The organism is Pseudomonas corrugata (assembly GCF_001269905.1).
Lineage (GTDB): Bacteria > Pseudomonadota > Gammaproteobacteria > Pseudomonadales > Pseudomonadaceae > Aquipseudomonas > Aquipseudomonas corrugata.
The window spans coordinates 1-57,671 of sequence record NZ_LHVK01000006.1 but is presented as its reverse complement, the minus strand read 5'-3'; the positions used below and the strand labels follow the sequence as shown (position 1 = coordinate 57,671).

General features: G+C 60.1%; 46 protein-coding genes and 3 tRNA genes. 24 read left to right on the top strand and 25 right to left on the bottom strand.

Annotated features, from left to right (window positions below):
- Positions 1-257 precede the first annotated feature (257 nt).
- The 4 genes from AD665_RS08460 to AD665_RS08445 all read left to right on the top strand — a co-directional run bounded on the left by AD665_RS08460 (position 258) and on the right by AD665_RS08445 (position 6,825).
- On the top strand, positions 258-1,058 hold the full coding sequence (locus tag AD665_RS08460; protein WP_053191706.1) for an endonuclease/exonuclease/phosphatase family protein: 801 nt from the start codon (positions 258-260) through the stop codon (positions 1,056-1,058).
- 180 nt (positions 1,059-1,238) lie between these two features.
- The gene (locus AD665_RS08455) at positions 1,239-3,662 is read left to right on the top strand and encodes an autotransporter family protein (protein WP_053191704.1); all 2,424 of its coding nucleotides are present in this window, start codon (positions 1,239-1,241) and stop codon (positions 3,660-3,662) included.
- Between the two features lie 300 nt (positions 3,663-3,962).
- Positions 3,963-4,877 (top strand): autotransporter domain-containing protein, encoded by a 915-nt coding sequence (locus AD665_RS08450; RefSeq protein WP_024780017.1) that lies wholly within the window; start codon positions 3,963-3,965, stop codon positions 4,875-4,877.
- A gap of 322 nt (positions 4,878-5,199) precedes the next feature.
- Positions 5,200-6,825: an NADP-dependent glyceraldehyde-3-phosphate dehydrogenase gene (locus tag AD665_RS08445; RefSeq protein ID WP_024780016.1), complete on the top strand. Its 1,626-nt coding sequence runs from the start codon at positions 5,200-5,202 to the stop codon at positions 6,823-6,825.
- A 6-nt stretch (positions 6,826-6,831) separates the two neighbouring features.
- Here AD665_RS08445 and AD665_RS08440 read toward each other — a convergent pair whose 3' ends face one another.
- Positions 6,832-7,725 (bottom strand): DMT family transporter, encoded by an 894-nt coding sequence (locus AD665_RS08440; protein ID WP_024780015.1) that lies wholly within the window; start codon positions 7,723-7,725, stop codon positions 6,832-6,834.
- Positions 7,726-7,859: 134 nt separating this feature from the next.
- On the opposite strand from AD665_RS08440, the gene AD665_RS08435 reads away from it, so the two are divergent.
- Positions 7,860-8,297 carry an Lrp/AsnC family transcriptional regulator gene (locus tag AD665_RS08435; RefSeq protein WP_024780014.1) on the top strand — a complete coding sequence of 146 codons (438 nt, stop codon included), beginning with the start codon at positions 7,860-7,862 and terminating at the stop codon, positions 8,295-8,297.
- A 41-nt stretch (positions 8,298-8,338) separates the two neighbouring features.
- Here AD665_RS08435 and AD665_RS08430 read toward each other — a convergent pair whose 3' ends face one another.
- A complete protein-coding gene (locus tag AD665_RS08430; RefSeq protein ID WP_024780013.1) occupies positions 8,339-9,679 on the bottom strand; it encodes a hypothetical protein in 1,341 nt (446 codons plus the stop codon).
- A 378-nt stretch (positions 9,680-10,057) separates the two neighbouring features.
- Positions 10,058-10,729 carry a Bax inhibitor-1/YccA family protein gene (locus tag AD665_RS08425; RefSeq protein WP_024780012.1) on the bottom strand — a complete coding sequence of 224 codons (672 nt, stop codon included), beginning with the start codon at positions 10,727-10,729 and terminating at the stop codon, positions 10,058-10,060.
- 123 nt (positions 10,730-10,852) lie between these two features.
- Here AD665_RS08425 and AD665_RS08420 point away from each other — a divergent pair.
- From AD665_RS08420 to AD665_RS08410, 3 genes are all read left to right on the top strand, one after another.
- Positions 10,853-10,940, top strand: a tRNA-Ser gene (locus AD665_RS08420).
- Positions 10,941-11,061: 121 nt separating this feature from the next.
- On the top strand, positions 11,062-11,916 hold the full coding sequence (locus AD665_RS08415) for a prohibitin family protein (protein WP_024780011.1): 855 nt from the start codon (positions 11,062-11,064) through the stop codon (positions 11,914-11,916).
- 262 nt (positions 11,917-12,178) lie between these two features.
- A complete protein-coding gene (locus AD665_RS08410) occupies positions 12,179-13,972 on the top strand; it encodes a DAHL domain-containing protein (protein WP_024780010.1) in 1,794 nt (597 codons plus the stop codon).
- A gap of 209 nt (positions 13,973-14,181) precedes the next feature.
- Here AD665_RS08410 and AD665_RS08405 read toward each other — a convergent pair whose 3' ends face one another.
- Entirely contained in the window at positions 14,182-14,373 is a 192-nt protein-coding gene (locus AD665_RS08405; RefSeq protein WP_024780009.1) for a hypothetical protein, read from the bottom strand.
- Positions 14,374-14,460: 87 nt separating this feature from the next.
- Positions 14,461-15,360 carry a polysaccharide deacetylase family protein gene (locus AD665_RS08400; protein ID WP_024780008.1) on the bottom strand — a complete coding sequence of 300 codons (900 nt, stop codon included), beginning with the start codon at positions 15,358-15,360 and terminating at the stop codon, positions 14,461-14,463.
- Between the two features lie 235 nt (positions 15,361-15,595).
- On the opposite strand from AD665_RS08400, the gene AD665_RS08395 reads away from it, so the two are divergent.
- The 3 genes from AD665_RS08395 (at position 15,596) to AD665_RS27340 (ending at position 16,482) form a co-directional block, all read left to right on the top strand.
- Entirely contained in the window at positions 15,596-15,850 is a 255-nt protein-coding gene (locus AD665_RS08395; RefSeq protein WP_024780007.1) for a DUF6555 family protein, read from the top strand.
- 149 nt (positions 15,851-15,999) lie between these two features.
- Positions 16,000-16,230 carry a hypothetical protein gene (locus AD665_RS08390; protein WP_024780006.1) on the top strand — a complete coding sequence of 77 codons (231 nt, stop codon included), beginning with the start codon at positions 16,000-16,002 and terminating at the stop codon, positions 16,228-16,230.
- 87 nt (positions 16,231-16,317) lie between these two features.
- The gene (locus AD665_RS27340) at positions 16,318-16,482 is read left to right on the top strand and encodes a hypothetical protein (protein ID WP_155514779.1); all 165 of its coding nucleotides are present in this window, start codon (positions 16,318-16,320) and stop codon (positions 16,480-16,482) included.
- Here the strand turns inward: AD665_RS27340 and AD665_RS08385 are convergent.
- The gene (locus tag AD665_RS08385) at positions 16,479-16,706 is read right to left on the bottom strand and encodes a PLD nuclease N-terminal domain-containing protein (protein ID WP_024780005.1); all 228 of its coding nucleotides are present in this window, start codon (positions 16,704-16,706) and stop codon (positions 16,479-16,481) included. The genes AD665_RS27340 and AD665_RS08385 overlap by 4 nt on opposite strands.
- Positions 16,707-16,902: 196 nt before the next feature.
- On the bottom strand, positions 16,903-17,088 hold the full coding sequence (locus AD665_RS08380; protein ID WP_024780004.1) for a hypothetical protein: 186 nt from the start codon (positions 17,086-17,088) through the stop codon (positions 16,903-16,905).
- A gap of 279 nt (positions 17,089-17,367) precedes the next feature.
- Between AD665_RS08380 and AD665_RS08375 the strand changes: the two genes are divergently transcribed.
- Positions 17,368-17,730 carry an NUDIX hydrolase gene (locus tag AD665_RS08375; protein ID WP_024780003.1) on the top strand — a complete coding sequence of 121 codons (363 nt, stop codon included), beginning with the start codon at positions 17,368-17,370 and terminating at the stop codon, positions 17,728-17,730.
- Positions 17,731-17,810: 80 nt separating this feature from the next.
- Here AD665_RS08375 and AD665_RS08370 read toward each other — a convergent pair.
- Together AD665_RS08370 and AD665_RS08365 are read right to left on the bottom strand one after the other, a co-directional pair.
- Positions 17,811-17,897 (bottom strand) — tRNA-Leu (locus tag AD665_RS08370).
- Between the two features lie 197 nt (positions 17,898-18,094).
- Positions 18,095-18,168: transfer RNA gene (locus AD665_RS08365), tRNA-Cys, on the bottom strand.
- 355 nt (positions 18,169-18,523) lie between these two features.
- Between AD665_RS08365 and AD665_RS08360 the strand changes: the two genes are divergently transcribed.
- The 3 genes from AD665_RS08360 (at position 18,524) to AD665_RS08350 (ending at position 21,461) form a co-directional block, all read left to right on the top strand.
- Positions 18,524-19,351, top strand: coding sequence for an SRPBCC family protein (locus AD665_RS08360; protein WP_053191702.1), 828 nt, complete (start codon positions 18,524-18,526; stop codon positions 19,349-19,351).
- Positions 19,351-20,523 carry a zinc-dependent alcohol dehydrogenase gene (locus AD665_RS08355; protein WP_053191700.1) on the top strand — a complete coding sequence of 391 codons (1,173 nt, stop codon included), beginning with the start codon at positions 19,351-19,353 and terminating at the stop codon, positions 20,521-20,523. Before AD665_RS08360 ends, AD665_RS08355 begins: the two co-directional genes overlap by 1 nt.
- A 158-nt stretch (positions 20,524-20,681) precedes the next feature.
- The gene (locus tag AD665_RS08350; RefSeq protein ID WP_024780000.1) at positions 20,682-21,461 is read left to right on the top strand and encodes a TSUP family transporter; all 780 of its coding nucleotides are present in this window, start codon (positions 20,682-20,684) and stop codon (positions 21,459-21,461) included.
- Here AD665_RS08350 and nudC read toward each other — a convergent pair.
- The 8 genes from nudC to AD665_RS08310 form a co-directional block, all read right to left on the bottom strand.
- Positions 21,429-22,259 (bottom strand): NAD(+) diphosphatase, encoded by an 831-nt coding sequence (nudC, locus tag AD665_RS08345; protein ID WP_024779999.1) that lies wholly within the window; start codon positions 22,257-22,259, stop codon positions 21,429-21,431. The two genes, AD665_RS08350 and nudC, sit on opposite strands and share 33 nt — an antisense overlap.
- Before the next feature lie 6 nt (positions 22,260-22,265).
- A complete protein-coding gene (locus AD665_RS08340) occupies positions 22,266-23,078 on the bottom strand; it encodes a crotonase/enoyl-CoA hydratase family protein (protein ID WP_024779998.1) in 813 nt (270 codons plus the stop codon).
- Between the two features lie 271 nt (positions 23,079-23,349).
- Entirely contained in the window at positions 23,350-24,825 is a 1,476-nt protein-coding gene (locus AD665_RS08335) for an efflux transporter outer membrane subunit (RefSeq protein ID WP_024779997.1), read from the bottom strand.
- Positions 24,822-27,926: an efflux RND transporter permease subunit gene (locus AD665_RS08330; protein WP_053191697.1), complete on the bottom strand. Its 3,105-nt coding sequence runs from the start codon at positions 27,924-27,926 to the stop codon at positions 24,822-24,824. Before AD665_RS08330 ends, AD665_RS08335 begins: the two co-directional genes overlap by 4 nt.
- A 181-nt stretch (positions 27,927-28,107) precedes the next feature.
- Positions 28,108-31,203 carry an MdtB/MuxB family multidrug efflux RND transporter permease subunit gene (locus tag AD665_RS08325; RefSeq protein WP_024779995.1) on the bottom strand — a complete coding sequence of 1,032 codons (3,096 nt, stop codon included), beginning with the start codon at positions 31,201-31,203 and terminating at the stop codon, positions 28,108-28,110.
- Entirely contained in the window at positions 31,200-32,516 is a 1,317-nt protein-coding gene (locus AD665_RS08320) for an MdtA/MuxA family multidrug efflux RND transporter periplasmic adaptor subunit (protein WP_053191695.1), read from the bottom strand. The genes AD665_RS08325 and AD665_RS08320 overlap by 4 nt, the downstream gene beginning before the upstream one ends.
- Before the next feature lie 190 nt (positions 32,517-32,706).
- Complete coding sequence (gene tpx, locus AD665_RS08315) at positions 32,707-33,207, bottom strand: thiol peroxidase (RefSeq protein WP_024779993.1); 501 nt, start codon at positions 33,205-33,207, stop codon at positions 32,707-32,709.
- A gap of 104 nt (positions 33,208-33,311) precedes the next feature.
- A complete protein-coding gene (locus AD665_RS08310; protein WP_053191694.1) occupies positions 33,312-33,983 on the bottom strand; it encodes a DUF3313 domain-containing protein in 672 nt (223 codons plus the stop codon).
- Positions 33,984-34,223: 240 nt separating this feature from the next.
- Between AD665_RS08310 and AD665_RS08305 the strand changes: the two genes are divergently transcribed.
- The gene (locus AD665_RS08305; protein ID WP_024779991.1) at positions 34,224-34,913 is read left to right on the top strand and encodes an aspartate/glutamate racemase family protein; all 690 of its coding nucleotides are present in this window, start codon (positions 34,224-34,226) and stop codon (positions 34,911-34,913) included.
- Between the two features lie 52 nt (positions 34,914-34,965).
- Here AD665_RS08305 and AD665_RS08300 read toward each other — a convergent pair whose 3' ends face one another.
- The 8 genes from AD665_RS08300 to AD665_RS08265 form a co-directional block, all read right to left on the bottom strand.
- Positions 34,966-35,463 carry a GNAT family N-acetyltransferase gene (locus AD665_RS08300; protein ID WP_053191692.1) on the bottom strand — a complete coding sequence of 166 codons (498 nt, stop codon included), beginning with the start codon at positions 35,461-35,463 and terminating at the stop codon, positions 34,966-34,968.
- A 463-nt stretch (positions 35,464-35,926) separates the two neighbouring features.
- Complete coding sequence (locus AD665_RS08295; protein ID WP_024779989.1) at positions 35,927-36,724, bottom strand: transglutaminase family protein; 798 nt, start codon at positions 36,722-36,724, stop codon at positions 35,927-35,929.
- Positions 36,721-37,671, bottom strand: coding sequence for an alpha-E domain-containing protein (locus AD665_RS08290; protein WP_024779988.1), 951 nt, complete (start codon positions 37,669-37,671; stop codon positions 36,721-36,723). The genes AD665_RS08295 and AD665_RS08290 overlap by 4 nt, the downstream gene beginning before the upstream one ends.
- Positions 37,672-37,674: 3 nt before the next feature.
- Positions 37,675-39,084, bottom strand: a complete 1,410-nt coding sequence (locus AD665_RS08285) for a circularly permuted type 2 ATP-grasp protein (RefSeq protein WP_024779987.1) — start codon at positions 39,082-39,084, stop codon at positions 37,675-37,677.
- A 556-nt stretch (positions 39,085-39,640) separates the two neighbouring features.
- Positions 39,641-40,672 carry a glycine betaine ABC transporter substrate-binding protein gene (locus AD665_RS08280; protein ID WP_053191690.1) on the bottom strand — a complete coding sequence of 344 codons (1,032 nt, stop codon included), beginning with the start codon at positions 40,670-40,672 and terminating at the stop codon, positions 39,641-39,643.
- 10 nt (positions 40,673-40,682) lie between these two features.
- Complete coding sequence (locus AD665_RS08275) at positions 40,683-46,082, bottom strand: type I polyketide synthase (RefSeq protein ID WP_147460388.1); 5,400 nt, start codon at positions 46,080-46,082, stop codon at positions 40,683-40,685.
- Positions 46,083-46,089: 7 nt separating this feature from the next.
- Positions 46,090-49,119, bottom strand: coding sequence for an AMP-binding protein (locus AD665_RS08270; protein ID WP_053191686.1), 3,030 nt, complete (start codon positions 49,117-49,119; stop codon positions 46,090-46,092).
- A 135-nt stretch (positions 49,120-49,254) separates the two neighbouring features.
- Complete coding sequence (locus tag AD665_RS08265; RefSeq protein ID WP_152979059.1) at positions 49,255-50,151, bottom strand: DMT family transporter; 897 nt, start codon at positions 50,149-50,151, stop codon at positions 49,255-49,257.
- Positions 50,152-50,529: 378 nt separating this feature from the next.
- Between AD665_RS08265 and AD665_RS08260 the strand changes: the two genes are divergently transcribed.
- The 8 genes from AD665_RS08260 (at position 50,530) to AD665_RS08225 (ending at position 57,441) form a co-directional block, all read left to right on the top strand.
- Positions 50,530-51,120, top strand: a complete 591-nt coding sequence (locus AD665_RS08260; RefSeq protein ID WP_024779982.1) for an amino acid synthesis family protein — start codon at positions 50,530-50,532, stop codon at positions 51,118-51,120.
- 44 nt (positions 51,121-51,164) lie between these two features.
- Complete coding sequence (locus AD665_RS08255; protein WP_024779981.1) at positions 51,165-51,998, top strand: alpha/beta fold hydrolase; 834 nt, start codon at positions 51,165-51,167, stop codon at positions 51,996-51,998.
- Positions 51,995-53,476, top strand: coding sequence for an aldehyde dehydrogenase (locus tag AD665_RS08250; protein WP_024779980.1), 1,482 nt, complete (start codon positions 51,995-51,997; stop codon positions 53,474-53,476). Before AD665_RS08255 ends, AD665_RS08250 begins: the two co-directional genes overlap by 4 nt.
- A gap of 12 nt (positions 53,477-53,488) precedes the next feature.
- A complete protein-coding gene (locus tag AD665_RS08245) occupies positions 53,489-53,974 on the top strand; it encodes a flavin reductase family protein (RefSeq protein ID WP_024779979.1) in 486 nt (161 codons plus the stop codon).
- A 208-nt stretch (positions 53,975-54,182) separates the two neighbouring features.
- Positions 54,183-55,634 (top strand): NAD-dependent succinate-semialdehyde dehydrogenase, encoded by a 1,452-nt coding sequence (locus AD665_RS08240; protein WP_053191685.1) that lies wholly within the window; start codon positions 54,183-54,185, stop codon positions 55,632-55,634.
- A gap of 21 nt (positions 55,635-55,655) precedes the next feature.
- Entirely contained in the window at positions 55,656-56,045 is a 390-nt protein-coding gene (locus tag AD665_RS08235) for a carboxymuconolactone decarboxylase family protein (RefSeq protein ID WP_024779977.1), read from the top strand.
- Positions 56,046-56,123: 78 nt separating this feature from the next.
- Entirely contained in the window at positions 56,124-56,876 is a 753-nt protein-coding gene (locus tag AD665_RS08230; protein ID WP_024779976.1) for a GntR family transcriptional regulator, read from the top strand.
- Between the two features lies 1 nt (position 56,877).
- Positions 56,878-57,441 carry an NUDIX hydrolase gene (locus tag AD665_RS08225; RefSeq protein ID WP_024779975.1) on the top strand — a complete coding sequence of 188 codons (564 nt, stop codon included), beginning with the start codon at positions 56,878-56,880 and terminating at the stop codon, positions 57,439-57,441.
- Positions 57,442-57,671: the final 230 nt, after the last annotated feature.

Here is a 57,671-nt window from a genome sequence, read left to right as displayed (position 1 = left end):
TGCCACAGCGGATGCTGTGAACACCAGTGATCCCTGTGGGAGCGGGCTCGCTCGCGAAGGCGTATGCACATTCAACATCTTTGTGACTGCCATACCGCTTCCGCGAGCACGCCCCCTCCCACAGGTTCCAACGCAGTTCTGTGAACGCCATTCTTCTCTATCGACACGAGCCGGTCCGCGAAAACGCAGCAAATATCCGGAACTGCCGATGCTGCCCGTCAGTCGCATGAACAGGTACGTCTGATTCAGGAGTGAACGTGACTCGCGATCCCGACTGGCAAGCTGTCGAATCGGTGCCATTGGACTCGCCTGCGGCGGTCCATCGGCTACGGGTACTGACGGTCAACACCCATAAGGGTTTCACCGCCCTCAATCGCCGTTTCATCCTGCCGGAACTCCGTGAAGCGGTGCGCAGTACTGGTGCCGACCTGGTTTTTCTGCAGGAAGTCCTCGGCGAGCATGACCGCCATGCCTCGCGTTACGACAACTGGCCCCAAACGTCACAGTACGAATTCCTTGCCGACAGCATGTGGAGCGACTTCGCCTACGGCCGCAACGCGGTGTACCCCGACGGCCATCACGGGAACGCGCTGCTGTCCAAATACCCGATCCGCCAGTTCCGCAACCTCGACGTCTCAATCACCGGCCCGGAGCGACGTGGCTTGCTGCACTGCGTGCTGGACGTGCCGGGCCATGCCGAAGTCCATGGTATCTGCGTGCATCTGAGCCTGTTGGAAAGCCATCGTCAACTGCAGCTCAAACTGCTCTGTCAATTGCTCGAATCCCTGCCCGAGGACGCTCCGGTGATCATCGCCGGCGACTTCAACGACTGGCAACTGCGCGGCAATATCACCCTTGCCAAGCGTCAGTATCTGCATGAAGCCTTTGAACACCACCACGGCCGTCCGGCCAGAACCTACCCGGCCCGTTTCCCCCTGCTGCGCCTGGACCGTATCTACTTGCGAAACGCCACCAGCCATGGCCCGAGAATCCTCGGAAGCAAGCCCTGGACACACCTGAGCGATCACTTGCCGCTGTCAGTGGAAGTGCATCTGTGAACCCGGTGACGAATCGTTGATGACAACGGGCCACCTGTAAGTTCTGACAGTAGCGACGTATATTTTTCATTGTTACGGTGCCATCCCATACAGCGAGCGTTGCCAGGCCCAGTGTGCCAGCTGTCGTGCAGCCGATGCTGAAACCGGCGTTCCTCGAATGCCGATGCAGAGGGATAGCACATGAGCTCGCAAGATCACGCTTTCAAGCGGCTGTTCAATGCCTTATGGATATCGACCCCCTTCCTGCTGCCCTTTTCCACCGCCATGGCGGCTTGTACGCTGACGCCAACCGCAGGTAATGACACCTATGTCTGCGACAGCGGCACCAGCCCCGGGCTGACGGACCTTTCAGGCAACAACAGCCTGACGATGCCTGCCAACGGCAGTGGCGTCATCCAGGGCGACGTCACGTTTGACGATGGTGCCGATCACATCGAAATCCACGCCAACGGTGTGATTGACGGTGACGTCAGCCAAGGCTCCGAGGCCGACGACTTTCTCATGACGGGCGGCCGCATCCTGTCCCTGTCCCAGGGTGACGGCCTCGATACCTTCACGATGTCCGGCGGCACCATTGTCGATGCGTTCGAAGACGGCGATATCGCGCACATGAGCGGCGGTACGATCGGCCGGGTCGATATGAAGCTCGATGACAACCTCTTCGACATGTCGGGCGGCCAGATCATCGGTAACCTGGTGACCGGCTTCGGCCAGGACACCATCATCCTGTCTGCGGGACGCATCGGCGGCAACGTCAGCGTCAGTGGCGGCAATGACAGCATTACTGTCAGCGGTGGCGAGATCATCGGCGAGGTCCGAGCCAGTGCCGGAGATGACCAGTTGCAGTGGAGCGGCGGCCTGATCCACTCTGCCATTCTGATGGGCGACGGCAATGACACGGCGCTGTTGGGCGGTCTCGATGAAACGACGCTCGCCATCACCCCAAGCCTGAACGGCGGGTTGGGCCAGGACGTCCTGACCCTTGAAGGCAGCACCTCCAGTACGGGCGCTCGTTACGTCAACTGGGAGAGCGTCAACCTCACCCAGGGTTCGCGCCTGGACCTGAATGACGCTCTGGTCCTGGGCGACAGCGCCACCGCCACGGGCACCCTCACCCTCGATGGCAGCAGCGTGTTGACCTCGACCCAGGGCAGCCTCACACCGTTCGCCGCCGGCCAACTGGCAACGCTCAACAACGGCGGGACGGTGGACCTTACCCAGGGCAATAGCCGCACCAGCGACACCCTCACCGTGCAGGGTAACTACGTCGGTAACAACGGCCAGCTACGCCTGCAATCGGTCCTGGGGGCCGATGATTCCCCCAGCGACAAGCTGGTGGTCAACGGTGGAACGCTCACGGGAACCACCGCCATCACGGTCACGAATCTGGGGGGCGCGGGCGCACTGACCACGCAGAACGGCATCGAGCTGGTCCAGGCCCAAGGCGGCGCGGTCAGCGACAGTGGCGCGTTTTCGCTGGCTAATGCGGTGTCGGCCGGCGCCTTCGATTACCGTCTATTCAAGGGCGGCGTGAACGGCAATGACAACAACTGGTACCTGCGCTCGACCGTGGTCGCCGGCCCGGTGGCGGCGGCCAGCCCGGGTTTGCCTGCGCTGCCCACTGCCGTGCCGGGCGCCGCGCCTATTCCCCTGTATCGCCCGGAAGTGCCCACTTGGTCGGTGTTGCCTCCTGCCGCCGCGCAACTGACCCTGATGGCCTTGGGCACCTTCCATGACCGCCAGGGCGACCAGCGCCTGCTCAACGAAACCGGTGCGTTCGGCGCGGGTTGGGGCCGGGTCTATGGCAAGGATCTGGACCAGGCCTGGGCCGGTACGGTCTCGCCTCGGTTCGACGGCTCCATCAAAGGCTTCCAGGTGGGCAACGACCTGTACAGCTCGCCGATGTCCGGCGGCCAGACCCAACGCATCGGTTTCTTCGTCGGCCACACGGAACTGAACGGTAACGTCGACGGCTTCAACCTGGGCTTCCGAGGCCGACGCGCCGGCAAGATAGAACTCGACGGCAACAGCTACGGGCTCTACTGGACGCTCGCCGATCCCTCTGGCGGTTACGTCGATGCGGTCGTGATGGGCACGCGGCTGGACGGCGACAATCGCTCCGAACGCGGTCTCAAGATCGACAATCGTGGGCACGCCCTGACGCTTTCCGCAGAGGCCGGCTATCCATTCGCCTTAGCCGCTGATTGGGTCCTGGAACCACAGGTCCAGGTCATCCACCAGAAAATATCCCTGGACACCCAGGACGACGGGATCTCCAGGGTCGAATTCGATTCCGACAGTGCCTGGACCGGCCGCCTCGGCGCCCGGCTCAAGGGCCACTATCAGGTCAGTGGCATGCCCGTCGAACCGTATCTGCGGGCGAACCTGTGGCACACCTTTTCCGGCACCGACACAGTGACGTTCGACAACACCGAGCGGGTCGAAACCCAACAGCGCGCCTCCACCGGCGATCTGGGGGTCGGCGTGATCGTAAGCCTGGCGCCCTCGGTCAGCGTCTACGCCAGCGCGGACTACAGCAACAACCTGGACAGCAACCAGCAACGCAGCGTGGCGGGCAATCTCGGTGTGCGGGTCAGTTGGTGACATTGAGGCGGCCACTCACGACGGTGATTTGACGTCATTCTGCTCTACGGATAACTGAAAAGAATCAGCTATTTATTTGAGCTGATTTCATATAGCCACTCATCGCACAGTTTCTTGACGCGATGACATCGGTCTTCTTGACTACACCGTACTACCCCCGGAAATACAGTCAGGGGCAGGCCTCGGGAACCCGTTGCGGCGGGCCGCCCGAGACTTGCCTCAATCCGTTCGGTCGCCCCTCATTCGGGGTAGGAGAGACGCCCTAAGCGAGAGACGCATGCGATTGCAAGGCAGACCCCCATGAGAACTTCCCCCCGCTCACAAGAAATCACGACCACCTTTTACGCCGTGTCCACTTCGTTGTTGCTGTGCTCATCCATGGAGGTCATGGCCTGGCCCGTCGAGCAATCGCCGCAATCCAGGTACGGCCAGACACCCTCCGACAACCCGAATGCCACCCTCATCAACACCGACTCGGCATCCGACAAAAGCCCCGGGCTGTTCACGCTTTCCAACGACAATGGCCATACCCAGCGCATGGGCCTGATCGGTGGCCAGAACCAGATCATCGCCAATGTCGGCGGCGTGTTGGTAAGCCCGGCCATGGCCGAACCGGGCAAAGACGCGTTGAATCTGCAAGGAACGAACCTGGGTGCCTACTGGAGCCTCACTGGCCCCACTGGCTGGCATGTGGACCTGAGCGCCAGTGGCGGCAGGGTCAACGGTTACAGCCGCACCGAGCAGGGCCAGCGCCAGGCGGCCGAGGGCCATGCCGTCACGCTGTCGGTCGAAGGCGGCTTTCCCATTGGCATCAGTGACAACTGGGTGGTAGAGCCCCAGGCACAGTTGATCAACCAGCGTGTGACCCTCGACACCGGTAACGCCGAGGATGGCAACAGCAGTGCACTGAGGACCTGGAGCGGGCGTGTGGGGGCACGGCTCAAAGGTACTTACGAGGTCAACGGCCTGGGCGTGGAGCCTTACGTGCGGACCAACTTGTGGCACACCGTCCAGAGCGCCGACACCCTATCCCTGGGCAAGGTTGACAAGATCAGCAGTAGTCGCAAATCCTCCACCGTCGAGCTGGGCCTGGGCCTGGTCGCCCGGGTCACGCCCGTGGTAAGCCTGTATGTCAGCGCCGATTACAGCAGCGACGTCGACGACAACGACCTCAATGGCGTCATTGCCAGCCTGGGCGTACGGATGCGTTGGTGAGACCCCGAACTGTGGCGAGGGGATTTATCCCCGTTGGACTGCGCAGCAGTCCCAGAAAGCCTGAATGCGATCAGCTCGGCACAACACGATGCCTGTATTCAGGGACTGCATCGCAGCCCAGCGGGGCGGTGCGACGTTTCGCTAAATCCCCTCGCCACAATGAACTGCGCAAGTCTCAAGTGAGTAGCATTGCGCATCCGGGTCGGCAAAAACGCAGCTGCCGGCCCTTGCCACTTAAAAACTCCCCCCATTAAGGCGTATAACCCTGGAAGCGAAGACGACGGTCAGTCGTCAGGGTTCATTTCTTTGAGGGAGTAACGACATGACCACAACCAACCTTCTCGCCGATCTGTTTCCCAGTCCCACCGATATTCCCCAGGCCTATCGCCTCGAAGAGCGGATCGAGCAGCGTGAATACCTGGTCGATGGTGTCCTCGAGACCTGGCCGGGACCGCTGGCCGTCGTGCGCAGCCCGGTATGCCTGGCCGGTGAACAAGGTGATGAACAGGTCGTACTTGGCAGTACGCCGCTGCTCGATGCCGAGACCGCCCTCACCGCCCTGGACGCTGCCGTCCGGGCTTACGACCGCGGCCAGGGCCCGTGGCCGACAATGCGGGTAGCTGAGCGCATCCGGCACGTAGAGGCTTTCCTGACACGCATGCGCGAGCAGCGCGAAACCGTCGTCAAGTTGCTGATGTGGGAGATCGGCAAGAACCTCAAGGACTCCCAGAAGGAGTTCGACCGCACCTGTGACTACATCGTCGATACCATCAATGCCCTCAAGGAGCTCGACCGGCGCTCCAGTCGTTTCGAGCTGGAGCAGGACACCCTCGGGCAGATCCGTCGCGTTCCCCTGGGCGTGGCCCTGTGCATGGGGCCCTACAATTACCCGTTGAACGAAACCTTCACCACCCTGATTCCCGCCTTGATCATGGGCAACACCGTAGTATTCAAGCCGGCCAAGCTCGGCGTCCTGCTGGTGCGTCCGCTGCTGGAAGCCTTCCGCGACAGTTTCCCGGCGGGCGTAATCAACGTGATCTACGGCAGCGGCCGGGAAACCGTCAGCGCGTTGATGGCCAGCGGCAAGATCGACATCTTCGCCTTCATCGGCACCAACAAGGCCGCCAGCGACCTGAAGAAACTCCATCCGCGCCCACACCGCCTGCGTGCCGCCCTGGGGCTGGATGCGAAAAACCCGGGACTGGTGTTGCCGGACGTCGACCTCGACAATGCCGTCAGCGAAGCGCTGACCGGCTCGCTGTCATTCAACGGCCAACGCTGCACCGCACTGAAAATCCTCTTCGTCCATGAAGACGTGGCACCCGCGTTCATCGAGAAATTCAACACCAGGCTCGCCGCCCTCAAGCCGGGCATGCCGTGGGAGGACGGTGTGGCACTGACGCCGCTGCCCGAGGCCGGCAAGATCGATTACCTGCGTTCCCTGGTCGACGACGCGGTGGCCAAGGGTGCGGCGGTGACCAATGCACACGGCGGCGAATCTCGCAGTTCATTCTTCTATCCCGCCGTGCTCTATCCGGTAAACACCGCGATGCGGGTCTATCACGAGGAACAGTTCGGCCCTGTCGTGCCCATCGTGCCCTATCGCGACCTCAACACAGTGATCGACTACGTGCTGGAGTCCGACTTCGGCCAGCAACTGAGCATCTTCGGCACTCATCCGGCTGAAGTCGGCAGGCTGGTGGACACATTCGCCAACCAGGTCGGGCGCATCAATATCAATGCCCAGTGCCAACGCGGGCCGGATACTTTCCCGTTCAACGGCCGGAAGAATTCGGCCGAGGGCACCTTGTCGGTGCACGATGCGTTGCGTACCTTTTCGATCCGCACTCTGGTAGCGACCAAATTCCAGGAGAGCAACAAGGCACTGATCAGCGACATCATCCGCGAGCGGGACTCGAACTTCCTGACCACCGACTACATCTTCTGACCCGCGTTACTGCAGGGCTGGACGCCGCGCCTTGATGCCCCAGCCCTGCTGCATGCCGGCAGCCGCCAGCAGGATCGCCGCGACACCCAGCCATTGCAGCGGTTCGAGGCGATGGCCGAAGGCGAACCAGTCGACGAAGATCGCCGCGATCGGATAGATGAATGACAGCGCGCCGGTGATCGCGGTCGGCAAGCGCTGAATCGCGCTGTACAGCAGCACATACATGACCCCGGTGTGGACCATGCCGAGGGTGACGAGACTGGCCCAGCCCTCTGGCTGTTGCGGCAAAGCCGAGAAGTTTGCCCAGGGTGCCAGCAGCAATACCCCGGTGCTGACCTGCACCAGCGCAATCAAATGCGGTGGCGTACCGGTCAAGCGCTTGATGATCAGCGCGGCAATCGCGTACAGCAACGCAGCCCCAAGTGCCAGGGCGATACCCACCAGATACTCGCCGTTGCCCTGCCCTTGCTCACCGTGGGCGCTGACAATCGCCAGCATCCCGAGAAACGACACCGCCAGCCAGAACAATTTTTGCGCGGTGATTTTCTCCCCCAGGAACAGCGCAGCCAACCCCACCAACATGAACGGCTGGACGTTGTACACCGCGGTACCGATTGCAATCGAGGCCCGTGAGTAAGAAGCGAACAGCAACACCCAGTTACCGACAATCGCCACCCCACTGAGCACCGCCAGCAGAAATGTCCTTCGGGTCAGGATGTCCCGGCGTAAAAAGCCGAAACCGGCGCAAATCAACAACAAGGTTGCCGCGCCGAACACGCAGCGCCAGAACACTACATCCAGCACCGGCAGGCCGGAAACCAGCACGAACCAACCGATGGTTCCGGAAATCAACATGGCGGCGGTCATTTCCAGCGAACCGCGACGTAAGGTCTTGTCCATCATCAGGCTCCTTCAGCAAGTGGAGCACAGTATGACAAGGCAGTGAAGGGCTTCTCCATGGTTTGAAAAAGGCTAAACTGGCATTCGACCTTTTTTTTCAAGGCAACTTCAGCCAATCGCCTAACGGAGTCGAGATGACCGACGATATTGACCAGATTCTCATCAGCGCGTTGATGGAAGACTCACGGCGCTCGCTCAAGGCCCTGGCGAACCTGAGCGGCCTCTCCTCGCCCAGCGTGGCCGAGCGCCTGCGGCGGCTTGAGGAACGCGGCGTGCTCAGGGCCTATACCGTTGAGGTAGACCCGAAGTGTTTCGGCTACCAACTCCAGGCCATTGTCCGTATCCGCCCGTTACCGGGGCAGTTACAGGAAGTGGAACGGCAGATCCAGGCCATCGCCGAATTTACCGAATGTGACAAGGTGACCGGCGACGATTGCTTCATTGCCCGGCTGCACGTTCGCTCGATGGAACAGTTGGATACGGTGCTGGACAAGCTCAACGTCCTTGCCGAAACCAATACTGCCATCGTCAAGAAGACCCCGGTCAAGCGGCGCCTGCCACCGATGGCCTGAGTCGGATCCGGCCTCGGCGACGGACCGAGGCCGGGCTCACGTCATTCCGGTTCCGGGCTGCGTTGTACCTTGTGCACCTGCTCCTCGGGCACATTACTCTCTTTCATCAACGTAAGTGGCTGTGCCTTGTCGCACACATTTTTCTTGTCCGCATAAACCCCGCTGAGGTTGCACTTCCAGTTATAGAAGTTGGCCAGGGCACCGGACAACTGCAAGCTGTAGTCGGTGCTTTGTGCGCTCGGTGTAAAAGGCTGTCCGGCCGGAATATTCTGGAACCACTGCATCCAGACATCACCCCCGACCGGCGGCGGATTGGCCTGGAACGTCGGGTTCATCAGCGCCCGTTGCTGGTATTCCGCGGTCATGTGGCAGCTCGTGCAGGACGCTTGGGGATTGTCCACCGGACCATTGAGGCGCCCGTTCCACCCCAGATGGGTCGGCGGCAGTTCCTTGGTATTGGCATTGATTGCGGTCTGCTTCAACGCCTTGTTGATTTTGGTTTCGGTTGGTGTTGGGTTGGTGAAAGCATGGCCGTTCTCCTGGGGATCGTTCCCCCACATGATTCCCACCGGCACCAGGTTGTCCCAATTCGCTTTACCGGTAATGGCGCCGTTGTATTGGAAGGTTCCGAAGAGCCAACCGGTATCGCTCACCCGGGTGTCGCGCACAGCAATGTCCATCTGTATCAGCGCAACATTGGTCACGGCACGGCTTGTCGAGGTGAACGTCTTGGCGGTGTAAGCCTTCCACAGCAATGGGTTGGCCAGGAACGGCACCGTACTGACATCGATATCGGCAAACAGCGCCTTGCACACGACCGTGCCGTTACCAAAGCCCTTGGGTTTGGAGGTGTAGCTCGGATCGGGGTTCTGCGGGTCTTTCCAGACCTGGCCAATGGTGTAGGCCCCTATGTCATTGTAGATACCCACCGCATAGGTCTGCCCGCTGCCGGTTTGCGTACTCGCCAACTGCTGGGGCTGGATTGGCGCCTCCTTGGTAAGCCCGTGAATGCCCTCGCGGCCATTGAGACCGTAATGCTGCCAAGGCATGTGGTACCACTGGCGAACCTTGTTCTTCTGCACATTCCAGCCAATGCCGATATTGCCCTCCAGGCAGTATTTCTTCGCCTCGTTCATATACGGGCGCCAGGTTTCAAAGTCGTTGGAGAATGTCTTGGGTAGCTGCTTGAAGAACGCCGGCATCGAAGATGCGCCCGGCGCCATGGTGGGATAGTTCTGACTGAGCTGGAAAAGCTCTCCAGAGTAGTCACTTTTTGGGGGGGCATAGCCAAAATCAGGGAAGATTCCGGCGTGGGCGCTGGTCACGGACATCGCGCCTGCCAGGATCAGAAATGCAGCGGCTTTTCCTTGAGGATGGGTCATCAGATATCTCCTTATAGGGAAGCGCCCTCTCATCGGCCTCCTGACCGATGCGCAGGACCTCCTTCTGTTTCCAGGCGGCACGGCGCCAAGCCCGTCACGGTCCACTTTCAATAGTTGTCAGTTAGCTCCTTCGGCTTGAGGCCGGGCACGGTCGGTCCAGGCTCGGTCGCCGAACACAAGTGCCTCAACGGTTGATGCGAGACTGCGCATGGCCAAACGGTCCATTTCACCTTCCTGGCAATACCGCTCCCTTGCCCTAGGTGTAGATCATTTTTTTGAAGCCGCCATCACATAGCGGCACTTTCAAGGCAATTAGCCACAACACAAACCGCGGGCGAAAAAAAGCCCGCCGAAGCGGGCTTTGGGTAGCGTATGCAATCAGTCGTCGCGGCCCATCAGGCCAAACAACTGCAACAGGCTGATAAACAGGTTGTAGATCGATACATACAGGCTGATGGTGGCCATGATGTAGTTGCGCTCGCCGCCATGGATGATGGCGCTTGTCTGGTACAGGATCATCAGCGCGGAAAACAATACGACACCTGCGCTGATCGCCAATTGCAGACCGCTGATCTGGAAGAAGAAGCTGACCAGCATCGCCCCAACCAGTACAAAGAAACCGGCGGTGAGGAAGCCCCCCAGGAAGCTCATGTCCTTGCGGGAAATCAGTACATAGGCCGACAGCCCACCGAACACCAGCGCGGTCATGGCAAAAGCCGAGCTGACCAGTTCAGCACCGCCCTGCATCTTGAGGTAAAGGTTGAGGATCGGGCCAAGTATGAAACCCATGAAGCCGGTCAGGGCGAACGCCGAAACCAGGCCCCAGCCCGAATCGCGAAGTTTGTTGGTCAGGAAGAAAAGCCCATAGAAGCCGATCAGCACCACGAACACGTTCGGGTAGCCGACATGCATCTGCTGGGCGACGTAAGCCATCACACCGCTGAAAGCCAGCGTGAGTGCCAGCAAGCCATAAGTGTTGCGCAGGACGCGGCTAACCTCTAGCTGCTCGGCCTGCACGCTGTTGTTCACTGCGTAATCCTGTTCGCGCATGGCGACACTCCTCCGGTTTGAAACATTCAGTGGTAAGGATCATAACAGACGCCCTGTAACAAGCTACGCAGAGAGTTTGACAGTGTGTTTCATTCGGGTATTATGGCGCCCGCAACGCAATACGGAGGTGTGGCCGAGTGGTTTAAGGCAACGGTCTTGAAAACCGTCGACTGTAACAGGTCCATGAGTTCGAATCCCATCGCCTCCGCCATATTTGTACGTTAAAGCCCTGATAATTCAGGGCTTTTTCGTGTCTGGCGTCCAGAAAGCGGCCGTCGACTTCAGTACCGGACAAGGCGCATCGCGCGCAGCCCTCACTCAAGGAAAGAACAGTGACCCGCAAAACCATCGGCTCTCTCGTTGCAGCAATCATGGCCATCGTCCTGTTATGCGTATTCTTTGGCAGCTGGTACACGGTCGACGAAACCGAGCGCGGCGTACTTCTGCGCAACGGCGCGCTGGTCGGAGTCGTGGAGCCAGGATTGTCGTTCAAGGCGCCCTTCATCGAATCCGTGCGCCTGATCAGCGTACAAAGCCAGGTCACTTCCTATGAAGACCTCCAGGCCTACAGCAAGGATCAACAGTCCGCCCAGCTCAAGGTGTCGGTGTCCTGGCACATAGCCCCGGCGGACGTGGCGAAGGTCTACAGCCAGTTCAAGGATATCGAAGGTATTCGCGACCGGATGATCAGCCGGCAAGTGCCGACCCAGGTAGAAAACGTGTTCGGCAGGTTCAATGCCGTGGCCGCTGTGCAGAACCGCGTCCAGCTGGTCAACGATATCTCGAGCGCCATCAAGTCCACCATCACCGGCCCTGTGATCATCGACAGCGTCCAGGTTGAGAACATCGATTTCAGTGACGCCTACGAGAAAGCGATCGAAGCGCGCATGGCAGCGGAAGTCCAGGTCAAGACCCGCGAGCAACAGCTCGCCACTGAGCAGGTCCAGGCACAGATTCGCGTGACCCAGGCCCAGGCGGAAGCCGACTCGCAGATCGCCCAGGCGAAGGCGGATGCATTGGCCACCGAATTGCGCGGCAAGGCCGAAGCCGAGGCGATCAAGGCTCGGGCTCAGGCGCTGGCCAGCAACCAGAACCTGGTGGAACTGACCAAGGCCGAGCGCTGGAACGGAGTCCTGCCGACCACCGTGCTGCCCGGTGGCACCCTGCCCTTTATCGACACCAAGTGATTCTGCGGCGCGGCCCGCCATGGCCGCGCCTGTTTCCCAGCAGGAACATCGCCCCGTTCCCCGTTAGCGCTACACTGGCCTGAATGACGAACCCACAGTTCATCGTTAGCAGGGAGCTCAACGTGTACCCAGGCATAAACAGGCCAGCGCGCCATCCCATCCGATCCATACAGCTTCAGCTCATCGTCCCACCCCCTGAAAACCTTGCCCGATCCGGAAGCCCGGCGAATCCGTCGATCAACATCCCGGACAGGAGAACAGCGTGACCACAATTATCCAAAAATATAAGTGGCCTGCCTTGTTGGCTGTCGCGCTGGCCGTTTTCTCGGCCTTGATATTCTTTCTGATCAAGTCGTATACGTACGACACCACAACCTACTTCGAATCTCGTGATTTCATCCGGCAACTCAAACAGTCCGACGCCAACTGGAACGTCAAGATTCTGAGGAAGAAGATCGGCGTCAATAACAACCTGTCGCTGGCGCCGCCGCCGGAAGCGGGCAGTCGATGGGAGCAACTGGAACAGCTCAACAACGCAGGCCCCTTGGCCGCACTTTGGAACTCCAGGCGCCAGGGTTATGTCGACGCGATCAAGAACAAGACCCTGCTGGTAGAAGAGTTCGAACAGCACAATGCTAGCTTGCGTACAGCCCTGGATGCGTTGCCCACGGCCGAGGATGACATTCAGGCACTGCTCAAGACGTTGAACATCGGCAGTGCGACGGAGCGTCTGACAGCTGCCTCCAATGTCCTTGAACTGACCTTGACGACCCTGGAGTACGCGGCGTATGTCACATCAGACAAAGCCAGGCAGATAGAGAGTCAATTGGACGAGCTGAAGAACTACATCCAGCAGTTGCCCGCCTCCTACCAGCCTCCCTTTATCACGCTGACGCAGCATGTCCGGTCGATTATCGAGGAGCAGCCGATCGTCAATGATCTGCTTGACCGCATCAACGTGATTCCGGTGGCCCAGGAGCTGGATAACATCAATGAACTGTTGAATGAGACACAGCGCCGGACAGCTGAAACAGAACGTCAATATCACATCTACCTGGGCGTGTGCGCCACGCTCATGGCGTTGCTGATGATCTACCTGGCCGTACGATTGGTGCGCAGCTACGCCGTCATCAACCTGATCAACCAGGCGTTGCAGTCGTCCAATGAACGACTGGAGGAACGGGTCGAAGAGCGCACTCGTGAACTGATGGAGGCCGAGCGTGAGCTCGTGGACGCGGCGCGAATGGCGGGCATGGCCGAGATCGCCACCAACGTACTGCACAACGTCGGGAACGTGCTTAACAGCGTGAACATTTCCGCGGAGCTCGTTACCCGCAAATTGAAGAACAGCAAGACACTGGGACTCGGAAAAGCGGTCAATATGATGAATGAACACGCCGGCGACCTGGGCCAGTTCATTACCCTCGATGAGAAGGGCAAGTTGCTCCCCCGTTACTTCAACGAACTGGTCGATTCCATCGCCGCCGAGCAAGCATTGCTCATCGATGAACTGGCGCAGCTGACCAAGAGCGTCGACCACATCAAGGAAATTGTCACCACACAACAATCCTATGCCGGGGCGGCACGGCTGATCGAACCGCTCAATGTCAGTGACTTGTTCGAAGATGCATTACGTATGAACTCGGGTGCGCTGAGCCGGCACCACGTCACTGTCATCAAGGAATATCAAGACACGCCCATGATCCTGGGCGATAAACACAGGCTGCTGCTGGTTCTGATCAACCTGATCAGTAATGCAAAGTTCGCAATGTCCCATGTGCCCGAACCACGGGAGATGACCCTGGGCATACGGATCATCGACCGGACAACGCTATGCCTCAGCGTCAAGGATCTAGGTGAAGGTATTGCCCCCGATAATCTGGCCCGCATCTTCAATCACGGATTCACGACTCGCAAGGATGGCCATGGGTTCGGTTTGCACAGCTGCGCCTTGGCAGCAGTCGAGATGAATGGCCGTCTCCATGTCCATAGTGACGGACCTGGTCAAGGCGCCCTCTTCACGCTGGAGATTCCGCTGGAACTGGCGCAGCCCTGAGCAAGGCGAACATCGTTGGTGGACGTGCCGACGCCATCGCGAGCAAGCCCGCTCCCACAGGTCTTGCTGGCAAACACAGCTGGTGTGATCACTCGGAATACTTGTGGGAGCGAGCCTGCTCGCGATGGCGTTGGCTCAGTTGCATCGAGGCTGGATCTGCCGATGCCTTCGCGGGCAGCCCGTTCCCACGGGGTTAGCGTCCGCCGCGGTTATTTGGCGTTCGTCGCCCGCGCCTCGCGGTCTCTCCTGGTCGGCAACGCCGCGGCGTAAGCCAGTGCTTCTTCACGCGAAGCGAAGGAACCCAACCGGTCAGCCTGGGTACAGACTCTCCATGGGCCGCTGTTTACGCTGAGAACGTCATAACCGTTGATGTGCATTTTCGTCAGCATTGCGGTACTCATCGTCACCTCCTCCGGTAGGACCAAGGGTTACATCGCCTACCTTACACTCAGTTGCGCCGTAGAGACGACCGAACGTCGCCACATCCTTCAGTGCGAATCCGAGTCCCAAAGCCAATCCCACAGGCCGGGCAAGCGCACCGGCTGGCCGCTTTCCTTGACCGTACGCGCCATGGCCGCCCGCGTCAGCGCCTGGCGATCGTCATAGAATGGCTTGGCGTCGGTCCTCACGCCCGTAACCCTGGCGCTGTCGATCAGGATCTGCAGGTATTCCCGGGCGTGTCGAGCGGTATAGCGATTGAGATCGTGGAACGTCACAACCACCGGAATCACGCCATCGACTGCAGGCAATTGCCCGGCCGCGATGCGCTCGCGCACTTCGGAGAGCTGGCGGACCAGGTTGATCCGTCGTCGCGGACTGACGGTAATCCCCCAGATCTTGCCGTCGTTGGCACTCAGGTCGGTGAGCAGTACATGCATGCCATGCCGTTGGTAGGCCGCGAACGTGCGCCGGTCATAACTCCAGAACGGCGGCCTTACCAGGGTCGGCGCCGCACCGGTGATGGCAGCAATGTCGGTTCCACCGTCGATGAGCGACTGTTCCAGGTCCTCGGGACTCAGGGAGCGATGATTGGTGTGCCAATGGGTGGCCGTATGAAAACCCAGTACGTGACCTTCGCTTTGCTCACGATGCATCACCGAGCGGCCGATATCGCTATCGCCGGCGCGCCAGGCACGGGTCTGGACAAAGAATACTGCCTTGATCCCGGGTTGGACCGGGTTCTGTGCAAGGGCATCCAATACGTCAATGCTCGGGTTCCAGAAGGAGGATGCGCTCGGACCGTCATCGAAGGTCAGCAGGAAACGGATCGGGGGTTGTTCACGCAAACGTTGCTCGGTTTGCGCAGTCAATTCGATGGGTGAGCCGATGCACCCCGACAAACCGCTGGCGATGACCGCAATGACCAGCGCCCTGGCGATGTTTTTCATGTTCTGCCTTTAGGTAATACCGCACTGCTACGCCTCCGCTCCCTGGCGCATGATGTTTGAAGCCCACCTTGGAGAAGGTTAACCGGGTTTGGTTCCTGGCGGTGAGCACTGCTTCGTCTCGCTTGTCATTGACCAGGCCTGGCGCCTGACCGGTCTATTTCGACCGTCCGGAAATTGGATTGAATTTTCCGAACGCCTCCGCATCCATCCGTATAGGACTAATTAGGGAGGATTTATGGGCGGGCCATCGCTTTACATCATCGATTACATGCTCCATGGCGAGCCCAAGTCATTCATCATTCGAGCCGAAGCGATGAATAACTCCGAAGCTTGGCATTGGGCCAGTTGCGACGCAGGTGTCGGGCGCATACCCAAATTCGGGAGGGAGAAAGTCAAGCGGGTTACCAAACCCCTTGCGGAAAAATATGGCATCACCGACGTGCGCTGGCGAGCGAGCGTCGCGCCCACCTGGATCAAGGAGTCCGGCTGATTTCGTGACCTTCATCATTCGGCGCCGGCTACCCGCCGGGCGCCGTATCCCCCGGCAAACCGGCAATAACTGAACTACGCTTAAACGACAGTACGACCCGTCTGCGGCGGGTTTCGTGCTGCCTCATCAACCCTGAATGGAGGTGTGACATGTCTGAAAAAGAGTCCATCACCACCCTGCTCACCCTGCTGGAATCGCGCCAGACCCGCCTGACGGCGGCTTGCAAGGAAATTGCCGACTGGGTCGACCACAATGGCGGGCACCCGACTGCCATGCGTATCCGGGATCGCCTGAACGATATCGATAAAGACGTTCCATCGATCCAGCACGCACTGTCATCCCTCAAGCCCATTGAACGGCCTTTGCCCAAGTTCCGCTAGCGCTTTGCGTCAGCCCAGCTTCTCCTGAGTTCTACCGGCTGGAAAGCCGATGGAATGCGGAATTCTATTGCACCTCGAAATTGATAGATGCAGAAAACCGCGAAAAGGAGCGCCACCAGCAAAGACAGCGGCGGTGGCTCGGTCAACATTCCCGATCATGCGCAAATCATCTGGTATTACCATCGCGTCGAGCCACTGCAACAAGCACAAAAAGACTGTGAAAGCACCGGCGGCCGCTGGCAGAACCGTTAGCCTTTGCTGTGCTCCGGCGAGGAGGGCCCTTCCTTGATCCCCCTTGGCCCGGCAACGCCCCAGATGATCAAACCCAGCACCGGCAGAATGATCAGCAACAAGGCCCAACCCGCCTTGGTCCCGGCCGACTTGTCACTACGAAACACGCTGACGATCGCCCACAAATCCACGAGCAATAGAAGCACCGCGGCAGCAATCCAGAAATAACTGGCTAATTCAGACATGGCCCAATCCTCCTGACGGTCTCTTGGCGCTGTACGAAAAGTCTTGAGACGAAGGTCAGGCTGTTTTCAACGCAGCATGAACGAGTATCAAGGTTTTTCGTACAGAGCCTGGTGGCCGGTACGAATCAGCCACACAGGTCACTGTTGATTAGGCACAGGCTCTCCGGGTCGGTTCAAAGAATCTGGCTCGGCAGGTCTAGGCGCGCTCGTTCATATAACCGACCCATCGCTCATAAGCTTCGTGCTGACGCCTTACGGCTTCTTCCCAAGCGTCCCCGGACATCTGATGGGCACAAATGAGCGTCATCATCTCCGATGTCGCCGAGTCGAGCTCCACCAGGAGCTCATGGGATTTGACTTTGAAATCTTCAACAGTAGTCATCTTTCCTCTCTCCCCCACTGCCCAGGGGTCGGCCATCCACCCAAGATGGATACCTATTTTCGGATCTGATTCATTTTTGGCGATGGCCGGTCATGAATGCAGGCAAGGTCGGGAAAACCGACAGATGACGAATCAAAGCACAAAATGAAGTTCAGTCTTTTCCGCAGCGCTGCGGTCGTAAGGGTATGAGCCTATATATGTTGCTGGAACTGACGATGACGGGGCTTTAATATTTCATTTATATTTCACTTTAATGACAGTCACTGAACGAGCGTGCCCATGAAAATTCGAGCGACCGTCATCTGCGAGGAAAATCGCCATATTTTGCTGGTGCGCAAACCCAATAGCCGTTGGGCCTTGCCAGGCGGCGCCGTCGAACACGGGGAAAGCCATGCCGATGCCGCCTTCAGAGAACTTGCAGAAGAAACTGGCTTGGGCGCCGAAAACCTGTTGTACCTGATGCGCCTCAGCGACGGCGATACCCTGCATCATGTATTCGAGGCCTCAGTCAGCGACATCGGGGCGGCCAGGCCACAGAATGAAATCAGTGATTGCCTCTGGTATCCGCTGGACACCATTGCGCAATTGCAGATGAAAAAGGGGATGCGGGAAATACTTGAGGCCTTCAGGCGGCGGCTATGAGGGCGGCCCGCACTCTCGGGAGACTGAGGTGCAAACAAAAAGGGTTGCCTGAGATACCTCACGCAACCCTTTGTTTTATATGGTGCCCGAAGCCGGAATCGAACCGGCACGCCCTTACGAGCGGGGGATTTTAAGTCCCATGCGTCTACCAGTTTCGCCATTCGGGCGGTAGCGCGGCCAAGCCTCCAGTAAACGGCGGATCAGAAGATCCGGCAGTATCGAGGCTGGTACAGCAGAGGGACGAAATATATACATCCCTCCTCGACGAAGCAAGGTTGCCCATGTCGTTTTCAAGACAAAAAGCTTCATTGCCCTAGAAAGAAAAAAGCTCTGTAAATCATCGATCTACAGAGCTTTTTTATAGTGGAGGCCGAAGTCGGAATCGAACCGGCGTAGGTGGATTTGCAATCCACTGCATAACCATTTTGCTATTCGGCCTCAAAACGCCTGATGCAATGAAACCACATCAACCGTGTACTAACCTGATCTGGAGAAAATCGCTGACTAAGCGCTATCTCCTTGAAAACGTTAGGTTTTTTTACGCCCCAACGCATTCGATGGGCGCAATTATGTACTCATTTGCCAAAGCTGACAACCCCTTGATTTCAAAAAAAAATCGTCCTGTGGGCCAGCCTTTCTCATCTCGTTTCCCAAAGCCATGCACCGTGCAGTGAAGCCTTCGACCACCCCGGAAGAGAATCCGACTCATCGGAAACCCGAGATGACGATGGAACAACCACAGCCGCGGCGGCTCATTCCTTATGTCGCCTCTGGATTGATAAGGAGCAGCATCATGACTGAACGCCCACCACTGGTAGCGGGCCGGGCTGCGGTGCCGAGTCCCTCGCACCCCAATCTCGGTATGCCGGAGCGTGCAGTTTCACTATTGGCGGGCACCCTGCTGATCGCCACCGGGTTGCGCCAGGGCGGACTCAGGGGTTGGCCTCAGGTTCTGCTGGGGGCTTGCGCGGCCTGGCGCGCTTACTCAGGCGCGTGCCGGGTCAAGCAAGCGCTCACCCACAGCCCGTTCGAGCAGGCTTTCGAACAGGATCGGGGGTGGGATTCAAGCAAAGTGATCTCCCGCAGCATCACGATCGGTAAACCCAGGGAGGGAGTCTTCGCGTTCTGCCGCAATCCGGCCAACCTGGGCGCTCTGGTACCTTGGGTCGATACCATCGAGCAGACCGGTGAGCGCACCTACCGCTGGGAGGTCCATGGCCCGAGGGACAAGATCTTGCACTGCGATCTTGAGCAGAGCGAACCCAAGGAAGGTCGCAAGTTGCACTGGGTGGTCACACCGGGCACCCGGTTCAAACACGATATCCAGATGCATTTCAGCGATGCGCCGACGGGCCGGGGCACGCAGATCAAGATCATCGTAGCCTGCCAGCCCTGCTTTGGCGCTGCCGGCTATGCCTTGGCCGCCGCCATCTCCAGGTTCTCGGATAAAGCCTTGCTGCACCTGCTGCGCAGCATCAAGCAGCAATTGGAAACTGGCGAAGTGATCACCAACAGGATCCGGCCCCGCGGCGAGAAGGATTTTCTGTTCATCCACCCGGCGAGCTCCGCCACTCCATCAACCGGTCCGTCACCCACGCCTATCAATGGAGGAGCTGCCTGATGCGCGCATTGACTTGGCAAGGCCCCAACAAACTGCAAGTCGAAACCGTCGATGATCCCTCCATTCTCAGTCCCCGGGATGCCATTGTGCGGGTGACGCTGTCGTCGGTATGCGGTTCGGACCTGCACTTGCTGGGCGGCTATGTACCGTCTATGCAAGCCGGCGACATCATCGGCCATGAATTCATGGGCGAAGTGGTGGAAACCGGTTCGGCCATCACGCAGTTCAAGAAAGGTGACCGGGTCGTCACCGTGTCGATCCTCGGTTGCGGCGAATGCGAGCATTGCCAACGCGCGGATTTTTCCTGCTGTGACAACTCCAACCCCAACCCCTGCATGACGGACATCGCCTACGGCCAGCCGGCGTGCGGCATCATCGGTTACAGCCACGCCTTCGGCGGTTTTGCGGGTAGCCATGCAACGTACATCCGCGTGCCGTTCGCCGATACCAATCTGTTCAGCGTCCCCGAAGGAGTCAGCGACGAGCAGGCCGTATTCGTCTCTGATGCAGTGCCCACCGGCTTTTTCGCCGCCGATAACGCCAACATCCAGCCTGGTGACACTGTGGCGGTCTGGGGCTGCGGTGGGGTCGGATTGATGGCGATTTCCAGCGCCTATCTGCTGGGGGCCGAACGGGTGATTGCCATCGATCGCTTCCCCGACCGGTTGCGCCTGGCCGAAGAAAAGGCCGGTGCGATTGCCCTCAATTACGAAACCACAGACGTGCATGCCGCCTTGCTGGAACTTACTGGTGGCCGCGGCCCGGATCGCTGTATCGACTGCGTAGGCATGGAGGCCCACGGCACCGAGATCGATTATTACTACGGCAAGACCAAGCAGATGATGCGCCTGCACACCGAGCGCGGGACGGTGTTGCGTCAGTCGATCCGAGCCTGTCGCAAGGGCGGCACCGTGTCGGTAGTCGGGGTGTATGGTGGCCTGCTGGACAAGTTTCCAATGGGCGCCATCGTCAACAAGTCCCTGACCCTGCGCGCGGGCCAGCAACCGGGGCAGCGATATGTGACGCGGCTGTTCGACTACATCCAGAACGGGCAACTGGACCCTTCCTACTTGCTCACTCACCCCATGGGGCTGGAACAGTCGGTGGAGGGTTATGCGATGTTCAAGAGCAAGCGTGAAAACTGCTTGCGCGCGGTGTTTCGGCCGGAGTGATTGGGCGACGAGGGGAGATTGCTTAGCCCAGCAAGAGCAGGCTCCCTCATCACGAAGTGCGCGGTGTCTTCATCCCGGAGTCGCAGCCCAGAGCCATTATGGGTACTATACCGGCCTTCCCCGCAGCCCTTCTGCGACCTGCCGAATAAGCCCTCTCGATGCCTTTTGAACTCAGCGTTGACCTCACTACCCTCGCCATTCTTACCGTTGTCGCGTTCCTGGCCGGTTTCATCGATGCCATCGCCGGTGGCGGTGGCTTGCTGACTACCCCGGCACTGCTGACCGCCGGCCTGCCACCGCACTTGGTCCTGGGAACCAACAAGCTCAGCGCGACCTTCGGCTCGGCTACGGCCAGTTTCACCTTCTACAAGCGCAAGCTGTTCGATCCAGGACAATGGACCCATGCGTTGGTCGGCACGCTGGTCGGCGCCTTGAGCGGCGCCATCGTCGCTCATTACCTGCCTGCTGAATGGCTGAACAAGATGCTGCCGGTCATCGTTTTCGCCTGTGGCCTGTACCTGTTGTTCGGCGGCACGCCCAAGGCGCCGCTGGACAGCGACGCGCCGATCAGAAAGAAATGGCAATCGCCCCAGGGGTTTGCCCTGGGCTTCTATGACGGCGTGGCCGGTCCCGGCACGGGCGCATTCTGGACCGTCAGCAGCCTGCTGCTCTACCCCATCGATCTGGTCAAGGCCAGCGGAGTGGCCCGCAGCATGAACTTCGTCAGCAACATCGCGGCGCTGGTGGTGTTCATGTTCTCGGGGCAAGTGGACTGGATCATCGGCCTGTGCATGGGTCTATCGGTGATGATCGGCGCGTTCTTCGGCGCCCGCACCGCCATCAGTGGCGGTGCAAAGTTCATCCGGCCGGTGTTCATCACCGTGGTGTTGGGTCTGACCGTGCGCCTAGCCTGGCAGCACTGGTTCGGCATGGCCTAAGCGCCGCGCCACATAAAGGTCGATCAGGTAACGCGCAATGGAGCGCGAAGCCGGCAAAGGAGGCAAGTCGTGGATGTTGAACCACTGGGCGTCCTCGATTTCCTCTTCCTGGCACACAATGTCGCCACTGGCGTACTCAGCGTGGAAGCCCAGCATCATTGAATGCGGGAACGGCCAGCATTGGCTGCCCATGTACTGGATATTCTTCACTTCTATGCTGACTTCCTCGCGCACCTCGCGAACCAGGCACTCCTCGGCCGACTCGCCCGGTTCGGCAAACCCGGCCAGGGTGCTGTAGACCCCCGTGACGAAGCGAGGCGAACGGGCAAGCAGGACTTCATCACCGCGGGTGATCAGCACGATCATGCTCGGTGAAAGCCGCGGGTAGTGCCTCAGGTCGCACTCATCGCAATACATCGCCCGCTCCAACGGAATCTGGCCCATGCGCGTGCCGCAACTGCCGCAGAAACGGTGTTCACGGGCCCAGGTGCCGATCTGCGCCGCATAGCTCAGCACCTTGAACAGGGTGTGATCGTCTTCGAGCATGAAGGCCCGCAGGCCTTTCCAGTTGCAACCGGGAATGTCCTGCGGGGCGTGCAACTCGAATAAATAGACCGGCTCGCCATCCAGGTGGCCGATGCCATGCTCGGCGAGGCCCGACAAGTCCTGGCGCTTGAGCCATTCGCGGGGAAACAATGCGCCGTTATCATCGAACAAAAAGCCTTCCGGGCTGCGAACCACGGCCCAGCCGCCGGGAAGATCGGTATCGAGTACTGCGGTGGTCCAGCGTGAAATCATCGTCAGTCAATCCAGAAATTCGGGTTTCTGTTTACTCATATGGGCGGCCATGGCCACGCGCAAGTCGGTCGATTGCAACATGGCGGCGTTCCAGGTAGCGACGTATTCGAGCCCGTCGTCAATGCGGTGGTCGCGCATGTAGCTGATCATTTCCTTGGTGCCGGTGATGGCTATCGGCGACTTGGCGGCGATTTCCCGAGCGATGCCCATCACGCCGTCCAGGAGGCTGGCGGTATCGCTGTAGACACGATTGACCAGGCCGATACTGCGCGCTTCGTCGGCACCGAACGTACGCCCCGTATAAGCGAGTTCACGCAGCATGCCGTCACCGATGATCCGGGGCAAGCGTTGCAATGTGCCAACATCGGCCGCCATGCCGATATCGATTTCCTTGATGGAGAACTGGGCATCTTCGGCGGCGTAGCGCATGTCGCAGGCGCTGATCAAGTCGATGGCACCGCCCAGGCAATAGCCCTGGATCGCGGCCAGTACGGGCTTGCGGCAGTTGTCCACGGCGTTGAACGAGGCTTGCAGCTGCAGGATCTTGCGCCGCAGCAGGCGGGCATTGCGGCCGACGTCCTTGCCCAGCTCATTGGCCACGCCGGCCAGCATCATCAGGTCTATCCCAGAGGAAAAATGCTTGCCTGCGCCGCTCAGAACCACTACCCGCACTTCGTCGGTGTCGTCGATCCACTGGAATATCTCGACGATCTCGCTCCAGAACGCGGCGTTCATCGCATTGATCTTGTCCGGGCGATTGATCTGCACATGGGCGATGTTGTCTGCAAGTTCAACGGTGAACGCTTGGTACTGCGACATGGCAGTGATCCTTTACCGGCTGAAAAGAAGCTTGAACTATAACAAGCCATTGAGACAGGTCGTAGGCAGTGCATCGGCCAAAAGCAGGACCTGGTTGCATGATTGAAAACGATCGGCAGTCACTGGACCATGGACTTGAATCTGTAGGAGCAAAGCTTGCTCGCGATGGGGTCGGCAGCCTCAACATCCCGGGAGGCTGGTCCACAGCTATCGCGAGCAAGCTTTGCTCCCGCAGTTGTTCTCCAGAACTATCTCCTGCTGCGAGCTCTGATCACTCGTCCGCCTCCACCTGCCCATCCCACCCCCCGCCCAACGCCGCGATCAACTGCACGCTGGCGATCAACCGGCTCTGCTGCAGGCTGAGCACACTGCGCTCGTTGCTCAGGGCGGTGGCCTGGACGGTCACCACGTCAAGGTAGGCAATCAGCCCGGCCTTGTACTGGTTCTGGGTCAGGCGCAACGATTCGCGCGCGGCATCGAGGGCTTCCTGGCGCACGCGGGCTTCGTCTCCCAGCACCTTGAGCTGGATCATGTAGTTTTCCACCTCGCGGAACCCGTCGAGCACGGTCTGGCGGTAGGTGGCGACGGTCTGGTCGTAGGCCGCGACGCTACGGTCGACCTCCGCCGAACGCTGACCGCCGTCGAACAACGTCATGGCCAGTTGCGGCCCCACCGACCAGAAGCGATTCGGTACGCTGATCCAGTTGTCGTAGGTACTGCTGCTGTAGCCGCCGCTCAGGCTCAGGGTCAGGTCCGGGTAATAAGCCGCCTTGGCCACGCCGATATTGGCGTTGGCGGCCATCACCGAGCGCTCCGCCGAGGCGATGTCGGGTCGCCGTTCGAGCAGCTGCGATGGCAGTGCCACCGGGATCTGTGGCAATGACGGGATGTCCTGGGTTTCCGCCAGGCTGAACTCGGCCGGAGGCAAGCCCATCAGCACGGCGATGGCGTTTTCGAACTGGGCACGTTGCCAGATCAGGTCGATCAGGTCGCCCTGGGTGGTCTTGAGCTGGTTTTGCGCCTGAGCCACCGCATCCTTGCCGGACACCCCGGCGCGATATTGGTTTTCGGTCATCTTCAGCGAACGCTGATAGTTCTCCAGGGTGGCCTGCAGCAGACGTTTCTGCTGATCGATCACCCGCAATTGCAGGTAGTTCTGCACCAGTTCCGATTGCTGGCTCAGGCGCATGGCAGCCAGGTCGGCGAAACTGGCCTGGGCACTGGCTTCATTGGCTTCCAGGGTGCGCCGCAGTTTGCCCCAGACGTCGGCTTCCCAACTGACCCCTGCCTGAGCGCTGTAGGTGTCGCGGATACCGCTGGACGAGCTGCTCAGGCTCGAACTGCTGCTGCCGGTGCCTTGGCTGGAGCGGTTCTTGCCGACGGTCAGGTCCACCGAGGGAAAGAACGCCCCCCGGGCACTGCGCGCCAATGCCTGGGCTTGACGGTACTGGGCTTCGGCCTGGGCCACGGTCTGGTTGGAGGTATTGAGTTTTTCCACCAGGCCATTGAGCTGTGCGTCTCCGTACAATTCCCACCAGGCACCACGAGCGAGGGCGTCGCTGGGGTTGGCCTGGCGCCAGCCCTGGGCCTCCTTGTACTGCGCCGGCGCGGCGGCCTGCGGGCGCTGATAATCCGGGCCAATCGCACAGGCGCTGAGCATGGCCACGCACAGCGCCAGGCTCAGTGCCCGCGAGCCACGGGCAGTCGCCAGCGGTGCGACAAGGTTGAAAAACGAACGGTCGGTCATAGCGGAGTTTCCAGGGCAGCATCGGTGCGCACACCGCGCCAGCGGTTGAAGCGATGGCGCAGCTTGTCGAGATAGAGGTAGACCACCGGAGTGGTGTAAAGCGTCAGGACCTGACTGAACACCAGCCCGCCGATGATGGTCAGGCCAAGCGGCTGGCGCATTTCCGAACCTTCGGCGCCGCCGATCAACAGGGGCACGGCACCGAGGATGGCCGCCAGCGTGGTCATCAGGATCGGCCGCAAGCGCAGCAGGCAGGCGCTGCGGATCGACTCCAGCGGTGCCTGCCCACCCCGCTCCAGCTGCAAGGCCAGATCGATCATCAGGATCGCGTTTTTCTTCACTACGCCAATCAGCAGGAACAGCCCCAGCAGGGAGATCAGGCTGAACTCCCCCCCCAGCACATAGATCGACAGCAGCGCGCCGACCCCGGCCGACGGCAAGGTGGAGAGGATGGTCAGCGGATGAATGTAGCTTTCGTACAACACCCCCAACACCAGGTACACCGCCAACAATGCCCCGAGAATCATGAACGGCTGGCTCTTCTGGGTCGCCGCGAAGGCATCGGCGGTGCCGGCCACTTTCACGATCACATCCTCGGGCATGCCGAGCCTGGCAATGGCCCGCTCGATGGCGGCCGTGCCCTGCTCTACCGTCACCCCTTCGGCCATGTCGAAGGAGATGGTCTCGGAAGCGAACTGGCCTTCATGGCTGACCCGGTCGTCCTCCAGGCTGTTCTCATAATGGGCGATGGCCGACAACGGCACCCGCGCGCCGTTGGCGGTGATCACCTGCACCTGCTCCAGGGTATTCGGGTCCCGGGCGTACTTGGGATTGACCTCCATCACCACCTGATACTGGTTCAGGCTGTCGTAGATGGTCGAAATCTGGCGCTGGCTGTAGGCGTTGTTCAGCACGGCGGTGACCATGTTCATGTCGATGCCCAGGCGCTTGGCCTGATCACGGTCCACCACCAGCGTCACCTGCTGCGCGCCGCCACCGTCCCGGGCATCGATGGCAGTCAGCTCCGGCAAGGTCCTGAAGGCCGCCACGAGCTTGGGATACCACTGGCGCAGGGAGGCCAGGTCGGCACTTTGCAAGATGTAGGAATACTGCGAAGTGGTCTGCTCGCGGCCGCCACCGAATTGCAGGTCCTGATCGGCCATCAGCATCAGTTGGGCGCCAGGCACCTTGGGCATTTCCTTGCGCAAGCGCTCGATGACTTTCTGCGCGGAAATGCTTCGTTCCTTGATCGGCTTGAGGCGCACCAGCATGAACGCGTTGTTGGTGCCGTTGTTGCCGCCAATGAAGCCCGCCACGCTCTGCACCGCGTCGTCCTTGAGCACGGCACGGCGGAAGATTTCCATCTTCGGCTGCATGACGTTGAACGACAGGCCGTCATCGCCGCGCACGAAACCGATCAACTGGCCGGTGTCCTGCTGTGGCATGAAGGTTTTTGGCACCACTACATATAGGGCGACGTTGACACCGATGGTCACCAGCAGGCTCAGCAAGGTCAGGCGTCGATGACGCAGCACCCAGTCCAGGCTGATGGCATAACCGCGAACCATCCAGTCGTTGAGACGCCGGCTCTCACGCTGCAAACGGTTTTCCTGCCCGGACACATGGGGCTTGAGCCAGCGCGAGCAGAGCATTGGCGTAAGCGTCAGGGACACTAGCAGCGAGACCACGATAGCCGCCGCCAGGGTGATGGAAAACTCGCGGAACAGGCTCTCGATGATGCCGCCCATGAACAGGATCGACAGGAACACCGCCACCAGCGAGGCGTTCATCGACAACAGGGTGAAGCCCACCTCCTTGGCACCGCGGTACGCGGCCTTCATCGGCGGCACACCTTCGTCGATGTGCCGGGAAATGTTTTCCAGCACGACGATGGCGTCATCCACAACCAGGCCGGTGGCGAGAATCAGCGCCATCAACGAAAGGTTGTTCAGGGAAAAGCCGTAGAGGTACATCACCGCGAACGTGCCCACCAGCGACACCGGCACCGCCAGGGTCGGGATCAGCGAGGCGCGGACGTTGCCGAGGAACAGGAACACCACCAGCACCACCAGGGCCACTGCAATCAGCAGGGTCATTTCCGCTTCGTGCAGGGTGGCCTTGATCACCGGGGACCGGTCCATGGCCAGGTTCAGCTTGACGCTGGCCGGCAAGACCGCCTGCAACGCCGGCAGTTGCGCCTTGATTTCGTTGACCGTCTCGATGATGTTGGCGCCGGCCTGGCGGTTGATCACCAGCAGCACGGCGGCGTCGTTGTTGAAAAAACCGCTGTTGTAGCGATCCTCGACGCTGTCGGTGACCTTCGCCACGTCCTTGAGGCGCAGCACCGAACCATCCTGATAACGAATGATCAGGGTCTCGTAATCCTTGGCTTTCTCCAATTGGTCGTTGGCCTGGACCTGCCACATGCGTCGGTCGTCCTCGACCGAACCCTTGGGCCGACGCACGTTACTGTTGGCGATCGCCTTGCGCACGTCATCCAGCGCCACGCCGTACTGATTGAGCAATTGCGGCTCCAGTTCGACGCGGACCGCCGGCAGCGAACTGCCGCCGATCTGCACTTCACCGACACCCGACACCTGGGACAGGCTCTGGGACAGGATCGTGGAAGCCAGGTCATAGAGCTGGCCTTTCTCCAATACGTCCGAGGTCAGCGATAGCACCATGACCGGTGCCTGGGACGGGTTGACCTTCTTGTAGGTCGGCATGCTGCGCATGCCGCTGGGCAGCAGGTTGCGCGAGGCATTGATGGCCGCCTGCACTTCCCGCGCCGCGCCGTTGATGTCACGGTCCAGGTCGAATTGCAGGATCACCCGGGTCGAGCCCTGGCTCGAACGGCTGCTCATGGTATTGACCCCGGCGATGGCGCCAAAGGATCGCTCGAGGGGCGTCGCCACCGTCGAAGCCATTACTTCCGGGCTGGCTCCCGGCAAGTTGGCCTGGACCACGATCACCGGGAAGTCCATCTGCGGCAGCGGCGAAACCGGCAGCAGGCCGAAGCACACGCCGCCGAGCAGCATGATCGCGAAGCTCAGCAGCATGGTGGCGACGGGGCGCTTGATGAAGGGGCCGGAGAGGTTCATGGATAGGTGCTCCAGACAACGAATGTCAGGCGAACCGTGTTCTTGTGGCGAGGGGATTCATCCCCGCCTGAGTGCGCAGCGCTCACAAAAGAGGCTGCTGTGCAGCCTGACGGGGATGAATCCCCTCGCCACAAAAAGCTCCCCTGCCCTGGGCGCATGGTGGTCATCGTTCTACAAGCCGTCATGCCTGCACCTCTTTCCCATCAACCCGGGCAAAGCGCCGCCCGAGGCGATCGAAATACAGGTAGATAACAGGCGTGGTAAACAGCGTCAGCACCTGGCTCACCAACAACCCGCCCACCATCACCAGCCCCAGGGGCTGGCGCAGTTCCGCGCCGGAGCCGGTGGCGAGCATCAGCGGTACCGCGCCGAACAGGGCCGCCAGGGTGGTCATCAGGATTGGCCGGAAGCGCAGCAATGCGGCTTGATAGATCGCCGTCTGCGGATCGATCCCTTGGTTGCGCTCGGCATCGAGGGCGAAGTCGATCATCATGATCGCGTTCTTCTTGACGATGCCGATCAACAGGATAATGCCGATGATCGCGATCATGCCCAGGTCGTTGCCACTGAGAATCAACGCCAGCAAGGCACCGATGGCCGCCGAGGGCAAGGTCGAGAGGATCGTGATCGGATGGATGTAGCTTTCGTACAGCACGCCCAGCACGATGTACATGGTCACCACCGCCGCCAGGATCAGCAGCAAGGTGCTGGACAACGAGGCCTGGAACGCCTGGGCCGCGCCCTGGAACTCGGTCTGTACCCCCACCGGCATGCCGATTTCGTGCTGGACCTTCTCGATCACATCCACCCCATGCCCGAGAGCCACGCCGGGCGCCAGGTTAAAGGACATCATCACCGCCGGGAACTGGCCGATATGGGCAATCGCCAACTGGGCCTGACGCTCCTCGACCCGAGCCAGACTCGACAGTCGCACCTGCCCGCCATCGGTGGACTTGACGTAGATCTGGTCCAGAGCCTGGGGACCGATCTTCTCCCCGGCCTGGGCCTGCAGCACCACCCGGTACTGGCTGGCCTGGGTGTAGATGGTAGAAATCTGTCGCTGGCCAAAAGCGTCATACAGCGCATCGGTGATGTTCGACACCGACACGCCCAGGCGTGAAGCCGCGTCGCGGTCGATTACCAGGTAGACCTGAAGGCCCTTGTCCTGCAGATCGCTGGCAACGTCGGTCAGTTCAGGCTGATGGGCCAGGGCTTCCACCAGGCGACCGCTCCAGAGGGTGAGCAATTCGGCGTCCGGTGACGACAGGCTGAACTGATACTGGGTACGACTGACCCGGTCTTCGATGGTCAGGTCCTGTACCGGCTGCATGAACAGGCGGATGCCCACCAGGCGATCCAGTCGCGGTTGCAAGCGGGCAATGATCTCGCTCGCGCTGTCATCCCGTTCGTTATGGGGCTTGAGGTTGATCAGCAGTCGGCCGCTGTTGAGCGTGGCATTGTCGCCGTCCACGCCAATGTAGGAAGACAGGCTCTCCACCGCCGGGTCGGCGAGAATCACCTTGGCCAGTTCTTGTTGGCGCTCGCTCATGGCGGCAAAGGAAATCGACTGCGGTGCCTCGGAAATACCCTGGATCACCCCGGTGTCCTGCACCGGAAAGAAGCCCTTGGGCACGGCCAGGTACAACACCACCGTGAGTACGAGGCTGCCCACCGCAACCAGCAAGGTCAGCGGCTGGTGCTTGAGCACCCATTGCAGCTTGCGGCCATAGGCGGCGATCAGCCAGTCGATCCACGCCCCGCTGGCACGGTAGAAGCGCCCCTGCTCATCCGCCTTGGGCTCACGCTTGAGCAAGCGCGCGCACATCATCGGTGTCAGGGTCAGGGAAACCACCAGGGAAATCAGGATCGCCACCGCCAGGGTAATGGCGAACTCACGGAACAACCGCCCGACTACATCGGCCATGAACAACAACGGGATCAACACGGCAATCAGCGACAGCGTCAGGGAGATCAGCGTGAAGCCGATCTGCTTCGCCCCCTTGAGCGCGGCCTGCAACGGGCTGTCGCCGTCTTCGATGTAACGGGCGATGTTCTCCAGCATGACGATCGCATCGTCCACCACGAAACCGGTGGCAATGGTCAGGGCCATCAACGTCAGGTTGTTGATGGAGAACCCCGCCAGGTACATCACGCCAAACGTACCGATCAGCGACAGCGGCACGGCCACCGACGGGATGATGGTGGCGCTGAAACGACGCAGGAACAGGAACGTCACCATGACCACCAGAGCGACGGCGATCAGCAACTCATGCTGCACGTCGGTGACCGAGGCGCGGATGGTCTGGGTGCGGTCGGTAAGCACAGTAACGTCCAGACCGGCCGGCAGGTTATCGGTGATGCTTGGCAAAAGCGCCTTGATCCGGTCCACCACCTCGATGACGTTGGCCCCCGGCTGGCGCTGGATGTTCAGCAGCACGGCCTGGTTTTCGTTGGCCCAGGCGGCAAGACGCTCGTTCTCGGCGCCGTCGACGATCTGCGCCACGTCCTTGAGCCGCAACGGCGCGCCGTTGGCGTAGGCCAGGATCAGCTCGGCGTAATCCTTGGGCGAGGTCAACTGATCGTTTGCATCGAGCATCGACACCCGGGTCGCGCCATCGAAGTTGCCCTTGGGCTGGTTGACGTTGGAGGCACCGATCAGGGTGCGCACATCCGCCAGATTGAGACCGTTGGCCGCCAGGGCTTCGGGGTTGACCTTGATCCTCACCGCCTGGCGCTGCCCGCCGGCGATGGTGACCATGCCGACACCACTGATCTGGGCGATCTTCTGCGCCATGCGGGTGTCCACCAGGTCGTTGAGCTTGGGCAACAGCATGGTTTTTGAGGTAATTGCCAGGGTCAGCACCGGGGTGTCGGCCGGGTTGACCTTGTTGTATACCGGCGGCGCCGGCAGGTCGGTCGGCAACAGGTTAGTGGCCGCGTTGATAGCCGCCTGCACCTGCTGCTCGGCGACATCCATATTGATCTCGAGATTGAAGCGCAGCGTAATCACCGAGGCGCCACCGGAGCTGGTGGAAGCCATCTGGGTCAGGCCCGGCATCTGTCCGAACTGCCGTTCCAGGGGCGCGGTCACAGCACTGGTCATTACGTCGGGGCTGGCGCCTGGATACAGGGTCATGACGCGGATGGTCGGATAGTCGACCTGGGGCAAGGCCGACACCGGCAGCAACCGATAGGCGATCAGGCCAGCCAGGACGATGGCCAGCATGCTCAGCGTGGTGGCGACCGGGCGCAGGATGAACAGCCGCGAGAGGTTCATGCGTCGCCCTTTTTCGCCTTGTCGGCCACGGCCGGTTCAGCCGGGGCTGCCGCAGGTTTGCCCAGCAGGTGTTCGGTCGGCGTGGTCGGCACGTCCTGGCTGTCGTTGACCACCTCGACTTCGCTGCCTTCCTTCAAGCGGTCAGTGCCTTCGAGCACCACCCGTTCGCCGGCGGCCAGTCCTTCAGTGACCACCGTGTGCTCGCCGTTATTGGCGCCAATCTTGAGTTGCTTGATGGTGACTTTCTTGTCGCCCTCCAGGGCATAAACGAAGGTGCCGTTCGTGCCGAACTGAATGGCAGCGGTCGGCACCAGGACCACATCCCTGAGCGTGTCCGCCAGCAGACGCACGTTGACGAACTGATTGGGGAACAGCGACTGCTCGCGGTTATCGTAGCGCGCCTTGAATTTCAGGGTGCCGGTGGTGATGTCGATCTGGTTGTCCAGGCTTTGCAGAACTCCGCTGGCCTGGAGCTTCACATCGCCACGGTCCCAGGCTTCGACGGGCAGCTTCGCGCCGCTTCGATAGCGGGCGAGGACTGTGTCGAGCTTGTTTTCCGGCAGGGTGAAGACGACGTTGATGGGTTGGGTCTGGGTGATGACGGCAAGGGCCGTGGTGTCGTTGGCCGCCACCAGGTTGCCGATATCCAGTTGCCGCAAGCCGACGCGCCCGGAGATCGGCGCACGGATCCTGGTGAACTCCAGGTTGAGCCTGGCATCGTTGACCGCCGCCTGGTTGGTCTTGACCGTGCCTTGATACTGCCCCACCAGCGCGGCTGCAGTGTCGAGGGTTTGCTTGGCGATGCTGTCCTCGGCATACAGGCCGCGATAGCGTTCTAGATCCACTTGGGCGTTTTTCAACTGGGCCTGGTTCTGCAGCAACGTACCCTCGGCCTGCAGCAAGGCGTTCTGGTAGGGGCGCGGGTCGATCTCGGCCAGCAGATCCCCGGCCTTCACCATCTGCCCTTCTTCGAAGGCGATCTTGACCAGCTCACCACCCACTCGGCTGCGCACATTGATGGTATTGAGCGCCGTGACGGTGCCCAAGGCCTTGTAATACACCGGGAAATCTCCGGTGACGGCGGCCGCCACCCGCACCGGAATCGGCCCCGTCGCACCGCCAAATCCGGGCCGCATGCCGCCCGAACGCCCCATGTGCCCAGCGGCGGCTTTCTGTTCTGCGGTGGACTTGTGATCCGCGCCGGCGGGCCAGAATTTCCAGGCCAGCACCGCGACGACCAACACGATGAACAGGCTGAACAGCCAACGACGGGATTTTCGGGGAGCAGAGGATTGCATGGAGTGATCAACCATTGGGCGCGTGGGCATCTTTTATGGGAGGCTGAACGATAAGCACTGGCGGGTATTTAGCAAAGCGCCTTTACCGGCAATTTACCTTGGGCTTACGTACCGCGTTGCAAGCTAAGCATTTGAAGTACAAACGAAAACGGCCTGGACAGGGCCAGGCCGTTAATATTTGTAATAAATACTCTGATCAGAGCACTTATTTCAGGACAGCGAGCGCAGCATCGTAGTTCGGCTCTTCAGCGATTTCCTTGACCAGTTCGCTGTGCAGCACGGTGTCGTTTTCGTCCAGCACGACCACGGCACGGGCGGTCAGACCCTTCAGCGGGCCATCGGCAATGGCTACGCCGTAGTTCTGGATGAACTCGGCACCGCGCAGAGTGGACAGGTTCTGAACGTTTTCCAGGCCTTCGGCGCCGCAGAAACGCGCCTGGGCGAACGGCAAGTCAGCGGAGATGCACAGCACGACGGTATTGTTCAGCTCGTTGGCCTGGGCATTGAACTTGCGCACGGACGTGGCGCAGGTCGGGGTGTCGACGCTTGGGAAAATATTCAGCACCTTGCGCTTGCCGGCGAAATCCTTCAGGGAGACGTCCGACAGATTGCCGGCAACCAGGGAAAAGGCTGGCGCCTTGGAACCGGCCTGCGGCAACTGGCCATTGACTTGAACCGGGTTGCCTTTGAGGGTGACTTGAGCCATGAACGGATTCCTTCTGACATGTTTGAAAAAGGTCGAGGCCGGAGTTAACCATGAAATGCCGCCGCGACCTATGGCTGGACATAAAAAGTCATGGCTTATCTACGCTACTTGTCCTTGAGCATCAGGAACGACTGGTGCAGATCCGCTGCCCACCCATCGATGACCCCCTTGACGTCATCGGGCTTCATTACCTGGGACTCATTGGACAATGGCTTTCCCGTGCCCTTGCGCACGACCTGGGCGATCACCGCATTGTTACCGCCGTCGAGGAACACTGCCTCGGTGCCCAGCGTGGTTTCCTGGTCGCGAATACCGCTGGCGGTACTGACGGCCGCCGCCACCAGCGCGATCGGAATCACTTCATAAGGCTTCAGGCCCTCGGTCTTGCTGCCGACGGCGGTGATGGCCGCACGCATTACCAGAACCCCGGGCCCCGGACCTGTCGCCAGGGGCAAGGACTTGCCTGCCTCTCGCCTGAGCGCCTGATCATAATACGCGGTGATGCCGGACAACGTGGTCTGGGGAATTTTCACGGTCGGTTGCGGCTTGGGGTACAACTGCGTCGGTTCAATATAGATACGGGTGTATTTGCTCGGTTCGATCCCGGGATCGACCCAACGCATCACATCGGCCCCCGAAGGTGATTTCTCTTCCTTGAGCCGGCTGTAATCCCCCAGGAATCCGGAGTATTGCTCCGGCTGAGTGACTTTGCTGGAACATCCCGCCAAGGTGAGCGAGAAGACACAGGCGATGCCGAGAATGGACACGAACTTCATGCTGTCACTCCTGTAAGCCACACGAGACGGGGCCGGGACTACAGGTATAGCCAATGGATCGAATACGCGCCTGCCAGGTTTCTCCTCGCCCCGGGTTGTTGGCGGCAAGGGCCCCATACCATGACACCTGGCGCACAGATGAGCGTTACAGTTGATGTTCCTCTGGCATCTACCCTTGAACAATTGGAGACTCCAGGCAGGCCTGTCCCGTCGACACAGGTCATTGCCCGAGGACATCCAATGCGCACCATCGGCCTTATCGGCGGCATGAGCTGGGAATCCAGCGCCGAATACTATCGTTTGATCAACCAGCAGGTACGGGACCGGCTCGGGCCGTTGCGCTCGGCGCAACTGTTGATGCACAGCGTCGACTTCGGTCCGGTGGAGCAAGCTCAGCACGCCGGGCGCTGGGACGAAGCCGCCGCCATCCTGGTGGATGCCGCGCGCCGCCTTCAGGCCGGAGGTGCCGAGTGCGTGGTGCTGTGTACCAACACCATGCACAAGGTGGCGGCGCAGATCCAGTCGGCCATTTCGATTCCATTCCTGCACATCGCCGACCCCACCGGCCAGGCTGCCCTCGACGGGGGTACCGTGACGGTCGGCCTGCTGGGCACGGCGTTCACCATGGAGCAGGATTTCCTCAAGGAGCGGCTGAGTGCCCAAGGGCTGACCGTGCTGGTGCCCGACGCAGAAGAACGCCAGGCGGTGCACCGCATTATCTATGACGAACTCTGCGTCGGCGTGATCAACCCGGCATCACGCCAGGTCTATCAGCAGGTCATAGAGTCCCTGACCCGGCGCGGTGCCCAGGCGATCATCCTGGGCTGCACGGAAATCGGCCTGCTGGTCAAACCCGAGCACAGCGCCCTGCCCCTGCTCGACACCACCCACCTGCATGCGCGGGCGGCGGTGGCGTTTGCCCTGGACTGATCGACAGGTCTTCGGGGACCTGTCCTATGTAGCGCCCGCAGCTACAACGTGCTCATCGCAGGCGCGCCATGGCCAGGGTGTCGACCCAGCGCCCGTCGCGCACCGCGTAGTCACGCATCAGGCCTTCAGTCTCGAAACCGAATTTACGGTACAGCCCGACGGCGGCCTCGTTGTCGGCGTATACCGTCAGTTCCACCCGCCGCAGGTTCATCCAGTTGTCCGCCACCTCCAACGCGGCGGCCAGCAGCATCGAGCCCACGCCCTTGCCTTGCCAGGCGACGGCGACGCCCATGCCAAGGCTGCCGCAGTGAGCACGACGGATACGCGAATACTGCTCCAGCCCCAGATTCCCAATGACAGCGCCCTGATGCAGCGCGACCAGTTTCACATGGCGCTCATCGTCGATCGCCAGACGCTTGCGCCACACCTCGGTGGACTGAAACGGCATCTGTAGCACCTGGCGGGTAACGGCCGGGTCGTTGTAAAGCGAGGTCACTGCGTCGAGATGGGCTTCAGTGAAACGGACGATGGTAATCGTGGGCTCTGACATACGGTTCCTTCCTGGAAACATGACATGGCCGTCGACTATAAACCGCCAGTTAGCCCGATAGCGACTGTGCAGACGCCTTCGCGGGCAAGCCCGACTCCCACAGGGGATCGGGTGGTCGCTGGATTTGAGCCCGACGCCAGCCCCATTGTGGGAGCGGGCTTGCTCGCGATAGCGGTGGATCAGATTACGGGGATGTTGGATGTGCAGCCGCCATCGCGAGCAGGCTCGCTCCCACAGGGGGGGCGGGTGGTCGCTGGATTTGTGCCCGACGCCAGCCCCATTGTGGGAGCGAGCCTGCTCGCGATAGCGGTGGGTCAGATTACGAAGATGTTGGATGTGCAGCCGCCATCGCGAGCAGGCTCGCACACAGGGGGATCGGGTGGTCGCTGGATTTGTGCCCGACGCCATTTCCATTGTGCGAGCCTGCTCGCGATGAGGCCTTGCGCTTCAGCGAGTTTCTCGTTTATTGGTGTTGCACCTGCACCATCGAGTTCACCTGCACCCGCGCCTGCATCTGTTCTGCCCCGCCGCCGCGACGCATGCCGCGTACCGGGCAGGCGTCGAGGTAGTCCAGGCCGACCGCCAGCTTCAGGTGTCGATCAGGGCGGGTCAGGCGGTTGGTCACGTCAAAGCTGTACCACCCGTTGTCCAGCCAAGCCTCCGCCCAGGCATGACTCGCCAGATGAGTCTCATCTTCGGAGTACAAGTAACCGGAGACATAGCGCGCCGGAATACCCAGGCTACGCGCGCACGCCAGGAAGGCATGGGTATGATCCTGGCAGACGCCCGCACCGCCGGCAAACGCCTCGGCGGCCGTGCTGCTGACAGCGGTCGTGCCCGGGCTATAGGGCATGTGCGCAGCAAGGCCTTCCATCAGATCGACCAGCGCATCGCGATCGCGTCGCCCTGCACATTGCGCCATGGCAAATGCACTGAGCGCCTCATCCGCCTGGGTCAGACGGCTCGAACGCAGGAACGGTAGCGGCGACTGCGAGTCCGGTTCCATCTCCACCTCCTGATGGATTTGCACCTCGCCATAAGCCGTCAGCACCAAGGCGCCGTGGGGCTCGTCCATGGTCATCACATGCAGGATGTTGCCGTAGGGGTCGAGTTGGCTGCGCACCAGGCGGGGCAATTCCAGATGCCATTGCAGGACACGCTGGCGCTGACTGTCCTTCGGGGTCAGGCGCAGGAACTGAATGCTGGTGCAGACTTCATCGGCATAGCGGTAGGTAGTGTCGTGGCGTATGGACAGTTTCATACGACCTCCAGATAGGACTCGTGAACGGTCTGGCCCAGATGACGGATCTGGTCGATGAGGTCAGTCAGCCAAAGGTGCAGGCCCGAAGCCAGGATCTCGTCGATCCCGGAATAGCGCAGGCGCGCATTCAGTTCCGCAGCCAGGCGCTGGGCCGGACGGCCGTTGTGGCCGGGCAGACTGGCGAGGATCTGATCGAGCTCCTCGATGCAGGCATGCAACGATCGGGGGACGTCAGCGCGCAGCAGCAACATCTCCGAAACCTGCTCGGCATTCGGTGCATTACGGTAGATCTCGTTGAAGGCCTCGAACGAAGACAACGCTCGCAACAGGGCACTCCACTGGTAGTAGCCGCGCGCCGAATTGTCGCTGACCTCTTCCGATTCCTCGCCGAACATTTCGTAGCGCGCATCCAGCAGCCGCAAGGTGTTGTCCGCCCGTTCGATGAAGGTGCCCAGGCGAATGAAACAGTAGGCATCGTTGCGCATGATGGTGCCAGACGTCGCCCCGCGGAACAGATGCGAGCGCTCCTTGACCCATTCGCAGAAATAACTGATGCCGTAACGACCCAGGCCATTGCTGGCGATGTTGCGCATCTCCAGCCAGGTGGCGTTGATGTTTTCCCACATGTCGGCGGTGATGCGCCCGCGCACCGCATGGGCATTGGTCCGCGCCGCCCGCAGGCAGCTGTAGATACTGCCGGGATTGGTTTCATCCAGGGCGAAGAAATGCAGCATGTGTTCGCTGTTGAGTTCGCCATAACGCGCGTTGTAGTCGTCCAGCGTACCGGCCGCCAGCAACGACATCGCCAACTCGGCATGACCGTCGCTGCGCCCGGCCTGGGGCATCAGCGACAGCGAGTAACTGACTTCGAGCATGCGCGCCAGGTTCTCGGCGCGCTCCAGATAGCGGGACATCCAGTAGAGGTCCGAAGCGGTTCTTGAAAGCATGTCTTAATCCTCCACTACCCAAGTGTCCTTGGTGCCGCCGCCCTGGGACGAATTCACCACCAGCGAGCCTTCGCGAAGCGCCACGCGGGTCAGGCCGCCCGGCACGAGGCGGGTTTCCTTGCCAGAGAGCACGAACGGCCGCAGGTCGATATGGCGAGGCGCAATACCACTTTCGACAAAGGTCGGGCAGGTAGACAGGCTCAGGGTCGGTTGGGCGATGTAGGCCTCGGGGCGGGCCTTGAGTCGAGCACGGAAGTCTTCGATTTCCGCCGCGGTGGCCGCCGGCCCCACCAGCATGCCGTAGCCGCCGGAGCCCTGGGTTTCCTTGACCACCAGATCGGGCAGGTTCGCCAGTACATGGGACAGTTCCTGGGGCTTGCGGCACTGCCAGGTAGGGACATTCTTCAGGATCGGTTCTTCGGTGAGATAGAAACGAATCATCTCATCGACGTAGGGGTAGATCGACTTGTCATCGGCGACGCCGGTACCGACCGCATTCGCCAGTACTACATTGCCGGCGCGGTAGACGGCAATCAGACCCGGCACACCCAACATCGAGTCTGGATTGAACGACAGTGGGTCGAGATAGGCATCGTCGAGACGCCGGTAGATCACATCCACTTGCTTGGGACCGGCTGTCGTGCGCATGTAGACGTGGTCGTCGCGCACGAACAGATCCGCGCCCTCCACCAGTTCCACGCCCATTTCCCGCGCCAGGAACGCATGTTCGAAGTAGGCACTGTTGAAGCGACCCGGGGTCAGCACCACCGCAGTGGGATTATCCAGCGGGCTCGAACTCTTGAGTGTGTCGAGCAAAAGGTTCGGGTAATGATCGATAGGGGCTACCCGCTGGGCGGCGAAGAGCTCGGGGAACAGGCGCATCATCATCTTGCGGTCTTCGAGCATGTAGCTGACACCGCTGGGCGTGCGCAGATTGTCTTCCAGCACGTAGTAACTGCCGTCACCGTCGCGAACCAGGTCGACACCGGCGATATGGGCGTAGATGCCCCGGTGCAGGTTCAGGCCCTGCATCGCAATCTGGTAACCCTCGTTGGCCAGCACCTGCTCGGCGGGAATGATGCCTTCCTTGAGGATGTGCTGCTGGTGATAGATGTCGGCCAGAAACATGTTCAGGGCCTGGACCCGCTGGATGCATCCCTGCTCGACCTTTTGCCATTCACTGGCCTTGATGCTGCGGGGAATGATATCGAAGGGAATCAGCCGTTCAGTGCCCTGCTCGTCCCCGTACAGGGTGAAGGTGATCCCCGCTCGATGGAACAGCAGGTCGGCTTCGCGTCGGCGCTGGTCGAGCAGTTCGACCGGCGTGTCCGCCAGCCAGCGGGCGAAGGCTTGGTAATGCGGGCGGCAGTCACCCTTGGCGTCATACATTTCGTCAAAAAAAGCTCGGGGCATAGCCAACTCCCAGCCGCGTTCTACACGGCATTTCTTATTACTTCGTCATTCCAATGGTCCGGCCTTGCCTTGTGTTAATGAGCCCTGTTTTTTCTTGGCACCTCGATGGACATTCGTCTCTGGTGTGGCCCTTTGCGTCTGGATGACGTGCGCCCCCTGGTTAAATCCGCGTGATGAATCCCTCCTGTAATCAAGCCATCGGTACGTTGCCTTAGCTGTTGAAGCGTAGCAAAGGCTATGCCTAAGCACGGAACAGCCAGAAACTGCTGGCGAAAACGGCGGAAAATTACGACCAGGCGAAATTCGATGTCTTTTTTGCGACAGGAACAGCCTCTATAGCTGAAACGTTTTATTTCAGCCGTCCCTGGAGGGCGCGGGAACGAGTCGAATAGGTGCACAAAGACCGGTAACAGGACGCGAATGCCCCGAAAGAGGGAAATTTTTACTCACTGCTGGGGAATTACGAGAATGTCTTGCCGGATCTTCAGGCACAAAAAAAGGCATACCGACTCTCTCGGCATGCCTTTTCCGTTGCGATCCATCCCTGATGTCTTTTCTACAGTGTCTCGGAGACTTTCTTGAACACATCCTCAGGCACCCACCCTTTCCAATCGGCGGTGTGGTTACGCAAGTAATAGCGCGCCGTCTGCTCGGGAGTCTCCTTGTTGGAAACCATTCGGGTTGCCAGCGTCCGGATAGTGTCGGTTCCCACGAACATCGACTTCAGGAAAGGAAGGACGCCCGGATGCTCTTCGGCGAACCTGGCTGAGGTGTATTTATTGAGTGGAATATCTGCATAGGCACAGGCTTGTTGGCTTCCAACACCTTCCTTGAACTGCGCGAGGCTTTGCTTGATCGCTTCCCAGCAGGCTTCGCTGTAGGCGGGCTCCTCCAGACGCGTAAGGGCCAGCTCGCCCATCAGGGGGCTCGGATCCCAGTAATACGTCATGAAAGGCTGCCCTTTTTCGTAAGCGGAAATGATCGCGGCGTTGAGCGCCGACTCGGACTTGAGCTCCACTGGCGTGAACGTTTTATCGATCCCGTAGGTGGCCATTTTAATCAGGTTGATTTCCCGGCACGCCCAACTGCTGATGCAGTTCAGCCAGGTCGGCTTGCCCGATCCCGATGCCTGTCTGAAGACCTCTGCATACTTGGGGAGATCGGCGACGCTCTTCAGATCGGGGGTCGTCGGCTTGATTCCGCGACCGGCATCGCCCTTGATCATGTAGGTGGGGACATAGAAAGCCTGGGTAAGACGTTCATAGGTGGGGCCGAAATCGAGGATGGCTTTCTTCGCCGTCTGATCCTGGACCCACTGTGGCATCAGTGAGGTAAACACCTCCATATTGATATCGATGGCACCGGTCTCCATCGCATTCTGCATTTGCGCGATATCAAGACTGACAGACTCCACGTTCATACCGTATCCATGCTTGAGGATGTACATGGCGATATGATTGTCGATCTGAATATTTTCCCAGCCTCCATCGTAGAACCGGATCGGACGCGTGTCAGATGTCGCCAAAGCCCAGTGGGATGTCAGGCTCAGGACGAAGCAAAGCACGGTACGCAGGAACAGTGAGGACATGTGAACTCTCCTATGGTTGAACGTTTTCTGCTGAGAGATGGGCCGCTGAGGTAGGCAAACCGGCAAGCGTTTCCACCACGATATTGGCGATCAGATCACGCTGCCCTTCCACAAAATAATGATCCCCCGCACAGAACACCGACCTGAACACGCCGGTGGTATGCTCACGCCAGCCGGTAATGTGAACGCCGGTGGCGTAGGGGTCGATCCGCCCGCCAATCGAGGTAATGGGCACCGCCAGCGGAGGATGGGCCCGGTACAGGTAGGTGTTATTTATTTCGTAATCCGCCTTGATGATTGGAAGCATCAAGTCACGCATTTCAACATCGTCGAACAGCGCCTGATTGTTGGCAAAGTTCATTTCCTTGAGCATGGCGATGAGCTCGCTATCTCCCCTTTCTGGGGACTCGCCATCCGACTCGTAATTGAACTGCAGGACATCCGAGGCGAATTGATGCTCATTGTAAAAATGCGGTGCCCGGCTTCCGGCAAAAATCAGGTGTGAGGGGTACAAGTCATGCGCCTTGGCCAGGCATTGAGCCACTTCAAACGCCTGGACACCGCCCAGGCACAAGCCAAGGAATGCAAACGGCCGGTCCAGATAGGGCAGCAAGTCAGGCGTCAGGTTTGTCACCAACTCTTCCATGCGGGTGTACGACTTTTCTCCCAGTCGCGCATTGCGTCCAGGCAACTGCAAAAGGCAGAGTTCGATGTGATCCGGTAGTCGATCTGCCCACCCCTTGAATACCGCCGGCCCGCCGCCCGCATACGGAAAACAGATCAAGCGCAGCGTTGCCTGAGGTCGAGGGGCTGGAATAACCAGGCAGCCAGAGGTCTGCTCGTCTTGCGATCTGGGCGGGCCAACATTTGCAGGCTTGACCGGATCGCCCTGACGGACCGCCTCGATATGTTCGAGTACAAAATCGCCGATATCGTTGAGCGTGGCACCGACGATAAGCCTGCCCAGGGGAAAGTTGATGCCAAGCTTTTTCAGACTGTTGCGAAATTCAACGGTCATCAGCGAATCAAACCCCATCATCGTGAGCGACTTGTCCACGGGCGTTGCATCGGCGTCGAAGCCACCTGCGACACGTGCCGCAACCGCCCTCAACCGGCCCAGGGTGAACGCCTGTCGATGCTCGTCATCCAGCGACGACACAGTGTCCAGGAAAGGAACTGTCTCGCCCTCCATCGCTGTCTCGCCCGTCGGGTGCTGCGCATCGATCAGCGACAGGTAGGGCCAGTCGCTGGACTGCAAGTGCGCCTTGTAGGGCTTCCAATCGATTGGCGCGATCCCAATGACACCCTGTGTGGCCAGGTTGTCCCACAACCTCTGCAAGCCAACTTGCGCGGATATGTAGTTGATGCCCAATGCCGACAGGCGCTTCTTGAATACACTGTCGACCCGACTGGCCATGCCGTCGGAAGACCAAGGTCCCCATGCGATGCTCAAACCGGGTAATCCCGAACTGACGCGATTTTCCATGATGGCGTCCATCGCACTGTTGGCCGCGACATAGTTCGCCTGGCCCTTGAATCCCAGCGACGCGCTGATTGAGGAGAATCCGATGAAAAAATCCAGCGGCTGATCGCGGGTGACCCGATCCAGCATTTGGGTGCCCTGCAGTTTTGGCAACAGGACATGACTGAGTGACGACGCACTCAGTTTCGACAGGACAGCGTCTTCAACAGTCCCCGCCAGTTGCAACACACCTCGTAGGGGCCATCGCAGAGTGCCCATGTACGACGTCAGGGTTTCGGCGGCCTCATGGGTGGCGATATCCATACGCAGATAGTCGATGCTCACACCCTGGTGTCTGAACCTGTCCAGTACGCTCGAGCCGGTAGCGTCCAGCGACTTGCGCCCGACCACCGCCAAATGGCAAGCGCCCTTTTCCACCAGCCAGGCAAGGACCTCCCGCCCTAGCCCACCGAACCCGCCAACGACCAGATAGGTCGCTTGCGGACTTAACGCCAGGGGCCTCGACTTCCCTGGGGATGCTTCCACGAGCCTGGGTACATGAACGCCACCCTGACGAATAGCGAATTGATCTTCCTGACCGTGCACAAGCATCAGTTGCGCGGCAAGAGACAGATCGGTCTTCTCCAAGTCAGGCGGCAGGTCGATGAAACCGCCCCAGACTGCGGGCTCCTCCTGGGCGATCACTTTAGCCAAGCCCCAAAGCGGGGCCTGTGCAACATTGATCAACGAAGAAGCGGAACGTACGTTGACCGCTGCGCGCGTCACGATCCAGAGCCTGGCGGCCTCTGACCGGGAGGCGCTCGCCAGCGCTTGCAGGGTCGCCGGCACGCTGTAGAGACCGGTCCCCAAGGGAGCGAGGTCTTCCTGTCCTGAAGGGCGATCCTGGGGGGATGCCTGGTCGGTCCCGCCGAGGTGCACCACGCCTTTGAGCGGGCATTGTGCAGAGACTGGCAGCGACTGAAACAGCTCACGGAGGTCCTCGGGGAAGCCAGCTCTGATGTGCCAGAGATGGGCATTGACCTGGCGGCAATCATCGGCGAACACCGCGTGAATCATCGGCCCCTCAGTACTCGGCAAGCCTTTGCCAATACCTTGGGCCAGCTCGCTTGTGCCGCCGATAAACAGCCACACCCCCAAAGGTGCCTGGACGTCAACGATTGGCGGACGACTGGGTTGCGGCACCCAGTCCACGGTCGTAAGCCATTGCGACGGGGCTGGAATAGGCCTACCTACCCAATGACAGGACCGCTGGAATGGGTAGTTCGGAACAGTCACACGTGTCGATGTCGAGCCGTTCAGAAGCGTATTCCAGTCCAGCTCGACCCCGGATCCGAACAGCTGTCCCGCGCTTTGCAGGAGCTGGTCCCGATCGGCGACCTTACTGCTCAGGCTGCTTATCCAGGTGACCTGGTCCGCATCATCCGGTTGCAGGCATGCCGCCCCGATCGTTGACAGCACAGCCTTCGGCCCGATCTCCAGAAAAGTGCGGCCACCGTTTTCGAATGCGGCCTGGATGCAGTCCATGAAACGGACTGGCTGGCGAATATGCTCCAGCCAGTACTCCGGCGTCACCAGCCGCGCCGTCGCAATCGTTGCGCTGACGTTGCTGATCAGCGGATAGCGCGGCGGCGACAGGCTGATACGCTTGAGAATGGAGGCAAAGGAAGCCAGCATCGGCTCCATCAGTGCAGAATGAAACGCGTGAGAAACATTCAGACGTGTGTACTGGGTTTGCCGGGTATCGAGCACACCGTGGAGCCTGTCCAATTCATTCAACGCACCGGAAACCACCACATTGCCTGAGCCGTTGATGGCCGCGATGCTCAGGTCGATGGCATGTTCCGCCAGCAGTTGTTCCAACTCTTCGCCCTTGAGTGTGATGGCTGACATTCCACCATCCCGAGGCAGCGCCTGCATAAGGCGACCTCGTTCGGCCACCAGGCTCAAACCATCTTCCAGACTGAATACTCCTGCCACGCAGGCCGCCGAAAGCTCACCGAGGCTATGCCCGAGCAGGACGTCAGGGACGACGCCAAGGCTCAGCCACACCTGGGCAAGGGAATATTCCAGCGCAAACAACGCAGGCTGTGCGTAGCGTGTCTGATCGATCAGCCCGGCATCATCCTGCGCCGAAGGGAAAAGGATCGTGAGCAGGGAGATGTCCATGCAAGCTCGCGCAATCGTATCGCAGCGATCGAGAGATGCCCGAAACACCTCGTTATGGGCGTAGAGATCCTTGCCCATGCCTGGAAACTGAGCCCCTTGTCCGGTGAACACAAAAACCAGCCCGGTCTCCCTGGCAGGGTCGACCCAGCGAATATCCTGGTCGCCCTGTTGGAGCTTGGCGAGCAGGGTTTCTGTCTGGCGGGCCGACTCGGTATAACGAAAAGGGAACTCCGCCCGCCCGACCCGGGCGCTGTAGCAAATATCGCCCAGGGAGGGTGTCCCGGGCCGTTCGAGCCATTCCCGGTACTGGGTTATCTGGTCTCTCAGGGCCCCACGGTCCTTCGCGCAAAGCGCCAGGAGACAAGGACCGTCGGTCTCTTTCTCCGGAAGGGCCGGACGCAGCGGAGCTTCCTCGAGAACGACATGTGCGTTCGTCCCCCCTACTCCGAAAGAACTGACACCTGCGCGGAGCGGCAGGTCAGCGGCCGGCCATGGGACGGTTCGAGCGCTGATGAAAAACGGACTGCCGTCCAGATGAATGTCTTCATTGGCGTGGGTAAAGTGCAGCGTGGCGGGAATTACCCGGTGTTTGAGGGCCAACACGGTCTTGATGAACCCTGCTACGCCAGCAGCGGCGATAAGATGACCAACGTTGGTTTTCACCGCCCCCAAGGCACAGGTGTTTGCCCTGGCACCGTGCTGCGTAAACACATCCCTCAGCGCCTTGAATTCTATCGGATCACCCAATGGGGTCCCCGTCCCATGGGTTTCCACGAAACCCAGGGTCGCAGCGCTTACCTCCGCATTTGCCAGCGCTTGTTCAATGACTTGGGCTTGTCCCTGGGAACTGGGAGCGGCAAAGCTGATCTTGTTCGAGCCGTCGTTGTTGATGGCCGATCCCTTGATCACCGCCTGAATGGAATCACCCGCTTCCAGGGCGTCGGAAAGACGCTTGAGCGTGACCAGCCCGGCACCGCTCCCAAAGATCGTTCCCTGGGCGGATGAATCGAACGCCCGGCAATGCCCATCCGGCGATTGGATCATCCCCTCCTGGTAGACATAACCCACGGCATGAGGGACCAACACGGTCACACCGCCAGCCAACGCGACATCACACTCGCCCAGCAACAGGCTTTGACATGCCATATGGATCGAGACCAGCGAGGTCGAGCACGCTGTCTGAATGTTCAGCGCGGGGCCCCGCAACCCCAGTTTGTAGGCGATCCGCGTCGACAGGTAATCCTTATCGTTGCCCAGCAGATTCATGAAGCCTGCGCTGCTGTCCAAAAAACCGCTTTCGCCGGTGCCCTCGCCTAAAACCTGGTTATGAAGATAATCGTTATTGCCTGCACCGGCGAAAACACCGATGTTCAGTGCTTCACGATCCTTGCTCAACCCCGCAGCGTCCAACGCCTCCCAGGCGCATTCGAGCAGCAGTCGATGCTGGGGATCGGTAATCGCCGCTTCGCGGGCCGGCATCTCGAAGAAGCCGGCGTCGAATCGATCGACATTGTCCAGGCGCGCCGCCTTGGCGACATAGTCCTCTCGGCCGGCCTGTTCCGCGGTAACACCGGCCTCCAGCAAGGCCCCCAGCGAAATGGAGTCGATGGATTCCCGTCCCGAGACCAGGTTGTCCCAGAAAGCGTCAACGGAGTCGGCCCCCGGGAATCGGCAAGCCATGGAAATGACGGCAATCTCATTTCCGTGATAGTTGGTTTCGCTCATCCTCTTCTCTCCCAAATTTGAAAGTGACTTGGTCACATGGCGCCTATAACTGCTTCTGGCGTCTACGAGCCGCTGATCTGATGGCGGCGGTCCTGCGGTCCACACTGGAAGAAGAAGTAGGAGGATTCATGGACAAGGCGGTATCCGATCCGAGTTTTTGGTTGATCAGGCGGGTTTGCGCGTCAAGGCTGTTTTCTTCGAACAGCTCAGTGACTTGAAGCCTCAAGCCAAAGGCATCGTTCAATGCCCGGGTCAGGTTGACGATGAGCAGAGAGGATCCTCCCTGCGCAAAAAAACTCTGCGTCGGATGTATCGAGGCAGTCATCAGGATGTCAGACCATATCTGCGTCAGGCGCTGCTTGACCGACAATGGCTGGTTGTCCGCGGGCGAGCGTCTGGAGTGGACGCGCGGCGCAAACCGCTCAAGGGCGGCGACATCCAACTTGCCATTGAACGTCAGCGGGAAACGCTCCAGGAAAATAAAGTGAGCGGGAATCATGTAGGACGGCACATGGGCTCGGAGAGATGCCTTGAGTTGCTCAATGAACTCTTGTCGCATAGCGACATCTCCAATTTCCCGGACAGGAGCGGGTTCAATCTGCATGTCGCCCAGAGCAGGACGTGGCTCAAACGTAGGATCCAGGCTGTCGTGGGGCCCCACGAATATGTCCATTGTCCCGGCGGGAAGGTTATCGCTCCAGCGTACTTTGGCCTGGAGATGACGGCTTGCGGCCCATTGACGAATGTATTCCGGGTCGCAGGCCTCGTCCGGGTGGATCGAGGAACCGCCCTCGGAAAGCTGGAGGTCCAGACTGATCCTGGCGTTCGGAACACCCGAGAGCACGAACGTCGAAGGGGTCGACGCCAGCCATTGACCCAGATCTCGTTCGTGAAGACGCTCGTGCCGATACGAATAGCGTGCAACCGGCGCTAGACTGGCCCGGTCGTCCATGTCGAGCCTGATGATGACGTCGTAACGATAGCGGGTCATTTCATCCTTGCCCTGCCCCGTTCGCAATTCAGTCTCTACGTGGACGACGCGCTCCATCGCGTAAGCCAGTTGCTTGATCTGCAGGGGATCCAGCCACAACTCCCCCTCTCCAACCACGGGCGGTGTGCGCTTCAACTTTTTCCGTGTACGGCTCGCGGCGGCGGACAATACCTGTTTCAGGGATGCGTAAGGCACATCACCGATGACAATCACGCCTCCTTTGCGACACAGGTCGGCGGCTTTTTCAAGCACACCGACAAGGTAGGCCATGTCCGGGAAGTACTGGATGACTGAGTTCAGTAGAACAACGTCGAAAGGTGCTTCATCCAGCGTGCCCAGCTCGTGGGCCGCCCTCCTCATCACCGCACAGGATGCGCGGGAACCGGCGACCTGATCCAGACGCAGGCGCGCGCGCTCGACCGCCACTTCAGAGACATCGCAACCGACGTAACGATGGAGGCCGTTCTCCAGCAATACCGCCCCCGTCATGCCAATACCGCAGCCAATATCCAATACCGAATGGCCTGCGAATTCCAGGACCCGCGAAGCCGTCGCCTGCACCCATTCGCGCAAGTCACTGTCCGGGATCAACTCGCCAGAGAAACTTGAGGTGTAACCGCTCGAGGCGCTGGCGACCTCGTTTTTCTGAGCCGACAGGTAAGCGGCTTCCCACACATCGAGCCAGACACCGGCATCTGCAACGCGCTGGCCGGATGCGCGGTTATCCAGCACCACGTAGGCGGCCAACCTGTGGTCATCAGGCGCATGTTCCACCAGCGTGACAAAGGATTGACTGACCAGACCGGATTTATGAAGGGCCGACTCGATTTCGCCAGGCTCGATACGATAGCCATTGAGTTTCAGTTGCCGGTCTTTACGTCCGATAAAAACCAGCGAGTTATCAGGCCGTTGTTGAACCCGATCGCCAGTGTAGTAGGTCGCTGAAGCGCCACCTGTTTCAGTCCCCTGAAATTTCTCCGCCGTCAGATCGTCCCGATTGAAATAACCCGCGCTGACACCAGGGCCACCGATCACCAGTTCGGACTCCAAAGAGTCTTGCGATGCAGACAATCGAAAACGGGTGCCAGGCAGAGGCTGGCCTATGGGGACGCTGGTCGCTGAACCGGTAAAGTCGCTGGCCTGCAGGCGATGGCAGAAAGACCAAATCGTCGTTTCTGTCGGTCCATAGAGATTCCAGGCCGCCCTCGCGGAGCGGAAGATTATTTCGCCCAGTCCAACCGGCAGTGTTTCACCGCCACACAGTGCTCCGACGGCGCAGGTACGGGGCCACCCGGCCGCTATCAGCAACCGCCAGGTAGCCGGGGTGCCTTGAAGCAGAGCCTTGTCGCAGTGGTCGAGCAAATGTGCGATTGCCTGGCCGTCCCGGCTCTGCTGCTCGCTGGCCAGGTACAACGTGCCACCTTGAGCAAGAGGCAGGAAAAACTCCAGGATGGAAATATCGAAGCCATAGGTTGTTGTGGAAACGAGCGCCCCCCACGCCGGAAAATTGATCACCTCATTGATCGCAGACAAAAAATAGGCGAGGTTTTGTCGGCGAACCATCACCCCTTTGGGAAGCCCCGTCGAACCCGAAGTGAACAATATGTAGGCCAGCGAGAGGTCATCGACAAGAGGTTCGAAGAACAATGTCGAATCACACCAGTCCACCGCCTCAATATCCAGGGATGCGCCCATCGACCACTGTGAAAGATCAACCGACCGAGGCTTGATCACGGCGTCGAGATGGGCAAGCCTGGAGATCAGTTCATTGCGCTGCTGTGGTGAGTCCGGGGGGAGTGGAATAAAGACGGCGCCTATCGACAAAACCGCAGTCAAGGCCACGATCAGATCAGGCTCTCTGGGTAAGTGGATCCCGATCTTGCTTCCCACGCCAAGACCTTTACTCAAGAGATGCTTGGCAAGTGCCTTTCTTCGACTTGAAAGCTCAGCATAGGTGACTGGCTGACCTTGAAACACTACCGCTGTTCTTCCAGGATACTGATCCGCCCATTCATCAATCTTAGTGACAAGATCCAAGACAATGGGTGGACCGTTGATAGGGCTTGTTTTCGGCTGCATCATTCCAAGAACTCCTTCTACCGTTATCGGCATACAGAATTAAGATGGGCATGCATGCAGTGCCAAATGACCAGCATAGGTATTCAGCACAACAACATCTGTCACCCCTCAATGAGGAGTGTCATAGTCGGATGACGATCATTTATAACTAAGCAAAAAGACACCAACAAGAACGGTACCTATTCCGACCTTTTGTCCCAGGGTGGTTATTTCCCTGTAGATGGCAATAGCTAATAACACCGTCACTCCGGAGTACACCGAACTGATAGGCGTAACAAGCGAGAGTTCACCCACTTTGGAGGCGAAGATGTAAAACACCCAACCCGCATTAACCAACAAAGAGTGCGTAAGAAAATACCATCCACGACGCCGGGTCAGATCACCTTTTTCCAGCCGACCGTTTCTGCTCAAAGCCAATGCAGTGAAAAGAACGGCCTGGGTTAACGCAGAATAAAAGAAGGCATTGGTGACATCGAGCGCCTTTGCGGAAAAGCCAAGAATGAAAAAGGCTACGCCAAAACCCACCATGGCCAGGATGGCCTGGAGAAAGCCTTGCGAGCCACCGCGCAGCGATTGGAAGATATTGCCGGACGTCATGACAATACCGATAAAAATAATCAATACAGCCAACCAGGCAATCGGGGCCAGGCTTTCCCGGAGAAAAATGATGGAAAAAAAGATAGTGACCAGGCTATAGGTAGAGGCGATCGGAGAGACCAGGGATAAATTGCCGACTTCACAGCCACGCATGTAGAAGTAATACCCGGATACATATGCGACAGAGCTGCAGGTGATGATCAATACAGCGTCCGCATCGAACCTGAGCTGCTGGAAGGTGATCAGATACACCCCGAGAAGGAGTGCAACAGCAAAGGTAAATACATTGCGAACCAACATTGTTTTCGCGGTGCCTAGTTGGCGAATCATAAGACTTTGAATAAAGTCCGATATCCCCCAACACAACATCACCATCAGCCCGCCAAACACTCCGCTATCCATGCACAACAACTCCAGTAATCTCATCAGCCCGGCCATCTTGGCCAAGTCTTGCGCGTCCCACCAAGCAACGCTTTGGAAGCCTATCTTCAGACAACGGATTGTCAATTTATTCTTTTAGCTCAATTTGCGATTAGCTTATGCCCTATCGAAACGAGAAAGCATCAGCGCCCTGCCCCCCAAAAACGCGGGTCCCTGGCGTTCCAGCTCGACAAACCACATGTCTCCTGTCGACATCGGGCACCAGTTTCTCTCGATTTCTCCACCGCCCATACCCTTCGCGCTATAGGTTCGCCTTGCCTGGCAAGCCCTTCTGTCGCCCGCTCGCGAACAAACTCAACGGAGACACTTGCGCCAACAGTATTATGGTATACCATCAGACGCACAGACACCTTTCATCCCTCCACGGAGCAGCCCATGAGTTTCGAAATTCGCAAGATCGTCAGCTATGCCGAAGAAACCTTTATCGAGGGCGGCAAGGCCACCGACAAGCCGGTGACCATGGTCGGGCTGGCGGTGGTCATGAAAAACCCTTGGCTGGGCCGGGGTTTCGTCGAAGACCTGAAGCCGGAAATCCGCGCCAACTGTTCCGATCTCGGTGCGCTGATGGTCGAACGCCTGGTGGGCATTATCGGCGGTGCCGAGAAAATCGAAGCCTATGGCAAGGCTGCTGTCGTCGGCGCCGACGGTGAAATCGAGCATGCCTCTGCCGTGATCCATACCTTGCGCTTCGGCAACCATTACCGCGAAGCGGTCAAGGCCAAGAGCTACCTGAGCTTCACCAACAAGCGCGGCGGTCCTGGCACCTCGATCCAGATCCCGATGATGCATAAGGACGACGAAGGTCTGCGTTCGCACTACATCACCCTGGAAATGCAGATCGAAGATGCGCCGCGTGCCGACGAAATTGTCGTGGTGCTGGGTTGCGCCGATGGTGGCCGCCTGCATCCGCGCATCGGCAACCGCTATATCGACCTGGAAGAACTGGCCGCCGAGAAGGCTCAGTAATCCAGCCCGGCCCCATAACAAGAAAAGGCATGCAGGAGCGCTTCATGATTCGGCTCACCGCTGAACTCACCCCGGCCGGCACCAGTTACCTGGCGACCGGCCAAGGCCAGCCCGTGGTCTTGATCCACGGCGTGGGCCTGAATAAAGAAATGTGGGGCGGCCAGGTCGTTGGCCTGGCCACGACATACCGTGTTATTACCTACGATATGCTCGGCCATGGCGCCAGCCCGCGCCCCGCCAGCGGCACCGGTTTGCTCGGTTACGCCGACCAGTTGCGGGAACTGCTCGACCATCTGCAAGTGCCTCAAGCCACAGTGATCGGTTTCTCTATGGGCGGGCTGGTGGCACGTGCTTTCGCCCTGCATTACCCGCAGCGTCTGCAAAGCCTGGTAGTGCTCAATAGTGTGTTCAACCGCAGCCCCGAGCAACGTGCCGGGGTCATCGCCCGTACCGCCCAGGCGGCCGAGCATGGTCCGGACGCCAACGCCGAAGCGGCACTGTCTCGCTGGTTCAGCCGCGAATACCAGGCCGCCAACCCGGCACAGATCGCCGCGCTGCGCCAGACCCTGGCGAAGAATGATCCCCAGGGTTACCTGACCACTTATGAACTGTTCGCCACCCAGGACATGTACCGTGCCGACGACCTGGGCAGCATCCAGGCACCGACGCTGATCGCCACCGGTGAGCTGGACCCGGGTTCAACCCCCGAAATGGCGGAACAACTGGCCGCGCGTATTCCTGGTGCTGCCGTTGCCGTGCTTGCCGAGCAGCGGCATATGATGCCGGTGGAATCGCCACGTCTGGTCAACCAGTTGCTGCTGGAGTTCCTCGACAAGGCGTACGCCCAACAAAATTCAATAAAGGGGATCGTTGCATGACTCTCGCACGCTTCCAGATGTGCATCGGCGGAGAATGGGTCGATGCCCTGTCCGGCAAGACCTTCGAAAGCCTGAACCCGGCCCTGGCCCAAGCCTGGGCTGAACTGCCCGACGCCGGCGAAGCCGACGTCGAACGCGCCGTCCAGGCGGCGCAGATGGCGTTTGAAAGCCCCGCGTGGCGTGGACTTACGGCGACCGCCCGGGGCAAGTTGCTGCGCCGTCTCGGTGATCTGATCACAGAAAACAAGGAGCAACTGGCCCAGTTGGAAAGCCGCGATAACGGCAAGCTGATCCGCGAAACCCGGGGCCAGGTGGGCTATCTGCCAGAGTTCTTCCATTACACCGCGGGCCTGGCCGACAAACTCGAAGGCGGCTCCCTGCCCCTCGACAAGCCGGACATGTTTGCCTACACCGTGCACGAAGCCATGGGCGTGGTGGCGGCAATCATTCCCTGGAACAGCCCCCTCTACCTGACCGCGATCAAGCTCGCCCCGGCACTGGCGGCTGGCAATACCATCGTGATCAAGCCGTCCGAACATGCCTCGGCAACCGTTCTGGAGCTGGCGCGCCTGGCCCTGGAGGCCGGATTTCCGGCAGGCGTGGTCAACGTCGTGACCGGTTACGGCCCAAGTACCGGCGCCGCCCTCACCCGCCACCCGCTGGTACGCAAGATCGCCTTCACCGGCGGCGCCGCCACAGCCCGCCATGTGGTGCGCAGCAGCGCGGAGAACTTCGCCAAGCTGTCCCTGGAACTGGGGGGCAAGTCACCCAACATCATCTTCGCCGACGCCGACCTCGACAGCGCCGTCAACGGTGCAATTGCCGGGATCTATGCCGCATCGGGCCAGAGCTGCGTGTCCGGCTCGCGGCTGCTGGTGCAGGACGAGATCTACGATGAGTTTGTCTCGCGCCTGGAAGAGCGCGCCAAGCGCATCCGAATCGGTAACCCGCAAGACGACAGCAGCGAAATGGGACCGATGGCCACCGCCCAGCAACTGGCCGTGGTCGAAGGTCTGGTTGCTGACGCCATCGCCGAGGGTGCGCGCCTGCGCCTGGGCGGCAAGCGCCCACAGAACCTGGGTGAAGGCTGGTTCTATGAGCCGACCTTGTTCGAATGCGACCGCAATTCGATGAAGATCATGCAGGAGGAAGTCTTCGGCCCGGTGGCCTCGGTGATTCGCTTCAAAGACGAAGCCGAAGCCCTGGCCATCGCCAACGACTCGCAGTTCGGCCTCGCCGCCGGTATCTGGACCCGCGACCTCGGCCGCGCCCATCGCCTGGCCCGGGACGTGCGTTCGGGCATCATCTGGGTCAACACCTACCGTGCCGTCTCGGCCATGGCGCCCATCGGGGGCTTCAAGAACAGCGGCTACGGACGTGAAAGCGGCATCGATTCGGTGCTGGCCTATACCGAACTGAAAACGGTGTGGATCAACCTTTCTCAGGCACCGATGCCTGACCCCTTCGTGATGCGCTAGGAGACTGCCGCCATGATCGAACCCGGCATTTACAAAGAAGTCATGGGCTCGTTCCCCTCCGGCGTCACGGTGGTCACCACCCTGGACCCTGAAGGGAACATCGTTGGCATCACCGCCAGTGCGTTCAGCGCACTGTCGATCGACCCGGCGCTGGTCCTGTTCTGCCCCAACTACGCTTCCGACACCTACCCGATCCTGCGGGACAGCAAGCAGTTCGCGATTCACCTGCTGTCCGCCGACCAGACTGCCGAAGCCTACGCCTTCGCCGGTAAAGGCAAGGACAAGGCCAAGGGCATCGACTGGCACCTGAGCGACCTCGGCAACCCGATCCTGGCCAAGGCCACGGCAATCATCGAGTGCGAACTGTGGCGCGAATACGACGGCGGCGACCACGCAATCATCGTCGGCGCGGTCAAGCACCTGATCCTGCCCGAGCAGCCGGTCACGCCGATGATCTACCACAAGGGCAAGTTGGGCGCCTTACCCACCCTGACCTGAACGGCGCAAGAAGAACCTGAGCCGAACACTGTTGTGGCGAGGGGATTTATCCCCGCTGGGGCGCGCAGCGTCCCCAATACAGGCAACTTCATTGACATGACGCACGGAGCTGTCTGTTTTAGGGCTGCTGCGCAGCCCAGCGGGGATAGATCCCCTCGACACAAGGTAGCGCCAGACGTCATTTTCCATCTTTATTTCAGGAGTCGGCATGAGTCCAGCAGCCTCGCAACTGTTCCGCCAGCAGGCCTACATCGACGGCCAATGGCTCGAGGCCCCCGACGGTGCCTGCCAGGAGATCTTCAACCCGGCCAACGGCGAGCTGATCGGCCGGGTGCCGAACCTGGGCGCCGAACAGGCCCGCCAGGCCATCGCCGCCGCCAACCAGGCCTGGCCGGCCTGGCGCGGGCTGATCGCCAAGGAGCGCAGCCAGACCCTCAAGCGCTGGCACGGGCTGATGCTTGAGAACGCCGACGCATTGGCAGAAATCCTCACCCTCGAACAAGGCAAACCACTGGCCGAAGCCAAGGGCGAAATTCTCTACGCCGCCAGCTTCATCGAATGGTTCGCCGAAGAAGCGAAACGTATCTACGGCGACACCATCCCCAGCCACAAAGGCGATGCCCGGATCGTGGTGAGCAAGGAGCCTATCGGTGTCGTCGCGGCCATCACCCCGTGGAACTTCCCTGCGGCGATGATCACCCGCAAGGCTGGTCCCGCCCTGGCCGCAGGCTGTCCCTGCATCGTCAAGCCCGCACCGGAAACGCCCTTCTCGGCCTTGGCCATGGCGGCCCTGGCGGAACAGGCCGGGATTCCAGCGGGGATCTTCAACGTGGTGACCGGCGACGCTGTGGCCATCGGCGGTGAACTGACAGGCAGCCCGTTGGTACGCAAGCTGTCGTTCACCGGCTCCACGGCCATTGGCAAATTGCTGATGGCCCAGTGCGCGCCAACCTTGAAGAAGGTCTCGCTGGAACTGGGCGGCAACGCCCCCTTCATCGTCTTCGACGATGCCGACCTGGAGCGCGCGGTGGAGGGTGCGCTGATCGCCAAGTTCCGCAATGCCGGACAGACCTGCGTCTGTGTCAATCGCTTCCTGGTGCAGGACGGCATTCATGATGCGTTTGTCACACGCCTGTCCGAGCGCGTGGCGCAATTGAAGGTCGGCAGCGGTTTCGAGGCCGGCGTCAGCCAGGGACCGCTGATCAACGAACGGGCCGTCGCCAAGGTCGAGGAGCATGTGCAGGACGCCCTCGCCCACGGTGCCCGGCTGATCTGTGGCGGCGAACGCCATGCCCTGGGGCACGGGTTCTTCCAGCCGACAGTGCTGGCCGGCGTCACGCCGCAGATGAAAGTTGCCCGGGAAGAAACCTTCGGTCCACTGGCGGCGGTCTTTCGCTTCGACAACGAGGCCCAGGCCGTGCAGATGGCCAACGACACCGATTCGGGGCTCGCCGCCTATTGCTACACCCGCGACCTGGGTCGGGCCTGGCGCATGAGCGAGGCGCTGGAGTACGGCATGGTCGGCATCAACGAAGGGCTGATTTCTACCGAGGTGGCCCCGTTCGGTGGCGTCAAGACGTCGGGCCTGGGGCGTGAAGGCTCCAAGTATGGCATCGAGGATTACCTTGAACTCAAATACACCCTGATGGGCGGGCTCTGAGCCCCACGGGAGATAATCGAAATGAGCAACGAAAAGTACGAGAAAGGCTTACAGATCCGCACCCAGGTGCTGGGCGAAGCCTATGTGAAGCGCTCCCTGGAAAACGCCGACGACTTCACCCGGCCATTGCAGGAAATGGTCACTGAATACTGCTGGGGTCACGTCTGGGGCCGTGAGGGTTTGTCGCTCAAGGAACGCAGCATGATAAACTTGGCCATGATTTCGGCGCTCAATCGGCCTCACGAGCTCAAGCTGCATGTACGCGGCGCCTTGCGCAATGGCCTGAGTCGTGAACAAATACGCGAAATTCTGCTTCAGGTCGGTATTTATTGCGGTGTACCCGCAGCCGTCGACAGTTTCCGGCTCGCCCGTGAAGCCTTCGCTGAAGCCGATGCCGAGGCCTCCAGTTAACCTTGGCTGTTTTCGCAAAGAGCACGTGATGATCGACGTGCTCTTTTTATGTGGACAGCCACCTAAAGAGCAACGCCCATGAAACGCCTGCCCCTCGACGACAGCTTCAAGGTCAATCGCAATCCCGTTACCCTGCGCGAGATCGTGCTGGACAAGCTGCGAAGCGCCATCATGAACTTCCAGCTCCTGCCGGGAGATCGTCTGGTCGAGCGCGATCTGTGCGATCGTCTGGGCGTGAGCCGTACGTCGGTGCGCGAAGCCTTGCGACACCTGGAATCCGAAGGCCTGGTGGAATTCGCCGATGCCAAGGGGCCACGGGTCGCGATCATCACCTTGAGCGATGCCGGTGACATCTATGAGCTGCGTTGCGTGCTCGAAGGGCTGATCGTCCAGCTGTTCACCCTGCGCGCCAGCGCCAAGGACATCAAGGCCCTCGAAAAGGCCCTGAAGGAAAACCGCGAGGCCCTCAAGAACGGCGAGCTGCAGCAGGTGCTGGATTCGGTGCAGGGGTTCTACGACGTGCTGCTTGAAGGCTCCGGTAATCATGTGGCCGCGACCCAACTGCGCCAGTTGCAGGCGCGGATCAGCTACCTGCGAGCCACCTCGGTGTCCCAGGAAAACCGCCGAGGCGCCAGCAACCAGGAAATGGAACGCATCGTCGAGGCCATCAAGAGCGGCGATCCGCTGGCCGCCCACCAGGCTTCGGTGGACCACGTACGGGCCGCGGCCAAGGTTGCCCTGGAGTATCTCAAGCGCAAGCAGGAAGAGACCGGCGACATGCCTGAAATCACGGTCCCCATCGCTCTGAAAGAACCCCGCATAGGACACTGACATGTTCAGCCCGAGCTTTTGCCCAAAGTGTGGCGGTAGCGACCTGAGTCGACGCATGCCGGCGGGCGATACTCACGAGCGGCTGATGTGTGGCGGCTGCGGCTACATCCACTACGTCAACCCGAAGATCATTGCCGGCTGCATCATCGAGCAGGACGGCAAATACCTGTTATGCCAGCGCGCCATCCCCCCACGTCCAGGCACCTGGACCCTGCCGGCAGGGTTCATGGAAGGCAACGAGACCACCGAGCAGGCGGCGCTGCGGGAAGTCTGGGAAGAAACCGGAGTACGGGCGGACATCGTCTCCCCCTACTCGATCTTCAGCGTGCCGAAGATCAGCGAGGTGTACATCATCTTCCGCGCCGTCGCACTGGAGATCACCGGCCAGTTCGGCCCGGAAACCCTCGCCTGCCAGTTCTTCGCGCCAGAGGACATTCCCTGGGACAGCATTTACTACCCGGCCATCCGCCAAATCCTCGAACGCTACATCGAGGAGCGCCAGGCCGGGGTCTATGGCATCTACATCGGCAACGACGACAGCGGCAAGATCCACTTCATCCGCTGACCCCTTTGTGAGAGCGGGCTCGTCCGCGAAGACGCCAGACCTGCCTGCATCCGCGTTGAATGTGCCACCGCTATCGCGAGCAGGCTCGCTCCCACAGAGTTCGATGCCGTACACAGACCCTGCACACACCAAAAATCCATTGTGGGAGCGAGCCTGCTCGCGAAGACGCCAGGCCTGCCTGCATCCGCGTTGAATGTGCCACCGCTATCGCGAGCCGGCTCGCTCCCACA

Excerpts from the sequence above, each read along its gene's own strand:
- AD665_RS08355 (WP_053191700.1), top strand. The coding sequence starts at position 19,351 with ATGCGCGCATTGACTTGGCAAGGCCCCAACAAACTGCAAGTCGAAACC.
- AD665_RS08385 (WP_024780005.1), bottom strand. The coding sequence starts at position 16,706 with ATGTCTGAATTAGCCAGTTATTTCTGGATTGCTGCCGCGGTGCTTCTA.
- AD665_RS08290 (WP_024779988.1), bottom strand. The coding sequence starts at position 37,671 with ATGCTTTCAAGAACCGCTTCGGACCTCTACTGGATGTCCCGCTATCTG.
- AD665_RS08245 (WP_024779979.1), top strand. The coding sequence starts at position 53,489 with ATGATCGAACCCGGCATTTACAAAGAAGTCATGGGCTCGTTCCCCTCC.
- AD665_RS08325 (WP_024779995.1), bottom strand. The coding sequence starts at position 31,203 with ATGAACCTCTCGCGGCTGTTCATCCTGCGCCCGGTCGCCACCACGCTG.
- AD665_RS08265 (WP_152979059.1), bottom strand. The coding sequence starts at position 50,151 with ATGGCCGGGCTGATGAGATTACTGGAGTTGTTGTGCATGGATAGCGGA.
- nudC (WP_024779999.1), bottom strand. The coding sequence starts at position 22,259 with ATGATTTCACGCTGGACCACCGCAGTACTCGATACCGATCTTCCCGGC.
- AD665_RS08405 (WP_024780009.1), bottom strand. The coding sequence starts at position 14,373 with ATGAGTACCGCAATGCTGACGAAAATGCACATCAACGGTTATGACGTT.
- AD665_RS08305 (WP_024779991.1), top strand. The coding sequence starts at position 34,224 with ATGCGCACCATCGGCCTTATCGGCGGCATGAGCTGGGAATCCAGCGCC.
- AD665_RS08430 (WP_024780013.1), bottom strand. The coding sequence starts at position 9,679 with ATGACCCATCCTCAAGGAAAAGCCGCTGCATTTCTGATCCTGGCAGGC.
- AD665_RS08230 (WP_024779976.1), top strand. The coding sequence starts at position 56,124 with ATGAAACGCCTGCCCCTCGACGACAGCTTCAAGGTCAATCGCAATCCC.
- AD665_RS27340 (WP_155514779.1), top strand. The coding sequence starts at position 16,318 with ATGCAGAAAACCGCGAAAAGGAGCGCCACCAGCAAAGACAGCGGCGGT.
- AD665_RS08380 (WP_024780004.1), bottom strand. The coding sequence starts at position 17,088 with ATGACTACTGTTGAAGATTTCAAAGTCAAATCCCATGAGCTCCTGGTG.
- AD665_RS08320 (WP_053191695.1), bottom strand. The coding sequence starts at position 32,516 with ATGGTTGATCACTCCATGCAATCCTCTGCTCCCCGAAAATCCCGTCGT.
- AD665_RS08375 (WP_024780003.1), top strand. The coding sequence starts at position 17,368 with ATGAAAATTCGAGCGACCGTCATCTGCGAGGAAAATCGCCATATTTTG.
- AD665_RS08450 (WP_024780017.1), top strand. The coding sequence starts at position 3,963 with ATGAGAACTTCCCCCCGCTCACAAGAAATCACGACCACCTTTTACGCC.
- AD665_RS08240 (WP_053191685.1), top strand. The coding sequence starts at position 54,183 with ATGAGTCCAGCAGCCTCGCAACTGTTCCGCCAGCAGGCCTACATCGAC.
- AD665_RS08300 (WP_053191692.1), bottom strand. The coding sequence starts at position 35,463 with ATGTCAGAGCCCACGATTACCATCGTCCGTTTCACTGAAGCCCATCTC.
- AD665_RS08395 (WP_024780007.1), top strand. The coding sequence starts at position 15,596 with ATGGGCGGGCCATCGCTTTACATCATCGATTACATGCTCCATGGCGAG.
- AD665_RS08250 (WP_024779980.1), top strand. The coding sequence starts at position 51,995 with ATGACTCTCGCACGCTTCCAGATGTGCATCGGCGGAGAATGGGTCGAT.
- AD665_RS08455 (WP_053191704.1), top strand. The coding sequence starts at position 1,239 with ATGAGCTCGCAAGATCACGCTTTCAAGCGGCTGTTCAATGCCTTATGG.
- AD665_RS08390 (WP_024780006.1), top strand. The coding sequence starts at position 16,000 with ATGTCTGAAAAAGAGTCCATCACCACCCTGCTCACCCTGCTGGAATCG.
- AD665_RS08280 (WP_053191690.1), bottom strand. The coding sequence starts at position 40,672 with ATGTCCTCACTGTTCCTGCGTACCGTGCTTTGCTTCGTCCTGAGCCTG.
- AD665_RS08310 (WP_053191694.1), bottom strand. The coding sequence starts at position 33,983 with ATGAAGTTCGTGTCCATTCTCGGCATCGCCTGTGTCTTCTCGCTCACC.
- AD665_RS08400 (WP_024780008.1), bottom strand. The coding sequence starts at position 15,360 with ATGAAAAACATCGCCAGGGCGCTGGTCATTGCGGTCATCGCCAGCGGT.
- AD665_RS08260 (WP_024779982.1), top strand. The coding sequence starts at position 50,530 with ATGAGTTTCGAAATTCGCAAGATCGTCAGCTATGCCGAAGAAACCTTT.
- AD665_RS08445 (WP_024780016.1), top strand. The coding sequence starts at position 5,200 with ATGACCACAACCAACCTTCTCGCCGATCTGTTTCCCAGTCCCACCGAT.
- AD665_RS08350 (WP_024780000.1), top strand. The coding sequence starts at position 20,682 with ATGCCTTTTGAACTCAGCGTTGACCTCACTACCCTCGCCATTCTTACC.
- AD665_RS08295 (WP_024779989.1), bottom strand. The coding sequence starts at position 36,724 with ATGAAACTGTCCATACGCCACGACACTACCTACCGCTATGCCGATGAA.
- AD665_RS08330 (WP_053191697.1), bottom strand. The coding sequence starts at position 27,926 with ATGAACCTCTCCGGCCCCTTCATCAAGCGCCCCGTCGCCACCATGCTG.
- AD665_RS08225 (WP_024779975.1), top strand. The coding sequence starts at position 56,878 with ATGTTCAGCCCGAGCTTTTGCCCAAAGTGTGGCGGTAGCGACCTGAGT.
- AD665_RS08440 (WP_024780015.1), bottom strand. The coding sequence starts at position 7,725 with ATGGACAAGACCTTACGTCGCGGTTCGCTGGAAATGACCGCCGCCATG.
- AD665_RS08255 (WP_024779981.1), top strand. The coding sequence starts at position 51,165 with ATGATTCGGCTCACCGCTGAACTCACCCCGGCCGGCACCAGTTACCTG.
- AD665_RS08235 (WP_024779977.1), top strand. The coding sequence starts at position 55,656 with ATGAGCAACGAAAAGTACGAGAAAGGCTTACAGATCCGCACCCAGGTG.
- AD665_RS08360 (WP_053191702.1), top strand. The coding sequence starts at position 18,524 with ATGACTGAACGCCCACCACTGGTAGCGGGCCGGGCTGCGGTGCCGAGT.
- tpx (WP_024779993.1), bottom strand. The coding sequence starts at position 33,207 with ATGGCTCAAGTCACCCTCAAAGGCAACCCGGTTCAAGTCAATGGCCAG.
- AD665_RS08435 (WP_024780014.1), top strand. The coding sequence starts at position 7,860 with ATGACCGACGATATTGACCAGATTCTCATCAGCGCGTTGATGGAAGAC.
- AD665_RS08270 (WP_053191686.1), bottom strand. The coding sequence starts at position 49,119 with ATGATGCAGCCGAAAACAAGCCCTATCAACGGTCCACCCATTGTCTTG.
- AD665_RS08335 (WP_024779997.1), bottom strand. The coding sequence starts at position 24,825 with ATGACCGACCGTTCGTTTTTCAACCTTGTCGCACCGCTGGCGACTGCC.
- AD665_RS08340 (WP_024779998.1), bottom strand. The coding sequence starts at position 23,078 with ATGTCGCAGTACCAAGCGTTCACCGTTGAACTTGCAGACAACATCGCC.
- AD665_RS08285 (WP_024779987.1), bottom strand. The coding sequence starts at position 39,084 with ATGCCCCGAGCTTTTTTTGACGAAATGTATGACGCCAAGGGTGACTGC.
- AD665_RS08425 (WP_024780012.1), bottom strand. The coding sequence starts at position 10,729 with ATGCGCGAACAGGATTACGCAGTGAACAACAGCGTGCAGGCCGAGCAG.